The sequence below is a fragment of the Micromonospora sp. NPDC007208 genome (assembly GCF_042869175.1).
Taxonomy (GTDB): domain Bacteria; phylum Actinomycetota; class Actinomycetes; order Mycobacteriales; family Micromonosporaceae; genus Micromonospora; species Micromonospora foliorum.
The window spans coordinates 112,486-170,156 of the sequence record NZ_JBIAFG010000009.1; the positions used below are offsets into that span (position 1 = coordinate 112,486).

General features: G+C 70.0%; 47 protein-coding genes (2 of these 47 only partly in view). 25 read left to right on the forward strand and 22 right to left on the reverse strand.

What is annotated here, in order from left to right; all coding sequences use genetic code 11:
* Window positions 1-18: the final stretch of a glutamate--cysteine ligase gene (locus ACFYL6_RS19485; RefSeq protein ID WP_387172872.1), read on the forward strand. The gene continues 1,134 nt to the left of window position 1, outside the view; 18 of the gene's 1,152 nt are visible here — the last part of the coding sequence; the start codon falls outside the window, past its left edge; its stop codon occupies window positions 16-18.
* Window positions 19-178: 160 nt separating this feature from the next.
* Window positions 179-778, forward strand: coding sequence for a nitroreductase family protein (locus ACFYL6_RS19490; protein WP_238661045.1), 600 nt, complete (start codon window positions 179-181; stop codon window positions 776-778).
* Here ACFYL6_RS19490 and ACFYL6_RS19495 read toward each other — a convergent pair.
* Window positions 762-2,306 carry an NAD(P)-binding domain-containing protein gene (locus ACFYL6_RS19495; protein ID WP_387172875.1) on the reverse strand — a complete coding sequence of 515 codons (1,545 nt, stop codon included), beginning with the start codon at window positions 2,304-2,306 and terminating at the stop codon, window positions 762-764. The genes ACFYL6_RS19490 and ACFYL6_RS19495 overlap by 17 nt on opposite strands.
* Window positions 2,307-2,514: 208 nt before the next feature.
* Between ACFYL6_RS19495 and ACFYL6_RS19500 the strand changes: the two genes are divergently transcribed.
* From ACFYL6_RS19500 to ACFYL6_RS19510, 3 genes are read left to right on the forward strand one after another with little or no spacing between them, the layout of a single operon-like run.
* On the forward strand, window positions 2,515-3,285 hold the full coding sequence (locus ACFYL6_RS19500) for an FkbM family methyltransferase (protein ID WP_387172877.1): 771 nt from the start codon (window positions 2,515-2,517) through the stop codon (window positions 3,283-3,285).
* A gap of 22 nt (window positions 3,286-3,307) precedes the next feature.
* Window positions 3,308-4,555: a cytochrome P450 gene (locus ACFYL6_RS19505; RefSeq protein ID WP_387172879.1), complete on the forward strand. Its 1,248-nt coding sequence runs from the start codon at window positions 3,308-3,310 to the stop codon at window positions 4,553-4,555.
* The gene (locus ACFYL6_RS19510) at window positions 4,543-5,175 is read left to right on the forward strand and encodes a dihydrofolate reductase family protein (protein ID WP_387172881.1); all 633 of its coding nucleotides are present in this window, start codon (window positions 4,543-4,545) and stop codon (window positions 5,173-5,175) included. Before ACFYL6_RS19505 ends, ACFYL6_RS19510 begins: the two co-directional genes overlap by 13 nt.
* Here ACFYL6_RS19510 and ACFYL6_RS19515 read toward each other — a convergent pair.
* Window positions 5,159-6,415, reverse strand: a complete 1,257-nt coding sequence (locus tag ACFYL6_RS19515; protein WP_387172883.1) for an RNA polymerase sigma factor — start codon at window positions 6,413-6,415, stop codon at window positions 5,159-5,161. The two genes, ACFYL6_RS19510 and ACFYL6_RS19515, sit on opposite strands and share 17 nt — an antisense overlap.
* A gap of 175 nt (window positions 6,416-6,590) precedes the next feature.
* On the opposite strand from ACFYL6_RS19515, the gene ACFYL6_RS19520 reads away from it, so the two are divergent.
* Window positions 6,591-7,973: an FAD-binding oxidoreductase gene (locus ACFYL6_RS19520; RefSeq protein WP_387172884.1), complete on the forward strand. Its 1,383-nt coding sequence runs from the start codon at window positions 6,591-6,593 to the stop codon at window positions 7,971-7,973.
* A 193-nt stretch (window positions 7,974-8,166) separates the two neighbouring features.
* Window positions 8,167-8,937, forward strand: a complete 771-nt coding sequence (locus ACFYL6_RS19525; RefSeq protein ID WP_387172886.1) for a DUF2306 domain-containing protein — start codon at window positions 8,167-8,169, stop codon at window positions 8,935-8,937.
* 154 nt (window positions 8,938-9,091) lie between these two features.
* Here ACFYL6_RS19525 and ACFYL6_RS19530 read toward each other — a convergent pair whose 3' ends face one another.
* From ACFYL6_RS19530 to ACFYL6_RS19540, 3 genes are read right to left on the reverse strand one after another with little or no spacing between them, the layout of a single operon-like run.
* A complete protein-coding gene (locus tag ACFYL6_RS19530) occupies window positions 9,092-10,336 on the reverse strand; it encodes an acyl-CoA dehydrogenase family protein (RefSeq protein ID WP_387172888.1) in 1,245 nt (414 codons plus the stop codon).
* On the reverse strand, window positions 10,333-11,163 hold the full coding sequence (locus tag ACFYL6_RS19535; protein WP_387172890.1) for a class I SAM-dependent methyltransferase: 831 nt from the start codon (window positions 11,161-11,163) through the stop codon (window positions 10,333-10,335). The genes ACFYL6_RS19530 and ACFYL6_RS19535 overlap by 4 nt, the downstream gene beginning before the upstream one ends.
* A gap of 34 nt (window positions 11,164-11,197) precedes the next feature.
* The gene (locus ACFYL6_RS19540) at window positions 11,198-12,760 is read right to left on the reverse strand and encodes a class I SAM-dependent methyltransferase (protein WP_387172892.1); all 1,563 of its coding nucleotides are present in this window, start codon (window positions 12,758-12,760) and stop codon (window positions 11,198-11,200) included.
* 396 nt (window positions 12,761-13,156) lie between these two features.
* Between ACFYL6_RS19540 and ACFYL6_RS19545 the strand changes: the two genes are divergently transcribed.
* The 7 genes from ACFYL6_RS19545 to ACFYL6_RS19575 all read left to right on the forward strand — a co-directional run bounded on the left by ACFYL6_RS19545 (window position 13,157) and on the right by ACFYL6_RS19575 (window position 24,907).
* A complete protein-coding gene (locus tag ACFYL6_RS19545; protein ID WP_387172894.1) occupies window positions 13,157-14,530 on the forward strand; it encodes an acyltransferase family protein in 1,374 nt (457 codons plus the stop codon).
* Window positions 14,527-16,398, forward strand: coding sequence for a hypothetical protein (locus tag ACFYL6_RS19550; RefSeq protein WP_387172896.1), 1,872 nt, complete (start codon window positions 14,527-14,529; stop codon window positions 16,396-16,398). Before ACFYL6_RS19545 ends, ACFYL6_RS19550 begins: the two co-directional genes overlap by 4 nt.
* 160 nt (window positions 16,399-16,558) lie before the next feature.
* On the forward strand, window positions 16,559-20,359 hold the full coding sequence (locus tag ACFYL6_RS19555) for a type I polyketide synthase (protein WP_387173079.1): 3,801 nt from the start codon (window positions 16,559-16,561) through the stop codon (window positions 20,357-20,359).
* A gap of 54 nt (window positions 20,360-20,413) precedes the next feature.
* A complete protein-coding gene (locus tag ACFYL6_RS19560) occupies window positions 20,414-21,394 on the forward strand; it encodes a methyltransferase (RefSeq protein WP_387172898.1) in 981 nt (326 codons plus the stop codon).
* 15 nt (window positions 21,395-21,409) lie between these two features.
* Window positions 21,410-23,116 carry an AMP-binding protein gene (locus tag ACFYL6_RS19565; RefSeq protein ID WP_387172899.1) on the forward strand — a complete coding sequence of 569 codons (1,707 nt, stop codon included), beginning with the start codon at window positions 21,410-21,412 and terminating at the stop codon, window positions 23,114-23,116.
* 178 nt (window positions 23,117-23,294) lie between these two features.
* Window positions 23,295-24,410 (forward strand): serine hydrolase domain-containing protein, encoded by a 1,116-nt coding sequence (locus tag ACFYL6_RS19570; protein ID WP_387172900.1) that lies wholly within the window; start codon window positions 23,295-23,297, stop codon window positions 24,408-24,410.
* Between the two features lie 131 nt (window positions 24,411-24,541).
* A complete protein-coding gene (locus tag ACFYL6_RS19575; protein ID WP_238661018.1) occupies window positions 24,542-24,907 on the forward strand; it encodes a YciI family protein in 366 nt (121 codons plus the stop codon).
* A gap of 63 nt (window positions 24,908-24,970) precedes the next feature.
* Here ACFYL6_RS19575 and ACFYL6_RS19580 read toward each other — a convergent pair whose 3' ends face one another.
* From ACFYL6_RS19580 to ACFYL6_RS19595, 4 genes are read right to left on the reverse strand one after another with little or no spacing between them, the layout of a single operon-like run.
* Window positions 24,971-26,131 (reverse strand): epoxide hydrolase family protein, encoded by a 1,161-nt coding sequence (locus tag ACFYL6_RS19580; protein ID WP_387172902.1) that lies wholly within the window; start codon window positions 26,129-26,131, stop codon window positions 24,971-24,973.
* Between the two features lie 4 nt (window positions 26,132-26,135).
* On the reverse strand, window positions 26,136-27,533 hold the full coding sequence (locus tag ACFYL6_RS19585) for an FAD-dependent oxidoreductase (RefSeq protein ID WP_387172904.1): 1,398 nt from the start codon (window positions 27,531-27,533) through the stop codon (window positions 26,136-26,138).
* Between the two features lie 2 nt (window positions 27,534-27,535).
* Complete coding sequence (locus ACFYL6_RS19590) at window positions 27,536-28,912, reverse strand: condensation domain-containing protein (protein ID WP_387172906.1); 1,377 nt, start codon at window positions 28,910-28,912, stop codon at window positions 27,536-27,538.
* A gap of 31 nt (window positions 28,913-28,943) precedes the next feature.
* On the reverse strand, window positions 28,944-30,305 hold the full coding sequence (locus tag ACFYL6_RS19595; RefSeq protein WP_387172908.1) for an extracellular solute-binding protein: 1,362 nt from the start codon (window positions 30,303-30,305) through the stop codon (window positions 28,944-28,946).
* Window positions 30,306-30,572: 267 nt separating this feature from the next.
* Between ACFYL6_RS19595 and ACFYL6_RS19600 the strand changes: the two genes are divergently transcribed.
* Window positions 30,573-32,204, forward strand: a complete 1,632-nt coding sequence (locus ACFYL6_RS19600; RefSeq protein WP_387172910.1) for an MFS transporter — start codon at window positions 30,573-30,575, stop codon at window positions 32,202-32,204.
* 70 nt (window positions 32,205-32,274) lie between these two features.
* Here ACFYL6_RS19600 and ACFYL6_RS19605 read toward each other — a convergent pair whose 3' ends face one another.
* The 5 genes from ACFYL6_RS19605 to ACFYL6_RS19625 all read right to left on the reverse strand — a co-directional run bounded on the left by ACFYL6_RS19605 (window position 32,275) and on the right by ACFYL6_RS19625 (window position 37,823).
* Window positions 32,275-33,621 carry an FAD-dependent oxidoreductase gene (locus ACFYL6_RS19605; RefSeq protein WP_387172911.1) on the reverse strand — a complete coding sequence of 449 codons (1,347 nt, stop codon included), beginning with the start codon at window positions 33,619-33,621 and terminating at the stop codon, window positions 32,275-32,277.
* A gap of 27 nt (window positions 33,622-33,648) precedes the next feature.
* A complete protein-coding gene (locus tag ACFYL6_RS19610) occupies window positions 33,649-35,139 on the reverse strand; it encodes an FAD-binding oxidoreductase (RefSeq protein ID WP_387172913.1) in 1,491 nt (496 codons plus the stop codon).
* 142 nt (window positions 35,140-35,281) lie between these two features.
* Complete coding sequence (locus ACFYL6_RS19615) at window positions 35,282-36,154, reverse strand: phytanoyl-CoA dioxygenase family protein (protein ID WP_387172915.1); 873 nt, start codon at window positions 36,152-36,154, stop codon at window positions 35,282-35,284.
* Window positions 36,155-36,161: 7 nt separating this feature from the next.
* Window positions 36,162-36,431 (reverse strand): phosphopantetheine-binding protein, encoded by a 270-nt coding sequence (locus ACFYL6_RS19620; protein WP_387172917.1) that lies wholly within the window; start codon window positions 36,429-36,431, stop codon window positions 36,162-36,164.
* 210 nt (window positions 36,432-36,641) lie between these two features.
* Window positions 36,642-37,823, reverse strand: a complete 1,182-nt coding sequence (locus ACFYL6_RS19625) for an acyl-CoA dehydrogenase family protein (RefSeq protein ID WP_387172919.1) — start codon at window positions 37,821-37,823, stop codon at window positions 36,642-36,644.
* A gap of 237 nt (window positions 37,824-38,060) precedes the next feature.
* Here ACFYL6_RS19625 and ACFYL6_RS19630 point away from each other — a divergent pair, with 237 nt between their 5' ends.
* The 7 genes from ACFYL6_RS19630 to ACFYL6_RS19660 all read left to right on the forward strand — a co-directional run bounded on the left by ACFYL6_RS19630 (window position 38,061) and on the right by ACFYL6_RS19660 (window position 48,578).
* Window positions 38,061-39,215 (forward strand): epoxide hydrolase family protein, encoded by a 1,155-nt coding sequence (locus ACFYL6_RS19630; protein ID WP_387172921.1) that lies wholly within the window; start codon window positions 38,061-38,063, stop codon window positions 39,213-39,215.
* Window positions 39,212-40,150 (forward strand): cyclase family protein, encoded by a 939-nt coding sequence (locus tag ACFYL6_RS19635; protein ID WP_210780593.1) that lies wholly within the window; start codon window positions 39,212-39,214, stop codon window positions 40,148-40,150. The genes ACFYL6_RS19630 and ACFYL6_RS19635 overlap by 4 nt, the downstream gene beginning before the upstream one ends.
* Window positions 40,151-40,176: 26 nt before the next feature.
* On the forward strand, window positions 40,177-41,334 hold the full coding sequence (gene metK, locus ACFYL6_RS19640) for a methionine adenosyltransferase (protein ID WP_387172923.1): 1,158 nt from the start codon (window positions 40,177-40,179) through the stop codon (window positions 41,332-41,334).
* Window positions 41,335-41,438: 104 nt separating this feature from the next.
* Window positions 41,439-44,645 (forward strand): AMP-binding protein, encoded by a 3,207-nt coding sequence (locus ACFYL6_RS19645; RefSeq protein ID WP_387172925.1) that lies wholly within the window; start codon window positions 41,439-41,441, stop codon window positions 44,643-44,645.
* Between the two features lie 13 nt (window positions 44,646-44,658).
* Complete coding sequence (gene cmdF, locus ACFYL6_RS19650) at window positions 44,659-46,263, forward strand: tyrosine 2,3-aminomutase (protein WP_387172927.1); 1,605 nt, start codon at window positions 44,659-44,661, stop codon at window positions 46,261-46,263.
* Window positions 46,260-47,795: a 4-hydroxyphenylacetate 3-hydroxylase family protein gene (locus tag ACFYL6_RS19655; protein ID WP_387172929.1), complete on the forward strand. Its 1,536-nt coding sequence runs from the start codon at window positions 46,260-46,262 to the stop codon at window positions 47,793-47,795. The genes cmdF and ACFYL6_RS19655 overlap by 4 nt, the downstream gene beginning before the upstream one ends.
* 6 nt (window positions 47,796-47,801) lie before the next feature.
* A complete protein-coding gene (locus ACFYL6_RS19660; RefSeq protein WP_387173081.1) occupies window positions 47,802-48,578 on the forward strand; it encodes an SDR family oxidoreductase in 777 nt (258 codons plus the stop codon).
* On the opposite strand, the gene aroH is transcribed toward ACFYL6_RS19660, so the two are convergent.
* Window positions 48,513-48,941, reverse strand: a complete 429-nt coding sequence (gene aroH / locus ACFYL6_RS19665; RefSeq protein WP_238661001.1) for a chorismate mutase — start codon at window positions 48,939-48,941, stop codon at window positions 48,513-48,515. The genes ACFYL6_RS19660 and aroH overlap by 66 nt on opposite strands.
* A gap of 16 nt (window positions 48,942-48,957) precedes the next feature.
* Complete coding sequence (locus ACFYL6_RS19670; RefSeq protein ID WP_387172931.1) at window positions 48,958-49,761, reverse strand: TIGR03084 family metal-binding protein; 804 nt, start codon at window positions 49,759-49,761, stop codon at window positions 48,958-48,960.
* A gap of 229 nt (window positions 49,762-49,990) precedes the next feature.
* Here ACFYL6_RS19670 and ACFYL6_RS19675 point away from each other — a divergent pair, with 229 nt between their 5' ends.
* Window positions 49,991-50,428, forward strand: a complete 438-nt coding sequence (locus ACFYL6_RS19675) for an SCP2 sterol-binding domain-containing protein (protein WP_387172933.1) — start codon at window positions 49,991-49,993, stop codon at window positions 50,426-50,428.
* Between the two features lie 71 nt (window positions 50,429-50,499).
* Here the strand turns inward: ACFYL6_RS19675 and ACFYL6_RS19680 are convergent, their stop codons facing one another.
* From ACFYL6_RS19680 to ACFYL6_RS19700, 5 genes are all read right to left on the reverse strand, one after another.
* Entirely contained in the window at window positions 50,500-50,934 is a 435-nt protein-coding gene (locus tag ACFYL6_RS19680) for an SgcJ/EcaC family oxidoreductase (protein WP_238660999.1), read from the reverse strand.
* Between the two features lie 356 nt (window positions 50,935-51,290).
* Complete coding sequence (locus tag ACFYL6_RS19685) at window positions 51,291-51,944, reverse strand: MerR family transcriptional regulator (protein ID WP_387172935.1); 654 nt, start codon at window positions 51,942-51,944, stop codon at window positions 51,291-51,293.
* Between the two features lie 118 nt (window positions 51,945-52,062).
* Window positions 52,063-52,854 carry an AraC family transcriptional regulator gene (locus tag ACFYL6_RS19690; RefSeq protein WP_274527817.1) on the reverse strand — a complete coding sequence of 264 codons (792 nt, stop codon included), beginning with the start codon at window positions 52,852-52,854 and terminating at the stop codon, window positions 52,063-52,065.
* A gap of 350 nt (window positions 52,855-53,204) precedes the next feature.
* Complete coding sequence (locus tag ACFYL6_RS19695; RefSeq protein ID WP_387172937.1) at window positions 53,205-54,839, reverse strand: GMC family oxidoreductase N-terminal domain-containing protein; 1,635 nt, start codon at window positions 54,837-54,839, stop codon at window positions 53,205-53,207.
* Window positions 54,836-55,366: a DUF5987 family protein gene (locus ACFYL6_RS19700; RefSeq protein WP_387173084.1), complete on the reverse strand. Its 531-nt coding sequence runs from the start codon at window positions 55,364-55,366 to the stop codon at window positions 54,836-54,838. The genes ACFYL6_RS19695 and ACFYL6_RS19700 overlap by 4 nt, the downstream gene beginning before the upstream one ends.
* A gap of 182 nt (window positions 55,367-55,548) precedes the next feature.
* On the opposite strand from ACFYL6_RS19700, the gene ACFYL6_RS19705 reads away from it, so the two are divergent.
* Window positions 55,549-56,547 carry a DUF1702 family protein gene (locus ACFYL6_RS19705; RefSeq protein ID WP_387172939.1) on the forward strand — a complete coding sequence of 333 codons (999 nt, stop codon included), beginning with the start codon at window positions 55,549-55,551 and terminating at the stop codon, window positions 56,545-56,547.
* On the forward strand, window positions 56,544-57,506 hold the full coding sequence (locus tag ACFYL6_RS19710; protein ID WP_387172941.1) for a DUF1702 family protein: 963 nt from the start codon (window positions 56,544-56,546) through the stop codon (window positions 57,504-57,506). The genes ACFYL6_RS19705 and ACFYL6_RS19710 overlap by 4 nt, the downstream gene beginning before the upstream one ends.
* 130 nt (window positions 57,507-57,636) lie before the next feature.
* Here the strand turns inward: ACFYL6_RS19710 and ACFYL6_RS19715 are convergent, their stop codons facing one another.
* Window positions 57,637-57,671, reverse strand: partial view of a copper resistance protein CopC gene (locus tag ACFYL6_RS19715; protein ID WP_387172943.1) — the 3' portion only. It continues 523 nt past the right edge of the window; only the last 35 of its 558 coding nucleotides appear in the window; its start codon lies off the right edge, out of view; its stop codon occupies window positions 57,637-57,639.

Below are 57,671 nucleotides of genomic sequence, written 5' to 3' on the forward strand. Positions count from 1 at the left end.
GACAGCACGACCGCGTAACGAGAAACCGCTGGCCTCGGAGATGCTAAGGGAACCGGTTGCCGTGGCAGTCTGCCCTGCCACGGCAACCGGCACACCTGATCAGTGGAGGCCACAGGTGACCGAGGCAGACCTGCAATCCAGGGTTCCGATCCAACACACCCCGATGCGGCCGGCGGACATGGTGCGCGAGGCGGAGGCGTTCGCGGAACGGATGGCGCGGCGCCGTTCCGTGCGGGACTTCGCCACCGACCCCGTCCCCGACGGGGTGATCGAGGCCGCGATCCGGGCCGCTTCGACCGCACCCAGTGGTGCCAATGTCCAGCCGTGGCGGTTCGTCGTCCTGACCGACCCGGCCCGCAAGCGCCGGCTGCGCGAGGCCGCGGAGGCCGAGGAACGTGCGTTCTACGATCGCCGCGCCTCACCGGAGTGGCTGGATGCGATCGCCGGGCTCGGCACCGACTGGCGGAAGCCGTTCCTGGAGACCGCACCGGCCGTCATCGTCGTGTTCGAGATACACCAGGGGCCACACAGCCCGAAGCCGTACTACGTCAAGGAATCCGTGGGCATCGCCGTCGGTCTGCTGATCACGGCTCTGCACCACTGCGGCCTGGTCACGCTGACCCACACGCCCAGCCCGATGCGATTCCTCAACGAGGTCTGTGAGCGGCCGCCGGAGGAGCGCCCGTACGTCGTCATGCCGGTCGGGTATCCCACGCCGGACGCTCACGTCCCCGACCTGACCCGCAAGCCCCTCGACGAGGTCATGATCCGCTGGTGAGGTCCCTGGTCAGGAACTCGACCAACGGCTCGACGTGCCGGTCCGGGCGTCGCCACTCGGCCAGTAGATCCTCCAGCAGGTGCTGCTCGGCGAGCAGTTCCGCTCCGCGGTACCGCCGGATCACCGGGTGGATGAAGGCGCTCTCCCGCGCCCGGTCGGGGGTCGGGTGCCGGTCGATGGCGAAGACGTCACCGTAGTCGTCGCGGCCCCACCGTAGCGCGAGCGTGTACCACTGCGTGGCGGCCGCGAAACGCTCCACGGCGTAGTCCTCGGGCAGGTCCTCGTAGTGGTGGAAGTCGCCGGTGGCGTCGTCGCGCACGAGGACGTCGCAAAGGTATTCGAACTGGGTCCACAGCGCCGAGGACCAGTTCACCCGGTCGAGCATCAGCTTGGCCAGCGACGCGGCGTCCGCCGGCGTCGTCGTGTACGACAACGGCACGTCGTCGTACCGCTCCCGAAGGATCCGGGTGAACGTGCGGAGGTTGTACCGGAAGCCGTCGATGAACGGCGACGACGCATGCTTGACGTCCCGGGCCTGGGCGATCGTGCCGGCGAAGTAGAGGTCGTCGATGTTGCTCGACTGCCAGTCGGGGCGTAGGCCGGGCATACGGCCGTCCCGCACCATGTCGGGACGGGACGTCTCGTCGAACACCGTGGTGTCCATCCGGAAGCCGGTGCACCGCAACACCGTGTGGTAGTCGAGCACGGCGGTCTCACCCTCGGCGTGGGTGTACGTGATCGACACCTGGAAGCGCCCGTCGACGGGCCGGATCTCGTCGATCGTGCAGTCGAGTACCGAGTGCAGTGTCTTGAACTGGTAGCTGTCGAGGATTGCGCCGTACTGGCCACGGACGTCGCCGGGGTGTTTGGTGTTCCACGCGAGCCGCAGGGGTTGCCGGCTGGCGAGGTGCACCATCGAGGCCCGGCCGAGGATGGCCGACGCGGTCTCGAAGGCCGAGTTGCCCTTCCCGATGATCAGAACCCGCTGGTCCTCGTACGCCGTGGGGTCGACGACCATGTCCTCGTACCCGATGGCATGTTCGATGCCCTTGATGGCTGGCACGAACGGCTGGCCCCAGCCCGTCGCGACGACCAGGCAGCGCGCCCGGACCTCGTCCTGGCCGGTGCTCACGGTGAAACCGTCGCCCGTCCGCGTGATCCGCTCGACCGTCGTGCCGTACCGGACGTTGAGCTGGTGGACCCGTTGGAACTCCGCGAGGTAGCGCACCAGGTCGTCGGCTGCGGGCAGGTACTCCTCGCTGAAGTTCGGAAACAGCAGATCCGGGGAGTCGTTGAGCAGGGAGTTCCAGTCCCAGCGCAGGCGGATCTCGGGGTCGGTGCTGTCGGTGTGCACCTTGTTCAGTGAGATGAGCCGGCGATGCCGGGGGAACCGCCGGAAGAACCCACCCGGCTCGTCACCACTTTCGAGCGTCAGGTAATCGGCACCGTGCTGTTGCAGGTAGTAGCTCAGTTGAAGCCCGGCGGGCCCCGCCCCGACGATGACGTACCTGTGCTCGTTGCCGACCATCCTGTGACCCTTCGACGCAGTGACGAGTCCATCGACCATGGAATGGATAGCGGGACGTGTCAATGCTTGATGGCGGTCAAACCAGTTCGTGGTCCGACTGGCCACCGCCTGACGCTTCGTGGAGCAGCCTGCGCAACCGGGAAGGTGACCGCAGCGGTGCCCAGCACCCATTCTCAGGTGGTGTCCCCGACCAGCGCGAGGAGTTGATATGGGCCTGATCCGGCGTCGGCTGCCCAACGGGCAGGATGTCACCCAGGTCGATGCCGCCGAGGCGGCGTTGCTCTACCGCGAGATCTTCGTCGAGGAGTCCTACCGTCGTCCCGGTGGCGCTCGGCCGACACCCGGTGTCATCTTCGACATCGGCGCCAACATCGGCTTGGCCTCGATGTTCTTCAAGTCCCGTTACCCGGCCGCGTTCATCGTGGCGGCCGAGCCCGGCCCGGACACCTACCGCGCCCTGGAGGAGAACTTCGCGCGGCACGTGCCGGACGGGCTGGCCCGCAACGTCGCGATCACCGCGACGGACGGGCACGCCCGGTTCGGGTACTACCCGAAGGCCCCCGCGGAGTCCGGGCTGTACACCGAGCAGGTCCGCGAGACCGCCCTCGCCAGGAAACTGCTCATCGAGGGCGGTGTCCCGGTACGCGACGCGGAGCACCTGGCCACATCCCGCCACCAATTGTCTTATGTGGAGTGCGAGACGATGACGTTCTCCCGGCTGCTGCGTGACTCCGGCGCCGAACGGGCGGACCTCGTGAAGATCGACGTCGAGAAGGCCGAGGCCGACGTGATCGCCGGCATCGCCGACGACGACTGGGCGAAGATCGGCGAGCTGGTGGTCGAGGTGCACGACATCGACGGCCGTCTCGGGGACATCGAGGCGTTGCTGCGCCAGCGGGGTTTCGACGTCACCGACACCCAGGAGCGCCGCCTCGCCGACACCGACCTGCACCTGACCTTCGCCGTCCGCGCGGTCTGAAACACCCGTCGAGGAGTCAGCCATGGACAACGGATCACCCATCAGGCTCGACCTGAGTGGCGCCGACATCCACGCCGAGTCGGCCCGCATCCGCGCGCACGGGCCGGTGGCGCGGATCATGCTGCCGGGTGGGGTGCCCGCCTGGTCGGTCACCGGCTACGACGCGGCGAAGGAGATCCTCGCCGACGACCGGTTCTCCAAGGATCCGCGTCAGCACTGGATCGCGTACGCCAACGGCGAGATCGGGCCCGACTTCCCGCTGATCGCCTGGGCCCGAATGGAGAACCTGACCAGCTCGGACGGGCCCGATCACGCCCGCCAGCGGCGGCTGATCCGCACGGCGTTCACGCCGCGTCGGGTGCAGACCATGCGGCCGGCGATCGAACGGCTGGTCGTTGACCTGCTCGACGATCTCGCCATGCACCCGCCCACGGAGATCGTCGACCTGAAGGCGGGGTTCGGGCATCCGCTGGCGGCTCACGTGATCGGTGAGCTGATCGGTCTGCCGGTCGCCGAGCGGGTGGGCATCGTCGGCGGTGGCGGCGGCTACGCCACCGCCAGCGCGAAGATCACGCCCCAGGAGGCCGCCGCCGCCTTCGCCCGGCTACGGGCACAGATGCACGACCTGATCGATCGCAAGCGTCGGGAGCCCGCCGACGACCTGACCAGCGACCTGATCGCCGCCCGCGACGAGGGCGCACGGCTCGACGACGACGAGATCGTCAGCACCCTGCTTCTGCTGCTCAACACCGGCACCGAGCCGGCGATGAACCTGCTGGTCAACGCCGTCCGGGCGATGCTGAACGCGCCGGAGCAACTGCGCCAAGTCCGCTCGGGCGCCGCCGGCTGGACCGACGTCATCGAGGAGACGCTGCGGGTGGACGCGCCGGTCGCGCACCTGCCGTTCCGGTTCGCGGTCGAGGACGTCGAGATCGCCGGCGTACGCATCGGCAAGGGTGAACCGATCCTGATGCACTTCGCCGGGGCGGGCCGCGACCCGGCGGTGCACGGACCCGAGGCGGACCGGTTCGACGCGGGCCGGGCCGACAAGCGGCACCTGTCGTTCGGCCACGGCCTCCATCGGTGCCTCGGGGCCGCGCTGGCCCGGCTGGAGGTGGAGATCGGTCTGGACACCCTGTTCCGGCGTTTTCCGGGGCTGCGCCTCGCGGTGCCCGACGCCGAGTTGACCTCCCAGGGGACGTTCGCCATGAACGCGCCCGCCTGGCTGCCCGTGCTCTTGGGAATGGAGAATCCCCGATGGCGCGAGTGACCGCCGACATCTCGGTGTCGATGGACGGTTTCGTGACCGGCCCCGATGACAGTCGCCTCCTGCCGATGGGCGTGGACGGCCACCGTCTGCATCAGTGGATCTACGACCTGGCCACCTGGCGGACCCGGGTCGGCCTCGACGGGGGACGGGCCAACCGGGACGCGGAGATCCTCGACGAAGGGTTCGCGTCCGTCGGGGCCCACGTGATCGGCCGGCGGATGTACGACCACGGGGAGAAGCCGTGGGGCGACGAGCCGCCGTTCGGGCTCCCGGTCTTCGTGGTCACCCACGAGCCCCGACCGGTTCTGGAGCTGGCCGGCGGCACCCGCTTCGAGTTCGTACCCGAGGGTGTCGAGAGCGCCGTCAGCCGCGCGCTGGCCGCCGCGGGCGGCCGGGACGTGTCGGTGCTCGGGGGTGCCAGCGTGATCCGTCAGTGCCTGCGCGCCGGCCTGCTCGACGAACTGGTGCTGCACGTGGTCCCGGTGCTGATGGGCGACGGTGTGCGGCTGTTCGACCGCACCCGCGACGGCCAGGTGGAGCTGCCGATCAGCCGGGTCGAGCAGCCCGACCAGGTCGTGCACCTGTGGCTGGCCCCGCAGGCGGTCAGCGCGGGTCGCTGAGCCGGGCCGCGCGCGACTCCAGATAGCGGCGTTCGGGCAGGCTCGTGGTGCGCTGCGCCGCCCGCAGGTAGCGCACCCGGGCCTCGCTCCGATCGCCGGCCATCTCCAGGAGGTGGGCGCGTACCGCGTCGAGCCGGTGGTTGGCGATGCGGTCGTCGAGGCCGTCGAGCAGGCGCAGCCCGGCCTCCGGACCCTTGGCCATGGCGGTCGCGGCCGCCCGGTTGAGCGTCACCATCGGGTTCGGATCGAGCTGTTCCAGCAGCTCGTAGAGGGCGGCGATCTGCGGCCAGTCGGTATCGTCGACGGTCCCCGCCTCGGCGTGCAGCGCGGCGATCGCCGCCTGGATCTGGTAGGACTCCACCGGCCCGTCACTCAGGCTGCGGGTGACCAGCGCGATGCCCTCGCGGATCGACTCCCGGTGCCAGAGCCGCCGGTCCTGCTCGGCGATCGGTACCAGCGTGCCGTCCGGGCGGGAACGGGCGTCGCGCCGGGCGTCGGTCAGCAGCATGAGCGCGAGCAGCCCGGCGACCTCACCGTCGTCGGGCAGCAGCCGGTGCACCTCGCGGGTCAGCCGGATCGCCTCCCGGGTCAGCTCGCCGCGCTGCAGGTCCGGGCCGGAGGTGGCGGTGTAACCCTCGTTGAAGATCAGGTAGAGCACGTGCAGCACCACCCGCAGGCGCTCGCGTCGCTCGGCCGGCGGTGGCATCCGGAACCTAGTGCCGGTCGACCGGATCCGCTGCTTGGCCCGGCTGATCCGCTGCACCATCGTCGACTCGGGCACCATGAACGCCGCGGCGATCTGGCTGGTGGTCAGGCCGCCGACCGCGCGGAGCGTCAGCGCGATCTGTGACGGCGCGGACAGCGCGGGATGGCAGCACATGAACAGCAGCATCAGCGTGTCGTCGTGCTGGTAGGGCAGGTCGTCGACGGCGGCGGAGACCGCCTCGTCGGCGCGGCCCATCACCGCGACGATCACCTCGCGATTGCGTCGGGCCTGGTCACTGCGCCATTGATCAGCCAACCGGCGGGTGGCGACGGTGCGCAGCCAACCGCGGGGATTGTCCGGCAACTTCTGGTCCGGCCAGCGTAGCGACGCCTCCAGCAGGGCTTCCTGCACCGCGTCCTCGCACGCCTCGAACTTGCCGTAGCGGCGGTAGAGCGCGCCCAGGACCTGCGGCGCGAGCTGGCGCAGCAGACTTTCGACCTCCGAGCGGGAGGCCACGTTACCCTCATCAGCCACGGTGCCGGGGTTCCTCCAGTGCCCTGGGCGGCAAACCCGCGGGCGAAGCGTGTGGACGAGAACGTTTGCTGATTACCGGCGGCTATGTCGAAAAACGAGGTACGGCTCCGACTTCACTGCGAAAGGGTACGCGGCCCTGGTGGGACCGCACCGCCATAACCAGGAGGTATCTTCCATGCAGGACGAGATCGTGGCGCCGACCGACACGGCTACCGCCGTGGCCGCGCAGCTGCGCGCGGGCGTCGTCGGCGAGGTGATCGAGCCGAACGACCCCGGTTACGACCAGGCCCGCACGATTTTCCAGGGCGGCATCGATCGGCGACCCGCCGTGATCGTCAAGGCGGTCAACGCCGCCGACGTCGCGCATGTCGTCTCGGTGGCCAGCGGGTCGGAGCTGCCGCTCGCGGTTCGCAGTGGCGGCCACAGCCTCTACGGCGTCTGGGACGACGCGATCGTCCTGGACCTCTCGAAGATGAACGCCCTGGAGATCGACGCCGACAGTCGTACCGCCTGGGCGGAGCCCGGTGTGCTCGCCGGCGAATACACCGAGGCGGCCGCCGAGCACGGCCTGGTCACTGGTTTCGGCGACACCGCCTCGGTCGGCCTGGGCGGCCTGACCGTCGGCGGCGGCATCGGCTATCTGGTCCGTGCGCACGGGTTGACCATCGACAACCTGATCGGCGCCGACGTGGTGACCGCGGACGGCCGGCACCTCACTGTCGACGCCGACAACCACCCCGACCTGTTCTGGGCGATTCGTGGCGGCGGCGGCAACTTCGGTGTCGTCACGAAGTTCCGCTACCGGCTGCACTCCGTGCCGACGGTGCTCGGCGGCCTGCTGGTGCTGCCGGCGACCCCGGAGGTCGTGGCGGAATACCTGCGCATCTCGCTGGAGGCGCCCGACGAGCTGTCCAGCATCATCAACATCATGCCGGCGCCCCCGATGCCCGGCGTGCCCGACGAGGCGGTCGGTCAGTTGGTGATCCTCGCGATCATCGTCTACGCCGGTGACCCGGAGGAGGGCGCCAAGGTGCTGGCGCCGATCCGTGAGCTGGGTGTGCTGGCCGACATGGTCCAGCCGATGCCCTTCAGTGGCATCTACCAGCCGGAGGACCCGAACTACCACCCGCTGACGTTCAGCAGGACCAACTTCGTCGACGAGGTCGACGTGGCCACGGCCGGTCGGATCCTGGAGACGCTGCAGACCTCGTCGGCGATGATGCCCGTCGCCCAGCTGCGTCCGCTCGGTGGGGCGATGGCGCGGGTGCCCTCCGACGCGACCGCGTTCGCGCACCGCGACCGCAAGATCATGTTTACCGCGGCTGTCGTGTTCGAGAAGCCGGAGGAGGCCGCCGAGCACCGCGCCTGGGTCGACGAGTTCGCCAAGGTCGTGCAGCGGCCGGGTGGCGGCAGCTACGTCAACTTCCTCTACGACGACGCCGCCGAGCGCATCCACGAGGCCTACCCCGACGCCACGTACGCGCGGCTGGTGGAGCTGAAGCGCACCTACGACCCGAACAACCTGTTCAAGCTCAACGGCAACATCTCGCCCTCCTGAGCAACCCGCGCGAGCGGTCGTGCATACCGCATCCTCGGAGATGACGACCGATTTCGACGGGTGCCAGAGTCGTAGGCGATTAACGGGTGGAAGTTTCGCCGGCGTTCCCCGCCCCCTCGGGGAGCGCCGGCGATCCCGTGGATCACGGCGATCCGCCAACCCCTTGACGACCTACGACCCGAGGGACCCCTCCATGACGCAGAACGCGGAGAAAGCCACCATTCGGGTGGGCCGGTCGCCGGCGCACGAGGCGATCGAACCATCACCATCGGTCCCACCGTCGGCCCCGTCGTCGTCGATCTGGCGTCAGCCCTACCTGTGGCTCGTCGTCCTCGCCGGCGCCGTCGTCTTCAACCTGCTGTACGCGTTCCCGCGCTACTTCAGCACGGACTCGGCCAACAGCCGCAGCATCCTCGACCCCGGCGTCCCGGTGCACTACAGCCTGGTCGTCGCGCACGTCATCACCGGGAACATCGCGATGATCACGGTGTTCCTCCAGTTCTGGGGCTGGCTGCGTCGCAACCACCCGAAGGTCCACCGGATCAGCGGCCGCGTCTACATCTTCGGCGGCGCCCTCCCGTCAGCCGCCCTGGGCGTGTTCACCCTGATCCCGCTGCGCGCCGACCACCAGGGCAGCATCGGCATCGTCACGATGGGTGTGGCCTGGCTCGCCACGACCATCACCGGTCTGGTGATGGTCCGCAAGGGGCGCTACGCCGAGCACCGCCGCTGGATGGCGTACAGCTTCGCGCTGGCGTTGGGCACCACCTGGGGCCGCATCCTGGTCGGCATGTTCACCATCTGGCCCACGATGCCGTTGGCCATCAGCGTGATCGTCGAACTCGCCAACTGGCTCGGCTGGGTCCTCAACCTGGTGGTCGCACACTGGATCATCGAACGGATGGCCAAGCGCCGGCACACGCCGGACGGCACCGAGGTCGTCACGTACCCCGCTCCCGCCTGAGGCCCCCGCACCCACCCGAGACGGAAGCCGCCCCCCGACCCCCGGGGCGGCTTTCGTCGTGTCCGCGGGCCTGTTCCGAGGGCTTGTGGACGACGGTGGCGGCAACGACGAATGGCCGGACACGTCCGGCCATTCGTCGTTCGTGGGTGGGCGGTCAGGCGGTGAGCCGACCGAAGTGCGCCTGGGTGTAGACGCGGGGGAGAGCCGTCGTCAGGAGCACCGCGAAGCCCGCGTGGCTGTGACAGGTGGACAGGTCACGCCAGACTCGCTCCAGGCGCCCGTCGCCGGTGACCGAGCTGGTCCCCGCCGTGGGTTGGATGACCGCCTCGACGCCGCGCCAGGCCAGTTCCGCCGCCTCGCGGCAGATCATCGCGATCCGCAGGTCCTCCTCCAGGGTGAAGGCTTCCGGTTCGCGGGTGGTCAGGTCGTGCCACTGACGGATCGCGCTCAACGTGATCGCCTCGGCGGCCGAGATCATGGCCGTGGCCTGGCCGAACCACCGTTGGTAGTCCGGGTCGTCGACGCGCAGGGTGATCGGTGGCGTCGAGGTCTTGCGGGTGGAGAGGACCTCGCCGTACGCCTCCAGCGCGCCCTGCGCGATCCCGACCCCGAGCGTTGCGCCTTCCAGACACATCGAGCTCATCGGCGCCCCGCCGTACTGCGGGTGGGCGTGCAGCGCGCTCCCACTGGTCCCGGACGTCACCGAGACCTCGCCCAGGTGGGTGTGGTCCAGGCCGAAGTGGTCCGGGATCTCGGCCCGGTCGAAGCGGACGCTGTGCGAGCCGCTGCCCTTGAGCCCCAGTTGCCCGCCCCAGTCGTCGAGGCGGGTCCAGGTGCCCCTCGGTGCGATGAACAGCAGCGGATGGGGTGGTTCGCCGTCGTCGCCGGCGACCATGGCGTGGCCGATGAAGTGGGTGGCGTAGGGGATGCCGGAGCAGTAGTTCCACGTTCCGTCGATGATCCAGCCACCGTCGGGGGAGCGGGTGGCGGTTCCGCCGGGGGCCATCACCGCCGGTGCGATGAAGTCACCGCCCCGGAACAACTCGTCCTGTGCCTTCTCCTCGAACAGCATCGCGGTCACCAGCGAGTGGGCCGCGCCGAGGCAGAACATCCAGGCGGTCGACGGACAGCCTCGGGCCAGGATCATCACCACCCGCAGGAACGTCTCGAACTCGAACTCGTACCCGCCGTACCGCCGGGGCACGGTGATCCGGTAGAAGCCCGCGTCCCGGAACATCTCGTGGACGTCCTCACCGTAGAACGTCCGACGCTCCACCTCGGACTGCCGTGCCAGCAGTTCGGGAACCATCGCCTCGGCGCGGGCGATCAGGTCGGCCGGCGTGAGATCCGGCTCGGGCACCGGGGGGAATCCTGGATCGGTCACCGCGGGCCTCCTCATCCGAGTGGCCTTCCGGCGGTGATGACGGCGTAGCCGACCTTGCCCGCCCCGGCCTCGAAGTAGTAACCGAGCGCCTTGCCCAGCTCGTCGACCGCCTCGGCGCCGAACTTCTCGGTGAGGTGGGTGCGCTGGCTCTCCGCCTCGGCCACGTACTTCGGTCCCTTGCCGAAGACCCGCGGCCCGCACTGCAGGTACTCGTGGAACTCGAACCCGGCGGCCGTCAACGCCTCGACCCACTCCGCGGTCGACTTGAGGAACTGCGCGTTGAACGTCTTCGCGAACTCGGCGGCCTCCTCGATGCCCATGCTGCTCTCACGGGTCGTCTCGGTCACCGCCAGCCGGCCACCGGGCCGTAGGACGCGGAACAGGCCGCGCAGCACCCGGTCCAGGTCGGTGGCGTACAACAGGGTTTCCATCGCGACGATCGCGTCGAACGACCCGTCGGGGAAGTCGAGCGTGTTCCAGTCGCCGTGCTGGAAGGTGACCGAGTCACCAAGGTTCGCCGCGGCGGCCCGCTTGGTCGCCTCCTCGACCTGCACAGTGCTGATGTTGATGCCGACCACTGTGACGCCGTAATCCCGCGCCAACTCGAGCGCGGGCGTGCCCAGGCCACATCCGATGTCGAGGACCCGTTGGCCGGGACGCAGCCCGAGGGATTCGCCGACCCGGCGGGTGATCCGCTGTGACGCCTCCCGCATGGACGCCTCGTCCACCGCGTCGTACCAGTAAGCGAGATGAACCTGCCCGTCGTTGAACGCGTTGGACATCGGCGTCGACTCGTCGTACATCGTCGCGATGTCGATCGGCGCGGTTGTGGTGTTCTCCATCCCTCTCCCACTTTCCTTGTCGGGCCGCCGACCGTCAGGACGGGCGGCGTTCGGCGGTGACGAAGACGAACGTGCCCGGGTACGACTCGGCGACGATGGTCAGGCCGGCGTCGTCGAGCCACTGCTTGATCTCGGCGATCTCGAAGAGCACGAACCCGTCCGGGCGGGCGGGGAAGTGGTGCGACCGCTGGTAGTAGCGGTAGACCGGCGAATCGTCCCAGCGGAACGTCATGAGCGTGAGGGTGCCGCCGGGGCGCAGGCAGCGGCCGATCTCGGCGATCGCCCGACCGGCGTCGGGCACCGCCTGCAATGCGTTCCAGAAGTTGACCGCGTCGAGGCTGGCGTCGGGGAACGGCAGGTCGAGCGCGTCTCCGCGGACGGCCGGCACCTCTGTCAACCTGCTGCGCAGGTCGTAGAGCATCGCCTCGTTCAGGTCCAGCGCGAGGACCCGCTCGGTGCCGACCGCCTCGCAGACGACGGCGGTCCAGCGGCCCGCGGCGGCGGCCAGGTCGAGCACGGTGCCGCCCCGATGCCAGAGGTGGGCGGCGATGTACTCGTCCTCGTCGGTCGGTGTGACCTCGCCGGACCAGTTGCGGCCCATGATGCGGAGGAAGTTCGGACGCATGCCCTGCTCGTAGTGAAAACCGATGCCGGCCAGCACCGCCGCGTTCTGCAGCACGTCGGCCTCGGCGTCGTCACTGGAGTCGCTCTTGCCGGCGCCGGGGCGCAGCCGCTGGGACAGGTCGAGCACGCCGTGGGTGATCCCGTAGGCGGCGTCGCACTGCCCGCACCGGGCGACAGTGGTGTCGAAGGTCAGCGACCCCCGGCAGGCCGGGCATTTCAGCGCCTCGCGGTGCCGTTCGAAGGCGGCCGGGTCGAGGTCGCGGGGGTTGGTCTCCACGACCAGGTTGTGCGGGCTCGGGTCGACGGCCGCCGCCGGCTTTCCGTTGCCCTGCGCCCACAGCGCCTTGGCCCCCATCGTGGCCAGCACCGAGCGGGTGTCGCCGTCCCAGGTCGTCCGGACCTGGGTGGGGGTCAGGGCGCGGATCCACCGCCTGTCGAACTCGCGCTCCGCCTCGCTGATGTTCCACTCGGCCGGCGACGGCCAGGCCCGCCCGATGTTCGGGTCGGCCTCGTCGAGCGTGTCGAGGGCGCGCTCCAACCGGGTGCGGTCCGGGGCGTCGAGCCCGAGGTGCCGGGTTGCGTCGAGGATCCGCGCCCGGTCGGTCGGAAAGTGCGCCAGGAGGTAGAGCAGCGCGAGGGTGAGCGGAGCGTCGGGCTCGGTGGCGCCGCGGGCCGCGTCCAGGTAGCCGTCGATACCCTCGCGCACCGCCGTCGCCACCGGTCCGTCGGTCGCCGGGTGCTCAGCCTCGGCGAGCAGCCCGAGCAGCACCAGCAGGTAGCCCCGTCGGTCGCCGTCGACGCTGTCCAGTGCGCCGATCAGTTCCGGTACGGCCGACGCCGCCGTGGGCCGGGCCGCGCCGTCGGTCCAGAGTGCGTCGACCAGGTCGTGGAAGGCGTCGTCGATCCGATGGGGAGCTGCGTCTCGGTACGAGCCGAGCAACTCGTTGAAGGTGATTTCCGCGGTTTCGGTCATGTGCCCGTCCCGTCTCGGCCGTGTCCAGGTCAGCGGCATGGCGCGTACGCGCCGGCTGCCCGACAGGTTGCCACCCGGCGCGGGGGCGAAGCACCTCTGACGTTGCGCTACAGACGGCCGACGGCGATCGGCCGTCCACTTCGGACAGGTTGCTGGGAATCCAGCAATCTGGAAGATGCAGCCGGCGATGATCGCCTGAAAAATAACTGCCTGAACTTTCCGCTCTCGAACGACTCACGACCTCATGCCCGGCGGCGTCCGGGCGTGGAGGCGTTCGATCATCTCCACCCACCGTCCGGTCAGGGGGGGCGGGCCGGTGGGCGATCTTCGGCTGCGCCGCGGATGGCCCACGCAACACGTAGGGCGTTTGTCAGGCAATCGTGAGGGGAGCGTGTAATGACAGCGACCGAGGCGACGCACTCCGACGCCGAGATCGGCACACAGCACAAGCGGCGGTACGCGCGATACGACGGCCTCCGCGGCATCTGCGCGATCTTCGTGGTGATCTACCACATCGGCTACCAGTCCGGCATCAGCGAGTTGCCCGGCCACGACGGCGTTCCCATCCTGGGAAGCCTCGTACCGGCGTTCCGGATCTTCCTTCCGCCGTTCTTCGTCCTGTCCGGCCTGCTGCTCTACCGGCCGTTCGCGCGCGCCATCATCGCGGGCACGCCCCGCCCCGCGCCCGGCCCGTTCATCGTGGGCCGGGCGCTGCGTCTGCTGCCGGCCTTCTACGTGCTCACGGTCGTGGTCATGTTCACCCTCAACCTCTCCGCGGTCGACGGCGCGTGGGAGGTCATCAAGCCGTTCATCCTGCTGCACTACTGGTTCACGCCGGACATGGCCCAGTGGTGGCCGGGCATGGAGCACACCTGGACCGTGCCGGTCGAGATGTCGTACTACCTGGCCCTGCCGATCCTGGCCTGGCTGATCAACCGAAGCGCCCGCCGGGGCACCGACCCGGCCGCGCGGGCCCGCCGCATCATCGTGCCGTTCGTGGTCATGACCGTGATCGGCACCGCCTGGACGATCTTCTGCTACCTGCCGTCGCAGGCCGAGCACACCTACTACTTCGTCTTCTGGCCGCTGGGCTACGCCGGGTTCTTCGCCGCCGGCATGGCACTCGCGACGCTCTCCGCGTACCGGGACGTGACAGGCGTGGTGCCGGCCCTGCACCGCGCGGTCGCCAAGCGCCCGATGCTGTGGTGGCTGGGCGCTCTCGCGGCGCTGCTGCTCTACATCCCCAAGCCGTTCGCCCCGCAGGTCGTGGTCGGCACCTGGCCCGCGATGGCCCAGCACCTGGTGGAGTACGTCCTGTTCTTCGCGTTCGGCCTGCTCGCGGTCGTTCCACTGACCGTGCCCGAGGTGCGCTCACGGTTCATGGACGCGGTGCTCACCAACCCGCCGATCCGCTACATCGGCCGCCTCTCGTACGGCGTCTACCTGTGGAACGTCCCGGTCATGTACTACTACTTCCAGTACGGGACGATCTTCGGCAACCAACCGCTCGGGCTCAACGACGCCCGACCCACGCTGCCCTTCGGTGAGCTGGTCGGCTTCGTCCTCTACGTGATCGTCGGCACGGCGCTCTTCACGCTGGTCAGCTACTACGTGATCGAGCGTCCGGCCCTGCGCCTGCGGCACGTCTTCAACGCTCCGATCTCCGCACTGGAACTCGGGTACGCCACGGCGCCCGCCGACGACGCCCGCTCCGCCGACCGGGCCGAGCCGCAGGACGTCAACGCGACGCAAAGGAGCACCGAACGATGAACCGACTGATCTCACGGCTCGGTGTCGGCAGTGTCGCTCTGTGCACCGTCCTGGCCCTCGGCGTACCGGGACCGGGGCAGGCCGCGCCTGCGCGATCGGCGCCGGCGCCCTCGCCCGTACGCACCGGCACGGTCACGTTGGTGACCGGCGACAAGGTGGCGCTCGACCGGGAGCGCGTCGTCGCCATCACCCCGGCGCCCGGCCGCGTGGGCACCCCGTTCCGGCAGTACCGGCAGGACGGCGAGTTGTACGTCGTACCCGCCGACCAACTCGCGCGGGTCGAGTCGGGTCAGCTCGACCAGCGGCTCTTCGCCGTGTCGGCGCTGGCCCGGTCGGGTGTCTCCGACGCCCGCGCCGCCAACCTGCCGCGCCGGGCCGTGAAGCGTCAGGCAGTCGCCACGGATGGTGTCACGCTCACGCTCACCTTCCTGGACCGGCGGGGCATCCCGACGGCCGACTACTTCGTCAGCCTCTTCGACACGGTCTCGCGGCAGGAGTACAGCGGCTACCACGAGTCCGGTACCACCACAGTGACCGTTCCCGCCGGCCACTACTACCTGGAGGCGGGCGTCAGCGGTGCCAGCAGCACCGACGTGGTGCCGTTCGACTTCTTCGTGGAGCCGGACATCGCGGCGACCGGAGACCTGGCGCTGACCTTCGACGCCCGCGACGCGAAACCGCTCACGTTCGGCCTGGACCGGCGCGGCGCCACCGGCATCCTCGACGTGATGCCCAGCCGTCAGACCGGCGTCGCGGCGGTCGGCTCCACCGTGCACGGCCCGCAGGATGAGATCCGCGTCCGTCCGTCCCGGACGGCCGCCGGCCAGTTCACCTTCACCGTCGCCGCGCACCTGGGCAGACCGGACGGCAACGGTGGATTCCTCGGCTCGCCGTACCAGTACCACCTGCAGTGGAGCGAGGACGGCACGGTGCCGGCGAACCTGCACCGCGTGTTCCACGACGCCGATCTGGCCAAGGTGCGCAACGTCATCGCCGCGCAGGTGCCCGGCGCTGTCGACCGCAAGCTCTATTCGGCGTACGTGCAGCCACCGGCGACCATCACCGAATTCACCTCACCTGGCGCGGCGTTCTTCGAGGACGTGTACGAACTGGATGCGGATAACAACCTCAACTGGCAGATCGCCGACCTGCCCCGACAGGCCGGCATCGCCGGCAGCACCCGTACCGAGAAGTGGAATGTCGGGCCGTTCGGGCCGGCCTTCGCCACCAGCCCGGTGCTGCCCGTGGTGTGGTGTGGCCGTTTCGGTGACCAGATGAACTTCGAGATTCCGCACTTTTCCGACCAGAATCCCGACCACTTCGGGTTCTCCGGCACGCTGGCCGAGGAAATGCGGATGTTCCGCAACGGGCAGCCGTTGATTTCCCAGGACTCCGAGTTCGGGATCTTCACGGTGCCGCCGGGGACCGCCACCTACCGCCTGGAGACCCGGTCCACCCGGGACACCTCTCCGTTCTCGACGGAGGTGCGGGGCGCCTGGACGTTCCGGTCCGGGCACGTCGCGGGCGGCCCGGCCAACGAGGCGGCGCTACCGATGGCGGCGCTGCGCTTCGCGCCCGCGCTCGATCAGCAGAACCGGGCGGCAGCCGGTCAGCGGTTCAAGATCCCGCTGTATCTGCAGGCGCAGCAGGGCGCTGTCCTGGGTGAGTGGGGCAACGTCACCCTCGACGCGTCGTACGACGATGGCGCGACCTGGCAGGCGGCGCCCGTGGTGAAGACCGCGAGCGGCTTCACCGCGACGGTCACGCATCCGGCGACGACCGGATTCGTGTCGCTGCGGGCCAGCGCCACCGACAGCCTGGGCAACAAGACGGAACTCACGATTATCCACGCGTATCTCTTGAAGTAAAGGGCCGAAAAACAGCACCTTCGGAGTGCAGCCCGCACTTTCGAAGATGGCGCATCTCCCATCGGCTGTGACGATGAAGTGCGGTCCCGGGAATCTCCTCATCCGGTCGATTCCCGGGACCACCCGATTCGGTCGGACCCGAAAGGGGTTAGTGGTGGGTATGAGTTCCGTCGACATTGACCGCGATGAACCGATAGCGATCGTCGGGATGGGTCTGCGTTTTCCCGGGGGCATCAACTCTCCGCAGACGTACTGGGATTTCCTCGTCGCCGAGCGCAATGCGTTGCGCGAGGCGCCGCAGGAACGGTGGGACGGTTACGCCGCGATCAGCCCGGCGCACGCCGCGGCGACCCGGCGGGCCCTGAAGTACGGCAGCTACCTCGACGACGTGGCGGGCTTCGACGCCGAGTTCTTCGGGGTTTCCCCGCGCGAGTCCGAGCTGATCGACCCGCAGCAGCGCATCACCCTGGAGGTGGCCTGGGAGGCGCTCGAGCACGCCGGCATCCTGCCGCACTCGCTCGCCGGCAGTGACACCGCCGTGTTCATGGGTGTCTGCACCGATGACTATGGCCGCCGCATGCTGGAGGACCTACCCCGGCTGGAGGCGTGGATGGGCATCGGCTCGTCCATGTGCGGTGTGGCGAACCGGCTGTCGTACGTGCTGGACCTGCGCGGCCCGAGCGTCGCGGTCGACACGGCCTGCTCGGCCTCGCTGGTCGCCATTCACCAGGCCTGCCAGGCGCTCCGGCTCGGCGAGACGGACCTGGCGTTGGCCGGCGGCGTGATGTTGGTGGCCAGCCCGGCGTACCTGCTGGTGCTCGAGGCTGCCGGCGCGCTCGCGCCGGACGGCCGGTCGAAGGCGTTCGACGCGTCCGCCGACGGCTACGGCCGAGGCGAGGGCTGCGGAGTCCTCGCCCTGAAGCGGCTGTCGCAGGCGCGGCGCGACGGGGACCGGATCCACGCGTTGATCCGGGGCAGCGCGGTCTGCCAGGACGGGCGCACCAACGGCATCATGGCCCCGAGTCAGGAGGCGCAGGAGGAGTTGGTGCGCCGGGCCTGCCGGGCTGCCGGTGTGTCGCCCGCCTCGCTCGACTACGTGGAGGCGCACGGCACGGGAACCGGGCTTGGTGATCTCGTGGAGATCGGCGCCCTGTCCACGGTTGCCGGGGCCGACCGTTCCCCCGAGGCTCCGCTGCTGGTCGGCTCGGTCAAGACCAACATCGGGCACCTGGAGGCCGCCTCCGGTGTCGCCGGCCTGATCAAGATGGTGCTGTCGATGCAGCACGGCGCGATCCCGGCCACGCTGTCCGCCACCGTGCCGAACACCGAGATCCCCTGGGAGACCTCCGGCCTGTCCGTGGTCGACAGGCTGACGCCGTGGCCGGACAACGCCGGCCCCCGCCGGTCCGGCACCGGCAACTACGGCTACGGCGGCACCATCGCCCACGTCATCCTCGAGGAGGCTCCGCAGGAGCCGAGCGCCCCGACGAGTGTCGACGAGCGCGAGCGGGTCTATCCGCTCTCCAGCGCGACCCTCGCCGGCGTCGCCGCGAACGCGGGTGCGCTGGCCGACTGGGTGGAGCGTTCCGACGCGGACCTCGCCGACATCGGTCACACGCTGGCCCACCGCCGGCAGCCGCTCAACGCCCGCGCCGCGGTCGTCGCGGCAGACCGCGCCGAGCTCGTCAACCGACTCCGCAAGCTCGCCACGGGCACGGCTGCCGCGGGCGTGGCCACCGGTACGGTCGCGCGTGGCGCCGCCGCCGACGCGGTCTGGGTGTTCTCCGGGCACGGGGCGCAGTGGGTCGGAATGGGCCGGGAACTGCTCGACAGTGAGCCGGCGATGGCCGAGACGATGGCTGAGCTGGGGCCGGTGTTCCGCGCCGAGTTGGGCTTCGATCCCCGCGTAGCCCTGCTGGAGGACGACTTCACCGAGGTCGACCGGGTGCAGGCGATGACGTTCGCGATCCAGGTGGGGCTCACACGGATCTGGGAGAGCTACGGCCTGCGTCCGGCGGCGATCGTCGGGCACTCGATCGGCGAGATCGCGGCCGCGGTCGCGGCCGGCATGCTCGACCTTCCGCAGGCGGCACACCTGGTCTGTCGCCGGTCCCGGTTGCTGCGCCGGGTCGCCGGCCAGGGCGGCATGGCGATGGTCAACCTGCCGTTCGACACGGTCACGGCCCGGCTGGCCGACGTCCCCGAGGTCGCGGCGGCGGTCGCGGCGTCCCCCACGTCGACGGTGATCAGTGGCCCGTCCGCACTTGTCGACGAGATCGCCGACCGCTGGCGGACCGAGAACCTGGTCGTCCGCCGGGTCAACTCCGACGTCGCCTTCCACAGCCCGCAGATGGACGGGTTGGTCGACGACCTGCGAGCCGACCTCGCCGACCTGGTCAGCCGGCCGGCCACCGTACCGGTGTACACCACCGCCCTGACCGATGTGCGCTCCACAGCGGAGCGGTCGGCCGACTACTGGGTGACCAACCTGCGCAACCCGGTGCGCTTCGAGCACGCGATCCGTGCCGCGGTCGACGACGGGCACCGCGTCTTCCTGGAGATCTCCGCACACCCGATCGTGCAGCACTCCGTCATCGACATCCTCGCCGTGGTCGGCGTCGAGGACGGGGTCATCGCGCACAGCCTGCGCCGGGAACGCCCGCAGCGACCGACCCTGCTGGAGAACCTCGGCGCCCTGCACTGCGCGGGCGTGCCGGTTGACTGGGCGAGCCTGCAACCCGGTGGTGACCTCGTCGACGCCCCGACCAACGCGTGGCAGCACCGTCGATACTGGATCGACAGCGCCCGGCCCGCGGCGGCCAACCTCGAACACGACGTCGAGACCCACACCCTGCTCGGGGCCCGTACCGCCGTGCAGGGCACCACGCCCGTGCTGATGTGGCGGACGTTCCTCGACGACACCAACCGGCCGTACCCCGGCGGGCACGCGGTGCTGGGCACCGAGGTGATCCCCGCGGCGGCGACACTCAACACGCTGTTCCAGGCGGCCGAGAACGCGCCGCTGCGCGACGTCGCGTTGCGCGTGCCGATCGGCGTGCTGGTGCCCCACGAGATCCAGGTCGTCCGTCAGGACGGCACCGTGCGGCTCAGCTCCCGGCTCACCACACAGCAGGACGACAAGTCCTGGCTCACCCACGCCAGCGCCGAGATCGCCGACGCGGCGCCGACCGCCGAGCGGGTCGACCCGGAGACGCTGCGCGCCGCGCACCCGGAGACGCTGGACCCCTCCTGTGTCTGGGACCGGCTCGCCGCGATCGGGGTGGTCGGTATCGGCTGGCCCTGGGAGGTCGAGGCCGTACGCCGACACCCGTCCGGGATGCTCGCGACAGTCGTCGCGGACCCCACCGGCGGCCAGTCGGAACGGACCTGGGCCTCGCTCACCGATGCCGCGCTCTCGGTGGCGCCGGTCATCTTCCCCGGCGACCCGCTGTTGCGGATGCCGGGCTGGCTGACCGAGGCCACGCTGGTGTTGCCGCCGCCACCGAAGGCGTTGATCGCGGTACGGCTGATCGCCGGGTCCGACGACGAGGTCGAGGTCGACGTCGAGGTGCGGACCCTCGACGGGGACCTGGCCGCCCGGTTCACCGGCGTCCGGTTCGGGGCGGTGCGCAAGGAGGTGCTCATCGATCTCGGTCCCGAGGAGGAGCAGACCGCCGAGGAACAGGCCTGGCAGACGCTGTCCGGTACGGAGTTGCGGGACTTCGTGCTCACCGCGGTCCGCGAGGTGGCCGCCGGTGAGGTACGCATCCCGTTGGAGGACCTCGACGTGCACCGGCCACTGGCGGAGCTGGGCGCGGACTCGCTGATGACGGTGGCTATCCAGCTGCGGTTGGAGCGGCGGTTCCGCACGCCGGTCCCGTCGACGCTGCTGTGGAACCGACCGACCGTGGCGGCGGTCGCCGAGTACCTGACCGACGAACTGACCACCGACGTCAAGTAGCAGTCACAGAGGGGAACGACCACCGTGCCCGAGCCTGATCCGCAGAGCAGGATGATGGCGATCCTGCATGCGCCGCTGATCACGCAGATGGTGGTCGCCGTCGCCGAGCTGGGCATCGCCGACCAGCTCGCCGACGGGCCCCAACCGGTCGAGGTACTGGCCGCGAAGGCCGACGCCCGTCCGGAGGCCCTGCACCGGATCCTGCGGGCGCTGGCCGGCGTCGGTGTGGTCGCGCAACCGGCGCCGGGCGTCTACGGTCCGACGCCGTTGCTCGACACCCTCCGCACGGACGCGCCGGGCTCACTTCACGCGTGGGCCCGGTTGTGGGGGCTGCCCGAACGTCAGGCAGCCCTCACGGCCCTCACGCTCGGCCTGCGCGACGAACGTCCGCCGTTCGAACAGATCTACGACCTGTCCTGGTGGGCCCACCTCGAACGGCGACCCGAGCAGGCGGCGGTCTTCCGCGACGCGATGGGTGACCTCTCCCGCCAACTCCACGCCCAGGCGGTCGCCGCGTACGACTTCTCCGGCGTGCGCCGGGTCTGTGACGTCGGCGGCGGCACCGGCAGTCTGGTGGCCACTCTGCTGAGGTCGTACCCGACGCTGACCGCGGTGCTCCTGGACCGGCCGGCGGTCGTCGCGCACGCCGACGCGGTGCTCGACGCGGCCGGTGTCGCCGACCGGGTGACCGTCGAAAGCGGGGACTTCTTCACCGCGGTGCCCGGCGGCGCCGACGCGTACCTCCTGTCGATGATCCTGCACGACTGGACCGACGAGCAGGTCGTCACCGTGCTGACAAACGTGCGCCGGGTGATCGACCCGAACGGCCGCCTGTTCGTCGTCGACGCCGTCATCCCGGAGGACGACCAGCCGCACGACGGCAAGCTGCGCGACATCATCATGCTCGCGCTGCACCCGGGGCGCGAGCGCACCGAGCGCGAGTTCGGGGCGGTGTTCGACCGCGCCGGATTCCGGCTCGCCGAAACACGCGAGGTCTCAGCCTCGACCGGTCTGCTCGTCGCCGTCCCCGTGTAGCGTTCAGGAGAACCGATGACCACAGAACAGGACAACCGACTGCCGCCGTCCGACGTGCGTCAGCAGTGGGACACCGTGCCGTACCCGGCCGCCAGCGCGGACAGGTATCGCGCCGAGGGTCTGTGGCAGCCACGCACGATCCCGGGGGCGCTGCGGGAGACCGTACGCGCTCACCCGGACCGCATGGCCGTCGTCACGCCGGGCGTTCGGTGGACGTACGCGGAGCTCGACCGGCACTCCGACGCGATCGCGGCGGGTCTGCTGGATGCCGGGTTACATCCGGGCGAGTCGGTGATCCTGCAGATCACCAACAGCGCTCTCGCCGTGGCCACCTGGTACGGCCTGCTCAAGGCCGGCCTGCTCCCGGTGTGCACGCTGGCGATCCACCGGCGCCACGAGATCGAGGAGATCGCGCGGCAGACCCACGCCTCAGCCCATCTGGTGCAGGCCGACCTGCGCGGCTTCGACCTGGTGGCGTTCGCCGACGAGATCCGCCGGTTGGTGCCGAGCATCCGGTTGCTGGCCACCATCGGGGGCCGTCCCGGCGCGTCCGGTCAGGAACGGATCGAGGATCTCGTCGACCGGCCCCTGTCCGACGCGCAGGCGGCCCGGCTGGCGCAGATCGACGCGAACACCGACCTCGACGCGCCCGCCGTCCTCCAGCTCTCCGGTGGCACCACCGGCGTACCCAAGGTGATCCCCCGGCTGCACCCGGAATACTGGTACAACGCGGTCGCCACCGCCCGCTGGTGGGGTTTCACCCCGCAGGACCGGCTCGGGTTCGGCCTGCCCCTGGTGCACAACGCCGGCGCCACCAACGCGGTGCACGCCGCGCACTCGGTGGGCGCCGCGCTGCTGCTCGCCACACCCGTCGCCGACGATCTGCTGGCCCTGATGGACGACGAGCGGGCCACCTGGTTCATGAGCCCGCCGGGCCTGATGAACGAGTACCTGCGGCATCCACGGTTCGACGGCGCCTTCGCCAGTGTCCACAACTGCGTGCTGACCGCGGCGAAGGTGTCCCGGGAGTTGTTCGACGCGATCGAGGCGCGCGGGGTGCACGTCACCCAGGCGTTCGGGATGACCGAGGGGTTGTTCCTGTTCACGCCCCGCGACGCGTCGCCGCAGGTGCGCGCCACCACGGTGGGCGTGCCGATCAGTCCGCTGGACGAGGTGGTCGTGCTGGAGCCCGGCACACTGCGGCAGACGCCACCGGGGGAGATCGGTGAGCTGTGCGCGCGGGGTCCGTACACCGTGCCCGGCTATCTCGGCGTCCCGGTCGGCACCGACTCGGCGTTCACGCCCGACGGGTTCTACCGCAGCGGCGATCTGGTCCGCGCGCACCACCTGGACGGTCTGGTCGCCTACTCGATCGAGGGCCGGGTCAAGGACCTGATCAACCGGGGCGGCGAGAAGGTCAACGCCGAGGAGGTGGAGCGGATCCTGCTCGGTCACGAGTTGGTGCTCGACGCGGCGTTGGTGGCGATGCCGGACGAGCGGCTGGGGGAGCGCGCCTGCGCCTACCTGGTGTGTCGCCCGGGCGGACCGCTGCCGACGCTCGACGACGTCCGGGACTACCTGGAGGAGTTCGGCCTGGCCCGGTTCAAGTGGCCGGAGCGGATCGAGTTCGTGGACGCGTTGCCGCGTACCCCGATCGGCAAGATCTCCAAGCAGTGGCTCCGCGAGGACATCGTGCGTCGCCTGGGTGGCCCGCCCACCTGACACCCGCAGCACCCGAAGGCCGGCCGTACTCACGTACGGCCGGCCTTCGTCGTCGTGCCCGCCGGAGAGTCGGATCTGAGTAGAAAGTGGCTTTGATGGCAAAATGCCGGTCGTGGCTCCGACCTACAGGGTGAGGGGCACGCTTCGAGTGCCATGACGACCGGGTAGGAGGCAGACGATGAGCGATCTTCAGAAGCAGGTGCAGGTGCTGGTCGACGGGCTGGTGGACGACGGCGTCGAGGACGGCGTGCAGGTCGCCGTCTATCGCAACGGTGACCTGGTGGTCAACGTGGTGGCAGGGGTCGCGGACACGGCTGCCGGCCAACCTGTTCGTCCGGACACCCTCTTCTACTCGGCGTCGACGGGTAAGGCCGCGGCCTCCACCGTGGCGCACGCGTTGGTCGACGACGGTGTGTTCGACTACGACACCCGGGTCGCCGACCTCTGGCCGGAGTTCGCCGCGCACGGCAAGGGCGAGGTGCGGATCCGGCACGTACTGACACATTCGGCCGGTGTGCCGGCGGTCCCCGCGGACACCACGATCGAGCAGCTCACCGACTGGAACGGCATGTGTCAGCTCATTGCCGACATGGAGCCCTGGTGGGCGCCCGGCGAGCGGGTCGGCTACCACGCGGCCACCTTCGGCTACCTGATCGGCGAGGTCGTCCGCCGGGCCACCGGCAAGCCGATCTCGACAGTTCTCGCCGAACGCGTCGCCGGGCCCATCGGGATGGCCGACGAGCTGTTCTTCGGGGTGCCGCAGGAGCAACTCGGCCGGGTGGCCCGACTGACCGACGACCCGGGGGGCAAAGCCGCGTTCGCCTCGATGCCACCGGAATTTCCGCTGTTCAAGGCCGTTCCACCGGCGATCGTGCCGAACGCGGACTTCGGCAACAGGAGGGACGTGCTGACCTCGGACATGCCGTTCGCCGGCACGATGAGCGCCCGGGCGATCGCGAAGATGTACGCGGCGCTCATCGGTGAGGTGGACGGCGTACGGCTGATCTCCCCGGAACGGCTGAGCGAGGCCACCACGCTGGCCACCCCCGGCCTCGACGACGAGATGACCGGCGGCACCTCGACCTGGGCGCTCGGCTACTGCCTGGGCTGGCCGGGCACCTCGGACCCGTCGGACCGACCCACGGTCTTCGGCATGGTCGGCATCGGCGGCAGCGCCGCGTTCGCCGACCGGGCGACCGGAGTCACCGTCGCGGTGACCAAGAATCGGTTCAACCCGATCGAGATGAACATCGTGCAGCGGGTCACCGAACTCGCCGACGAGGCGTTCGTCTGAGCCCTCCGGACACCGGCCCACCCACGGGAAAAGTGGAGAAGCCCGTGAATCGATGACACATTTGGCGGCGCGGCTCCGACTGCACTATGAAGGGTGCCGAACCGGCACAGCCTCTTCGAAGGAGTTCTTCCGTGAAGTACATCCTGTTGATCCACGCGAACCCCGCAACTGTCACGGGACGGTCCGAAGCCGAGACCATGAAGGTCTACGCCGAGATCGACGCCATCACCAAAGAGCTGTCCGAGTCCGGTGAGCTGATTGGCGGCGAGGTCCTGGCCGACGTGTCGCAGTCGAAGGTCGTCCGCGTCACCGGCGGCGTCCCGGTGACCACCGACGGGCCGTTCGTCGAGGCCAAGGAGCACCTGGCCGGCTACCTGATCGTCGAGACCGACAGCGAGCAGCGCGCGATCGACATCGCGGCCCGGTGGCCGGACGCCAGTGAGGGCGGCGCCATGGAGGTCCGGCCCATCATGGACATCGGCGGAACCGAGATGTGAGGTGGGGCTGCGGGCCGGGCCACCCCGCTGTGGCCCGGCCCGCGCCCCCGCCGACGCCGCTGGTCAGTCCGGCAGCCCACGGACGAACGTCCGCAGGTCGGTGACCAGGAGGGCCGGCTGCTCAAGGGCGGGGAAGTGACCGCCACGGTCGTACTCCGACCAGTGCGCGAGCGTCGGCAGGATGCCCTCCGCGAAGCGCCGCACCGGTCGTACCGCGTCCTCCGGGAACGCCGCCACGCCGACCGGCATGGCCAGCGGCCACGGGCCACCCCAGGTCCGCGCGAAGTCGGCGTCGCGGTGCGTCGACTCGAAGTAGAGCTGCGCGCTCGACCCCGCGGTCGCCGTCAACCAGAAGATCGTGACCGTGGTGAGGATGTGATCGCGGCTGATCGCGTCCTCCGGTGCCTTGTCGGCGGCGGACCACTCCTTGAACTTCTCCACGATCCAGGCGAGCTGCCCGACCGGGGAGTCGGTGAGCCCGTAGGAGAGCGTCTGCGGTCGCGTCGACTGGATCTTCTGCCAGCCCATGCCGTCCTGCTGGAAATCCAGCGCGAAGCCCAGTTTCGCTTGGTCGGCGGGGCTGAGCTCGCCGAACTCGGTGAAGTCCGGCGGCGGGAACGTCACGCACATGTTGAGGTGCACCCCGCGTACGTGCTCCGGGTCGGCCAGACCCACGCGCAGCGAGATCGGGGAGCCCCAGTCACCGCCCTGGGCCACGTACCTGTCGTAGCCGAGGTCCGCCATCAGCCTGGTCCACGCTCGGGCGACCCGTTCGGTGTCCCAGCCGGCCTGCCGGGTCGGCCCGGAGAAGCCGTACCCCGGGATGGTGGGGACGACGACGTGGAACGCGTCGGCCGGGTCGCCACCATGGGCGGCCGGGTCGACAAGCGCGTCGATGATGTCGACGAACTCGAAGCCGGTGCTCGGCCAGCCGTGGGTGAGCAGCAGCGGCGTGGCGCCCGGCACCTGCGAGCGGACATGCAGGAAATGCACCTGGGCGCCGTCGATCTCGGTGACGAACTGCGGTATCTCGTTGAGCCGACGCTGGGTGGCGGCCCAGTCGTAACCGGAGTGCCAGTACTCGGCCAGCTCCCGCAGGTAGCCGACCGGTACGCCACGGCTCCACCCCACGTCGGGGATCTCGTCCGGCCACCGGGTCGCGGCGATCCGGCGGCGCAGGTCGTCGATGTCGGACGGTGGAACGTCGATCTGGTACGGGCGCATCGTCCTACCTCTCGGGTTGTGGCCGGCTGACCGGGGCAGCGGCCAGGGTCTGCGCCGGCGGCGGTACGGGCCGACCGGCCTTGCGCAGCACGCGGACGATCCGGTCGGGGCGGAGCAGGCTGGTCGGCGGGTCGATCAGGCCGGCCACCCGGATGAAGCCGTTGGTCAGTTCCGCGTCGTGTACGGCGGCCCGCTGGTACCGGGCGACATAGGCGTTGATCGTGCGGACCTTCGCGGTGCGACGGCCCTGAACTCCCGCGTAACCGAGGTCGGCGCTGGCCGAGAAGTCCCACGGTGAGTCGATCTCGGCGGCGATTCTACGGAAGAACTCCCGCCAGTGCGGGATCGTGCCCTGGCGCAGAAGGTCGCCGAGCACCACCGACTCCACCGCGGCCACCGTCATGCCCTGGGCGTAGATCGGGTTGAAGCTGCACACCGCGTCGCCGAGCACCAGGAACCGCTCCGGGAACCGGGTCAGGTGCTCGTAGCGGCGTCGGACGCTCGCCGGGTAGCGGAACTGCACCGGGTCGTCGAGCGGCTCGCAGTCGGCGAGCACTTTGGCGATCTCGGGCACCGGCACCGAGCGGACGAACTCTCCGAAACCCTCCGGGTCGGTGGGCGGGTGGTCGCCGAGAATGCCGGTCAGCGACAGCTCCAGCCGGTTGTCGTCACCGGGCAGGCGGTAGAAGAAGGCGCCGCGCGGCTGCGCCGGCGTGGCCGCCGGGATGATCGCCAGGTCGCTGCCGAACGGGTCGTACGGCGCCTGGTAGTGCCGCGTCGTGTAGGCGAGGTCGATCTTCACCTTGTCTTCGGTGGGCCGCGCGTACCCCAGCTCCGCCAACCAGGCCGGCGTGCGCGAGCCCCGGCCGGTGGCGTCGATGACCAGGTCGGCGTCGAGCACCTCGGGAGCGCTGCCGGGTGTCTGCGCCTGGATCCGCGCGCCGGTCACGGTCGCGCCGTCCGCGGTGACCGCCAGCCCGAGGACGTCGCGCTTCTGCAGGAACCTGACGTTGGGGATGGCCTGCACCCGCTTGCGCAGGTGGTATTCGAGCACGGGTCGGGTGGCGGGCACCGAGAGCAGCCCGGAGGTCGACGGCTTGAGCCGCTGTCCGCCGAAGATCCACTGGATGTCGCCGTTGAAGTCACCGGGCTTGACGCCGGCGTTGACCAGGTCGGCCATCAGGCCGGGGAACTGCCGTTCGAAGATCTGCTGGCCCTTCGCGACCAGTCCGTGCGCGTGTCGACCGTGCGGAACCCCCCGCCGGTACGTCGAGTTGTCCACGACCTCGTCGCGGTCGACGAGCACCACGTCGTCGAACGACTCGGCGAGTTCCTTCGCCGCGAGGAGCGCCCCGAGGCTGGCGCCGAGCACGACCACACGATCGCCCACCTTCCGGCCCATGGTCACCGCCCGCCCTCGATCGTGGTCAGTGCCGCGTCCGGCCGGGTCAGCAGCTCGCGCAGCAGGTGCAGGTAACGGTCGACGAGGTCGTCGATCGTCTTCTGATCGAACAGGTGGGCGCTGAACCCGATCGCGCCGACGATGTCGTCGGACGGGCCGAGGTGCAGCGACCAGAGGATGCCGTCGGGCATGTCGGAACCGACCGGCTGGGAGATGACCCGCCGCCACACCGCCGAGTACTCCAGGTCGCCCACCCGCTCGCGCTCCATCACGAACGGCGGCTGGATGACCTGGAAGAGGCAGGGCACGACGCCGGGCCCGACCGACGCCATCAGCTCGGGCGCCTCCTGCAGGACGTGCAGCAGCGGCACCTCGTGGGAGTACGCGCCGAGGCAGGTGGCGCGGGTCCGGGTGACCACGTCGCGGAAGGTGGTGGCGTCGGACAGGTCGGTCCGCAGCGGAACGAAGTTGAAGAACGAGCCGACCGTCTCCTGGAACCGACCGTGCCCGCGTCCGGGAGTGAACGTCGGCACGGTCAGGTCGGTGCTGCCGGTCCAGCGGCTCGCCAGCACGTAGAAGGCGGCCAACAGCACCATGAACGGTGAGGTGTGCGTGTCGGCCGCGAGGGCCGTGGTCGCCGACCGGAGCTCGGCGTCGGTGACGAAGCGGTGCCAGGTGGTGGTCGGCACGGTGTCGGCCGCCAACTCCCGGTCCGCCGCCGTCACCATGATCCGCCCACCGGCCAGCTTGTCCCGCCAGTACTCACGGGCCGCCGCCAGCGGTGGACCGTCCGCCTCGTCGTGCTGGGCGGCGATGTACTCGCGGTACTGCGGGGCCGTGCCCGCGGTGGGTGTCTCCCCAGCGGCCCGCTGGGCGTACGAGCGAGCCAGGTCGCGCAGGATGATCTGCATCGACCAGGCGTCGGCCGCCGAGTGGTGCGTGGTGAGGATCAGCACCGAGTCCGTCTCGTCGAAGCGCCCCAGCGTGGCCCGCAGCAGGGGCAGGTCGTGTACGTCGAGCGTGCCGGCCTCGATCTCGTTGATCAGCTCCTCGGCGCGGCGCTCGCGGTCGGCGGGGTCGACCCCCGGCAGGTCGCGGACGTCCACCTTCGGCGAGGTCACCGGCAACACCCGCTGCCCGTGCTCGCCGTCGCGCAGTACCGACGTCCGGAGGGCCTCGTGCTGCCCGATCACGTCCGCCAACGCCAGTTCGAGGGTGTCCACATCGACCCGGCCGTGCACTCGCCAACCGTCGGCGATCAGGTAGTGCGGCCCGAACGGGCCGGTGGTCTCGCCCGTGTCGAACAGCAGGAGGAACTCCTGCTGCAGGGAGAGCGGGAGATCAGCGGTCGCCGGGGGTGGTTGCTGCGAGATGGTCATGAGCGCGCTCCTCACGGGAGATTGGGCGAAGTCAGTCCACGACGAACTGGCGCGGCCCGGGCGGAGCCGCCCGCAGGCCGAGACAGTCGGCGTTGTAGTCGTCGAGCAGGCGCTGGGCCTGCTCGGACGCACGGGCGAAGCGGCCCGACGGGTCCGCGTCGTGCAGCAGGATGTCCTCCATCGCGTGCGTCATCAGGCCCTGGATGCGGGGAAACTCGCCGAGCACGGCCCCCCGCGCGGCAGGTGAACCGTCGGTCGCCAGCAACTGCTCGATGGCGACCCTCTGATGTGGCCGCTCGTCGAACCAGCCGTCACCGGCCAGCAGGTCGATGGCCGTCGTGGTGACCGGGATGAACCAGGTCGCCTTGTGCCGCTCGGCGACGGCCCGCGGGTTGAGCAGGTGTTGCAGGAACGCGAGCGCGCCGTCCCGGACCGCCGGCTGCACGCTGTCGGTGAGCCAGATCGCGTCACCGCCGACGATGTTGCCCGCGTAGCTGACCTCGCCGTTGTGCGGCATGCGGCCGACCTCGACCGTGAAGCCGTGGTCGCGCCCGGCCTGGATCAGCCACTCCGCCTCGACCGAGGAGCTGAGGACGAACGCCACCCGCTGCTCGGCGAACGCCGCGAAGTTCTCCTGCCAGGCCCGGCCGGTGTTCTCGCCGTACGCCTGCCCGCCGGTGTAGTGGTAGTGACCGTCGCGGTACAGACCGCGCCACCACTGCGCGAAGGCCACCATCTCCGGCACGGCGAGGTCGACCTTCTCGGCGCGACCGTCGCGGCCGTTGGCGTGGTCGGCGAGCAGGCCACCCTGCTGGGCGACCGCCTGCTGGAAGATCCATCCATGGTTGGGCCAGGTGATCGCCGGCCCGCCGGTGTGCGCGCTGACCGCCTTGCAGGCGGCCGTCACCTCGGCCCACGTGGTCGGCAGCGCGGTCACTCCCGCCGCCGCGAGCAACGTGGTGTTGGCGTACAGCAGGGTGGTCGAGACCAGCGGGGGAGCCGCGAGCAGCAGGCCGTCCGCCGAGTAGTACCCCCGTGCCGGTGCCACGATGTCGTCGGTGACCACCGGCTCGCCGAGCACTGCGGTGCGCTCGGCGAGCGTCGTCGCGACCGGCCGGAACAACGGTGCGCCGTGGACGTCGCGCATGTCCCGGGCCAGTTGCGTGGAGGTGTGGAAGTACTGAACGAGGGCCGGCGCGGCGCCACGGCGGGCCGCGGCGTCCACATCGGCGGGCAACGTCTTGTAGCTCGACTCACGAACCCGGATCCGGTAGTCGGGGTGGGCGTCGTGGAAGCTCGCGGCCAGGGCCCGGATCCCGCCCACGTAGTCGGGCACGGCCGGGTAGCTGGGCAGCCAGATGTCGATGCTGATGGGCTCGGCGTCCGTCCTCACGCAACAGTCCTCCGGCAGCTCGATTGGGGGTCGCCCAAAGGTTGCCCGCCGATCCGGGGGGCGGTCATCTCCGCGAGTGCTACGCCGTGCGGTGGGTGGCGACTGCGCACGACGGAAGTCGTCCCGAGCACCTGTTCGCGGCGGAACGTGGGTACGCCGGAAAGACATGTCGAAAACCGCGCGTCGGCTTCGACATGGCGGTAGAGGGGCCTCGGGGCGTCGAAGACCGCCGTCGCAGGCTCATGAGGCCGAGAAGGGATCGACACGATGGATAACTCCACGTCGGCGCCAGCGAACGACCTGGCGGGACGTAAGGAATGGATCGGGCTGGCGGTGCTGGCGCTGCCGGCGATGCTGGTGGCGATGGATATCGGAGCGCTGTTCCTGGCGCTGCCGCATCTCAGCGCGGACCTCGGCGTCAGCAGCGTGGAGCAGCTGTGGATCATCGACATCTACGGCTTCCTGCTGGCCGGCTTCCTGCTCACCATGGGCACCCTCGGTGACCGGGTCGGGCGCCGTCGACTGCTCATGATCGGCGCGGTCGCCTTCACGGTGGCCTCGGTGCTCGCCGCGTACGCCAACAGCGGCACCACCCTGATCATCGCGCGAGCCCTGCTGGGCATCGCCGGCGCGACCCTGTCGCCGTCGACGCTGGCGCTGATCACCAACATGTTCCGCAACGAGAAGCAGCGGGGCGTCGCGATCTCGATCTGGGCGTCCGCGCTCTTCGGTGGCACCGCGATCGGGCCGATCGTCGGCGGCGTGATGGTCGAGCACTTCTGGTGGGGCTCGGTGTTCCTGCTCGGCGTGCCGTTCATGATCGTGCTGCTGGCCACCGGGTTCGTGCTGCTGCCCGAGTACCGCGACCCCAACGCGGGCAAGTTCGACCTGTTCAGCGTGGTGCTGTCGCTCGGTGCGATCCTCCCGGTGGTGTATGGCGTCAAGGAGTTCGCCGCAAGCGACTCGGACAACCCGGCCGTCGCGGGCGGCGCGATCCTGTTCGGCCTGGTGGTCGGCTGGATCTTCGTCCGCCGCCAGTCCCGGCTGGAGCACCCGTTGATCGACCTCACGATGTTCCGGAACGCCTCCTTCAGCGGCACCCTCGTCACGATGATGTTCGCCTCGGCCGCGCTCGCCGGCGTCAGCCTGATGAGCACGCAGTACATCCAGAGCGTCGAGGGCCTTTCGCCGGCCGCGTCCGGCCTCTGGCAGGCGCCCACCGGTCTGGGCATCGCGATCGGCAGCATGGCCACGCCGATGCTGATGAAGTCGCTCAAGCCGGCCACCGCGATCATGATCGGGCTCGGCATCTCCCTGGTGGCGGTGCTGGTGCTGACCCAGGCCGGCAGCTCCGGTTGGCTCATCGCGATCGTCGTCGCGGTCGCGCTCGTCGCGCTCGGCACCGGTCCGCTGTTCACCCAGGGCACCGGCATGGTGGTCAGCTCCGTACCCCCGGAGAAGGCCGGCTCGGCCGCGTCGCTCTCCGAGACCAGCAACGTGTTCGGGTCGACGCTGGGCCTCGCGCTGTTGGGCAGCATCGGTGCCGCCGTCTACCGCGACCGGATGGCCGACGCGCCGTTGACCGACGTACCCCCGGAGGTTGCCGACGTGTCCCGGGAGAACGTCGCCGCGGCGACCGCCGCAGCCGACTCGCTGCCGGGCAACCTGGCCACCGCCGTCCGCGACGTCGCCGGCGAGGCGTTCACCACCGCGATGAACGTGGTGGCCGGCGTCGAGGCGGTGCTGATCGTCGCCCTGATCGTGCTGGTGGCGGTGACGCTGCGGAACAAGTCCGCCGCACCGGCGCCCGGGTCCGACCCGACGGCGTCGTCCGCGCCTGCCTCGTCGCCTGCGTCTGCGTCGTCGTCGGAGACCGTACCCACCACCGGTGCCGTCTAGGCCGGACACCCCGATACGCCAACGGCGGCCGCCCATCCCCCCGGGCGACCGCCGTTGGTCCGTCCACCGCCTAGCGCAGCATCGTCGTACCGGGGCTGGCGTCGAGGCGGAACAGGCCGGTGGGATCGACGCGGGTGCGGACGCGGTCCGCCCGGTCGATCTGCTCCGGGTCGAGGTGCCGTTGCGGCTGCTGCCAGCTCTCCACGAACGTCGGCGCGGTGCGACCGGTGTCCCAGGGCGCCAGCGCCGCCCGGACGACGGCGCAGTGTTTTTCGATCGTCGCGGTGGCCTCGGGGCCGTCCGGGATCGCGTTGCCCAGGTACGAGTAGCGGGCGTCGTAGTGGTCGAGCGCCCCACCCCGCGGGTCCGGCACTGCCAACGCCCCACCGAGCTGGCGCAGCTCCGCCGTGATCAGCGGCGATCCCGAGCCGGTCGCCGCCAGGAACGCGGCCGACGCCCGCTCGTCGAGGTCCGCGAGCAGCAGATGGTCGCCGACGATCGGCACCGGCTCGTCCGGCCCGAGCTGAGCGCGGACCACCTCGGCCGGCGTACACGGCAGCCACGACTCGACCACCGGGGCGGCCACCGCGCGCAACTCGTCCAGCAGCTCGGTCAGCCCGCTCGGCGCGTCGTCGGCTCGCACCTCGGTCGCCGCCACCCCGATCATCGTTCCGCTCCTCAGCTCGACCGGCACCATGGGTACGTCCGGCAGGTTGAGCACCTGGAACGCGCTGGTGACCTCCCACGGCGCGGTCGCGGCCCACCGGGTCCACCGCCTCAGCAGCTCCGCCGCGTGCACGACCGGCCAGTACGCCGAACCGGTGACCACCGGCCGGGCCGGGAACAGCCGTATCTCGACCGCGACGACCACCCCGAACCCACCGCCGCCGCCCCGCAGGGCCCAGAACAGCTCCGGGTCGTGGTCGGCGTCGACGCGGTGCAGCTCACCGTCGGCGGTGACCAGGTCGAGGGCCGTCACACTGTTGGCCGCGAGCCCGACCAGCCGCCCGTAGACACTGACGCCGCCGCGCAGCAGGTAGCCGACCGCGCCGACATCTGCCGACGAGCCGTGCGGCGCGGCCAGTTCGAACGGTGCCGCCGCGTCGACGACGGCGCCCCAGCGGGTGCCGGCGGGAATCAGCGCGGTACGGCGCACCGGGTCGATCTGCACCGCACCGTCCATCTCCGTACGCACCAGCACCGACCCGCTCATCTCCCGCGCCGCCGCGGCGCCGTGGCCGGTGCTGTGCACCCGCACCGGCATGCACGTCGTCCGGGCGTACGCGAGCACGTCCCGCAGCTCAGCGAGCGTGCGCACGGTGCGCGCCGCGGCCGGCCGGGGCGCTCCGTGCAGGTTGAACACAGTCGTGGCGTGCTCGTAGGCCGGATCGTGGGGAAAGTACACCTCGCCTGCCATCGTGGCTCCCTGGGTGGTGTGGACCGCTCAATCGGGCAGCCGCACCGACAGACCGTGCCGGAAGATGTCCCGGGGGTCGTAGCGGCGCTTGACCCGCTGGAGGCGGGGATAGTTGTCCTTGAAGTAGAGGGTGTGCCAGGGCACGCCGGAGGTGTTCCACTCCGGATCGGCCAGGTCGACGTCGGGGTAGCTGATGTAGGAGCCGTCACTGACGTCGCCGGACACCGGGACACCGCCGCTCTCGGCGTAGACGTCCCGGTAGAACGCGCGGACCCAGGCGGTGTTGACGGCGTCGTCGTCGGGGGACTGCCAGGCGCCCGCGCTGTACGACGCCTTCACCACGCTGTCCCGCTGTGCCGCGGCGGTGGCGTCCGACGGCACGGCGTTGACCTGTCCGCCGAACGCGGTGAGCACGATGCCGGCCGCCGGGTTGGCGTACTCCGGGTCGGCCAGGTAGCGGAAGATCGTGGCCAGTTGCTTGTCGGTGTAGCCCCGGCGCAGATAGCCGGCCTTGTTCTTGTAGCGCCCCTTCGGGTCGCTGGGCCAGCTGTACGAGGGCATCCAGGTCGCCATCCAGTCGACCACGTCCCGGTCGACGGACCGGGGGGTCAACCCGGTGCCGTCCCCGATCGCCGCGAGCTGGTCGTCGAGCATCTGGGCGGCACCCTCGACCGCGTCGTCGACCACAGCGGTAAGCGCCACGATGCCGGCCGAGCGGTGCATGACGATGAGGTTGCTCCACAGCTGGATCTCCGGTGCGTCGACGGCGCTGTGCCGCTCCAGCCAGCCGCAGTAGTTCGCGATCAGTCGGGTCAGCGCGTCCTCGGTCATCCCGTCCCACGACCACAGCACGTCGCAGCGGCGGATCCGGCGGGGCGCCGTGGGCAGCAGACGCGACGGGTCGTCGGAGTCGACTCCCGGGCTGCGCAGCCAGAACCGGGTGACCACGCCGAAGCTGCCGCCACCGCCGCCCGCGGTCGCCCACCACAGGTCGTGGTGCGGGTCGTCGGGCTCCCGGGTGGCGACCACCACGTCGACGGTGCCCGACTCGTCGACGACGACCACCTCCACCGCGTACAGGTGGTCGACGACCAGTCCGTCGCGGCGGGACAGGTGACCGTAGCCGCCGCCGGTGATGTGGCCGCCGACACCGACCTCGAAGCAGGTGCCGCCGGGAATCGTGACGCCCCAGGTGTCGTACAGGATCGGGTAGAGCGCCCCGAGGGTGATGCCGGCCTCGACCATGATGGCCCGCCGCTGCGCGTCGTAGGACACCGCGTTCATCGGCGCAAGGTCGATCAGCACCTGGATCTCGGGGTTGGCGAAGAAGTCCTCGAAGCAGTGGCCGCCGCTGCGCACCGCCACCCGCCGTCCCGAGTCGACGGCCTCCCGCACGGCGGCGGCGACCTCGCTGGTGGTGCGGACCTGACGGACATGATCGGGGCGGCCGGTGAAGCGGTGGTTGTATCCCTCGACGAGTGCGGCGTAGCGCGGGTCGTCGGGCAGGATGTCGGTCATGTGGGTGGGTCCCTCCGCTGGGCGACGACCATCAGACCCTCACATCCGCCGGCCGGTGGACGCATCTCTGATCGTGCGAACAGGACGGCCGCCCCACCGACAGCGGGCGGGGCGGCCGCTTCGTCCACCACGTCGGACGCGCTCAGGCCCGGGCGGGGCTCTCGAGCACCGCCGGGTCGGCGTCCGGGTCGGTGAGCAGGATGTGGGGGTCCTCCATCTCGTACCAGCCCACGCCCGGCGGGCAACGGTCGTAGCCGAGCAGGCGCTGTACCTCCTCGGGGAGCGTGAGGACGACGTCGCGCGGCACCGCCAGGAACTGGTTCTCCTCCTGCCGCAGGTTGCCGAGGTCGTAGGAGACGGTGAGGCTGGTCCGCGGCTCGGTGGAGACGTTGCCGCCGCCGCCGTGGTACACGCCGCCCAGCCAGAGCAGCGCCGACCCGGCGGGCATCGCGGCCGGGATCGCCTCGTTGTAGCGCGGGGCACGCTCGTCGTCCCAGTGATGGCTGCCCGGGATCACGAGGGTGGCGCCGTTCTCCTGGGTGAACTCGCTCAGCGCGAGCATCAACTGCACCCGCGTCGTCGGGCCCGGGTGTCGACGCAGGTGCAGCGAGTCGTCGCGGTGCAAAGGCTGACGCCCCTGCCCCGGGTCGATCTGGATGGCCTGGGTCGCGCTGATCTGGATGTTGGGCGTCATCTCGATGCGGGCCTGACCGACCCACATGTGCACCGGCTTCTCCATGATCTGCCGCGCCGCGCCCAGATACAGCGGGTGCAGGAAGATCGGGGTCAGATGGCTGGTACGCCGGAACAGCGACGAGACCCGTCGGGTCAGGTGACCGTCGTACCCGCTCTTGCTGTAGCGCGTGCCGTCGAGCAGGGGGCCCAGGTCCTCCCAGAGGCCGTCGAGCGTGGTCTGGTCGACGAAGTTCTCGATGATGATGCAGCCGTCGCGCTCCAGCACGGTGACCACGTCGTCGAGGGGGGCATCGGACGTCACCCGGACGAACTCCACCATGGTCGGACTACCTTCCTCGGGCTTCGGCCTTCGCGACGATGTCGCGCGTGAAAGTGGCCAGGTTCGGGTCTTCGAAGAGGTCACCGAGGTCCATCTGGACGCCGATCTCCTCCCGTACGCGGGCGACGATCCGCACGGCGGAGATGGACTGCCCGTTCAGCTCGAAGAACGTTCCGTCGGTCCGGCCGGCGGGTACGTTGAGAACGTCCCGCCAGATGGATTCGACCTGCTTTTCGATATCGGTGACGGTCAGCGTGCCGGGTGGGTCGATCGGCATGGGAATCCTCCCGAGATAAGAGCTGATGGTTGCCGCACGGGTCGGCCGGCGAATTCGGCGACCCCCAACGCATATGATGTCGGTGATATCGCCGAATGTGTTCTTCGCTATTGCGCTCTCGTCGGGCGCATTCGAATGAGCCCAGGCAAAATGACGGCCGGGCCCGGAGCGATTGCCGCGTCCGGGCCCGGCCGCGCCGGTGTGCCCCTGTTACAGGTACTGCGTGTTCGGCCCCATTCCGCACAGAATCCGGCCGTACAGTTCGAGGTTGGTGTTGGGGTGCATGATCGCGTGCAGGTTCAACGTCTGCACGTCGCGCTGGATCCGCTGGATCGGCACATGCTGGTAGACCGAGGATCCTCCGCTTGCCGTGCGGAGCACGTCGACGGCGTCTTTGGCCGCCTGGCAGGCGGCACCGAGGTCGAGGCGCGCCTTGGCGCGCTCCTCGAGCGTCCACTCCTCGCCCGACTTGCCCTTGCGGTCCACCCGGTCGGCGGCCCGGTACTCGTGGAACTCGGCTTGGTCGATCTTGATTTCGGCCTCGGCCACCTGGAGGTGGGTCAGCGGCGCCTGGCTCTGGTCGGGATAGTCGGTATAGGTGATCTTTCGGCCGGGGAGCCGCTCGAAGAACGCCTCCTTGGCGGCGCGGGCCAGGCCCAGCGCGGTCGCGCCGACGGTCGCGCAGGCCACCGGCATGAACGGGCCACCCCACATGGTGGTGTTCGGGTCCTGCTGCAGCGGGTGCTGACCCATGATGATCGGGACCATCGACATGACGCGCTCCTCGGGCACGAACACGCCGTCGGCGACCGTCGAGACGCTGCCGGAGCCGCGCAGGCCCGACGTGTGCCAGTCGTCGATGACCTGCAGGTCGGCCATCGGGATCAGGGTCATGATCGGTTCGTAGCCACCGTCGGGGGTGGGCCGAACGGCGGCGTTGGTGTTCCACTGGCTCTGCGTCGCGCCGGTGTTGAACGACCACTTGCCGTTGAGCAGGTAGCCGCCCTCGGTCGGGACGGCCATCGCGGTCGGGCTGAGGATGCCACTGATCCGGGCCGACGGGTCGGCGAAGACCTCCTCCCGCACCGAGTCCGGGAAGAGGCCGGTGACCCAGCTGCTGATGTGCCAGACCGCCACGGTCCAGGCGGCTGAGCCGTCGCCGCGGGCCAGTTCGGCGATGACCTCGACGACGGCGCGAGTGTCGGACTCGTAGCCGCCGAACCTCTCGGGCACCCGCATCCGCAGGATGCCCGCGTCACTCAACGCCTCCACGACCTCCTCGTGCAGTCGGCGATTGTCCTCGCTCCACTGGGCGTGCCGGGCCAGCAACGGCACCAGCTCCGCGGCCGCGCGGACGAGGTCGGCGCGGGGCGGAGCGTCGGTGATCGACATCGATCCTCCTCGAAAGGGTTGGGGAGTCCGTGAATTGCACGTCGGAACTGACGGCGGACGCCCAACTGACCCTTGCACCACCGCTGCCGCCACGCATCTTCCGGAGTGCGCTGCTCCCGGCCGGGGCAAGAGCCGAAGCGGCGCAATATGGAAGGTGCGCCGTTCCGGTTCGGGCAGGTGATATTGACTTCCGTCGTAGCGGACTTGGCTGCGCCCGTCGTCGAAGGGATTTCCGACATGGAACGGTTCCGGGTGGACATTCTTCAGGAGGACGTGGACGATCTCCGCCGCCGCCTGCGGGAGACCCGCTGGCCCGTGCTCTTCGACGCCGGCTGGGACCGCGGCGTGCCCGCCGACTACCTACGCGAACTCGTGGACTACTGGTGCGACGAGTTCGACTGGCGCGCGATGGAGCGGCGCATCAACGAGGTGCCACAGTTCGTCACCACCATCAACGGCGCGCCTGTGCACTTCCTGCACGTACGCTCGCCGGAGCCGGACGCCACTCCGATGATCATCACGCACGGCTGGCCCGGCTCGGTGACCGAGTTCCTCGACGTGATCGGCCCGCTGACCGACCCCGTCGCGCACGGCGGGGACGCGGCCGACGCCTTCCACCTGGTGATTCCGTCGATGCCGGGATTCGGGTTCTCCGGGCCGATGCCGGCGCCCGGCTGGAACAACCTCACGGTCGCCAAGGCCTGGGCGGAGCTGATGAGCCGGCTCGGCTACGACCGCTATATCGCGCAGGGCGGCGACTTCGGCGCCGGCATCTCGTACGCGTTGGCCCAGATCGACGCGGAGCACGTCGTGGGTCTGCACCTGAACACGTTGGTGACCACGCCGGCGGCCGACGGCTCGGACGTGCTCGACGACGAGGATCGGCGGCGCCTGGCCCGCTCGCAGCGCTTCCTCGACGTGCTGGCCGGTTCGATGAAGCTGCAGGCGACCCGGCCGCACACCATCGCGTACGCGCTGAGCGACTCGCCGGTCGGCCAGCTCGCCTGGATCGTGGAGAAGTTCAAGGACTGGGCCGACTCCGGCAAGGTGCCCGAGGACGCGGTCGAACGGGACCGGATCCTGGCCATCGTCTCGATCTTCTGGTTCACCGGCACCGCCGGCTCGTCGGCGCAGTTCTACTACGAGACAGTCGACTACCTGCCGATCTCGAACCCCACCGTGCGGTACGCCCCGATCCGGCAGCCGCTCGGCGTCGCGGTGTTCCCGCAGGGTGTGTTCCTGCCGATCCGCCGGTTCGTCGAGCGCGACTTCCCGACCCTGAGCCACTGGTCGGAGTTCGACCGTGGTGGCCACTTCGCGGCCCTGGAGGAGCCCGACCTGTTCGTCGGCGACGTGCGGAAGTTCGCCCGCGTCGTGCGGGCCGGCTCGTGACCCACACCGAACCCCGGGTCGACGACTTCCGGGCGGTGGGGGAGCGGCTGCGCAACTGGGGTCGCTGGGGCCCGGACGACGAGCGCGGCACCATCAACCTCATCACACCGGAGCGGCTGGTCGCGGCCGGCCGACTGATTCGCGCGGGACGGACCTTCGACCTGGGGATCAACCTGGACGACAAGGGGCCGCAGAACGGCCGCTTCCGCAGCAACCCCGTACACCTGATGTCGGAGACCGGCGCGGAGCAGGTGTTTCCCGGTGGCTTCCGGTACGCCGACGACTTCCTGTTCATGCCGATCCAGGCCTCGTCGCAGTGGGACGCGCTGGCCCACGTCTTCTACGACGGCCAGTTCTACAACGGCTTTCCGGCCGACGAGCTGACCGTCAAGGGCGCCGCCCGCTGCGGAATCGACCGGCAGGGCAAGGGGATCGCGGGTCGGGGTGTGCTGCTCGACATCCCCGCGGTGCGCGGCGTGCCGTGGCTGGAGGTAGGCGACGTCATCACCCCCGCCGATCTGGACGCGGCCATCACCCGGCAGGGCGGCGTGGACGTCGGTCCGGGAGACATCCTGCTGGTCCGTACCGGTTGGCGGCGCAAGTTCGTCGAGCAGGGGCAGGACGCCGGATTCATGGCCGGGGAACCCGGCCTGGGGTTGGCCAGCTGCCAGTGGCTGCGGGACCGCGACGTCGCGGCGGTCTGCGCGGACAACTGGGCGGTCGAGGCGTTGCCGGGCGAGGACCCGGGCGCCTTCCTGGCCGTGCACATGGTGTTGATCCGGGACATGGGCCTGACGCTCGGCGAGATCCTCGACTTCGAGGAGCTGACCGAGGACTGCCGGGCCGACGGGGTGTGGGAGTTCTTCTTCGCGGCGCCGCCGCTCAAGATCACCCGAGCTGTCGGTTCGCCGATCAACCCGCTCGCCATCAAGTGATCCGACCACCCTGAAACGGGGAAGCCATGGGACGCCACCTCTTCACGTCCGAATCGGTGACCGAGGGTCACCCCGACAAGATCGCCGACCAGATCAGCGACGGCATTCTCGACGCGCTGCTGGCCGCGGACCCGCACAGCCGGGTCGCCGTCGAAACGCTCATCACCACAGGTCAGGTGCACGTCGCCGGCGAGGTGACCACCAGCGCCTACACCGACATTCCGACGATCGTCCGGGAGACGATCCTGGGCATCGGGTACGACTCGTCGCACAAGGGTTTCGACGGAGCGTCCTGCGGCGTCAGCGTGTCGATCGGGGCGCAGTCGCGCGACATCGCCCTCGGGGTCGACCAGGCGGGCGCCGCGCAAGGCGCGGGCGACCAGGGGATGATGTTCGGCTTCGCGTGCGACCAGACGCCGGAGCTGATGCCGCTGCCGATCGCGCTGGCCCACCGGATGTCCCGCCGGCTCACCGCCGTGCGCAAGGACGGCCTGCTGCCGTACCTGCGGCCGGACGGCAAGACCCAGGTCACCATCGAGTACGACGGCAGGCGTCCGGTGCGGGTCGACACCGTGGTGGTGTCCGCCCAGCACGCCGCCGACATCTCGCTGGAGTCGATGCTGAGCCCGGACGTCCGGGACAACGTGGTGCTGCCGGAACTGGAACCGCTCGACCTCGACGTGGACAACCTCCGGTTGCTCGTCAACCCCACCGGGCGATTCGAGATCGGTGGCCCGATGGGTGACGCGGGACTGACCGGCCGGAAGATCATCGTCGACACCTACGGCGGGTACGCCCGCCACGGTGGCGGCGCGTTCTCCGGCAAGGATCCGTCCAAGGTGGACCGGTCGGCGGCGTACGCGATGCGGTGGGTGGCGAAGACCATCGTGGCGGCGGGCCTGGCGCGGACGTGCGAGACCCAGGTGGCGTACGCGATCGGCGTCGCCGAGCCGGTGAGCCTGTCGATCGAGACGTTCGGCACCGAGACCGTCGCGCCGGAGCGGATCGAGAAGGCCGTGGCGGAGGTGTTCGACCTGCGCCCGGCGGCCATCATCCGGGACCTCGACCTGCTCCGCCCGGTCTATCGCGCGACGTCGGCGTATGGGCACTTTGGTCGGCAGTTGCCCACGTTCACCTGGGAGGACACCAGTCGGGCCGAGAGCCTGGCGTCGCTCGCCGCGTAGCGCCTCCGCGCCGAGAGCGTAACCCCCTCAACGCCGCAATTCGGAAGTTGAAGGTCGGAACCCCGCATTGACATACTTTTCCGAGCAGAAGGGGGCGGTCGCAGATGTCCATTCACGACACGACGAACGTGCTTCCTACCTCCGCGGCGCAGGACGGCCTCTGGTTCCTCGATCGTCTGACGCCCCGGTCCCCGGCTCTGCACCGCTACCGGGCGTACCGGATCGCCGGTCCGCTGGAGGTCGCCGCGCTGCGGACGGCCTGGACGACGCTTGTCGACAGGCACGAGGTCCTGCGCCTCCGCTTCACCGAATCCGGCCACGCCGTGTTCGACGAGAGCCTGCCCGCCGCGATGTCCGTGGTGGACTGCTCGACCGGCGGGCGTCAGGGCCATCCGACGGTCGAGGCGTTCCTCGCCGCCGAGGTGGCGGCCCCGTTCCTCCTCGACCGGGGCCCACTGGCCCGGCTCGCGGTGGCCCGGCTGGCCCCGCTGCGGCACTGCCTGGTGCTCGTCGTACACCAGATCGTCGCGGACGAGCCCTCGATGTCGACGCTGATCGACGAGCTGGGTCGGCACTACGCCGCGGCCCTGGGCGGCACACCGGCGCGCCCGGTCGGCACGGATGCCGCACCGCGGTTCTCCGAGCACGCGCGCGCCGCACGCGCCGTCGAGGCCGCCGCCCGACGGGCCGAGAAATGGTGGCGGGAGTCCACCCCACCGGCGCCGGTCGAGCTGCCCACCGACAGGTACCGGGGTGCCGACGTCGACTGGCGAGCTGGCGTGTACCACTTCGACTGGGGCGTCGAGCTGGCCACCGACGTGAACCGGCTCGCGCTCGACGCCGGCACGGTTCCGTTTGCGGTCGTGCTTGCCGCCCTGGAGGTGGTGCTTGCGCGCTACAGCGGGGAGCGCCGGATCGCTGTCGGCACCCGGGTCGGCACCCGGCCCGCGACCACGCCGGCCGGGCTGGTCGGGCCGTTCGAGAACCTCGCCCTTGTCGATGTCGACCTGACCGGCGCGCCGACCTTCCGGGAGCTTGTCGACCAGGTCGCCGGCCGTCTCGACGCGCTGTCCGACCAGCGGCACCTGCCGTTCGGCCGACTCGTCGAACTGCTCGACGCACCCCGGGACCCGCGCACGATCCCGCTGGTCAACGTGCTGGTCGACGAGGCAGCCGAGGAGCACTCCACCCTGCGCCTGGCGCACACCACGGCGACCCGGCAGGACATCGACCCGCCGGCCACGATTGCCGACCTGGAACTGCGGGTGGCGACCCGGCCGGCGACGATCGGCACCCTCGCCTACCGCGCCGAGCTGTTCGACCACGAATCCGTCGCACGGATCGCCAACCAGGTCCTGACCGTCCTCGCCGCCGGGGTCGCCACGCCGGACACGTCGGCGACCGCCCTGCCGATGGACCAGCCGACCCCCGCCGCCGATGAGCTGGGCGGCGACGACCGGATCGCCGACGGGCCACCGGTCGACGTGCCGGTGCACGAACTGGTGCGACGGATCGTCGAGGCCCACCCGGAGCGCCTGGCGGTGCTCACCGACAGCGGCGGTCTCACGTACGCCGGGCTGTGGTTGCGGGCCCGGGAGATCGCCGCCGCCCTGCTCGCGCGGGGTGCGGGCGGACGGCCGGTGGTGGTGCGACTCCCGTCCGGGCCGGAGCAGACCGCCGCGTTGCTCGGGGTGCTCGCCGCCGGCGGACACCTGTGCTGGTTCGGCACCGGGGACGTGGGTGATCGCGGTCGTGCCGTGCTCGCCGACCTGCGTCCCGCGTGTCTGCTGGTCGCCGGTGACCCGGACGACGACGAGCTGGCCCGCTGGGCCCGCATCGAACTCGACATCGCCGTGCACGACGTGGCGACCCTGACCGGGGTCGGGGCGCTGCCGACGGTCGACGCCGGCGCGGTCGCCTACGTCGCCTACACCTCCGGATCGACTGGACGCCCCAAGGGCATCGCCCAGCCGCACTCGGCGTTCGGCCAGTTCGTCACCTGGCTCGGCACGCGGTTCGAGATGGGCGACGGCGCCCGGGTAGCGCAGTGGGTGGCACCCGACCACGACCCCGCCCTGTGCGAGGTGTTCGCCACCCTGACCAGCGGCGGCACGCTGTGCCTGCCCGCGCCGGCCATCCGGATCCACGGCGAGAAGCTCGTCGACTGGATGGCCAGCCGGGAGATCACCCACCTGCAGACGGTGCCGAGTTTCGCCCGCGAACTGCTGCGGGTGGTCACGAGCCGCGCGGACCGGCCCCTGCGCGCGCTGCGGCACCTGCTGCTGATGGGTGAGGCGCTGCCGGGCGAGCTCGTCAACCGGTTGCACGGCAGCCTGCCCGACGTGCGCCTGGCCAATCTCTACGGGCCGACCGAGACGATCGCGGCCACCTGGCAGCCGATCGACCGACCGGTGGATGGTTCGACGCCGATCGGACGGGCGATTCCCGGCCGGCAGGTGCTCGTTCTCGACGCCGACGAGCGACCCTGCCCGCAGGGTGTCACAGGGGCCATCGTCATCCGCAGTCCCTTCGTGGCGACCGGCTATCTCGGCGCGGTCGATCCGTCCACGGCGTTCGCCCCGGTCGGTGGACAGTCCGACATCCGCACCTACCGCACAGGTGACCTGGGCCGTTGGCGTTTCGACGGCGCCCTGGAATACCGGGGCCGCGAGGATTTCCAGATCAAGGTGTACGGCGTGCGCCTCGAACTGGGCGACGTCGAGGCCGCGCTGCAGACGCACTCCTCGGTACGCGAGTGCGGCGTGGTCGCGGTCCATGGACCGGACGGGCTGGTCAACCGCCTCGACGCGTACGTCGTGCCGATCCGAGCGGGGGAGGGCTCGCCCGAGGTGTGGCGGGCCCACCTGCGCCAGCGGCTCGGCAAGGTGATCCCCCTCGTGTTCCGTACCGTCGACGGCCGGCTTCCCCGCAACATCGGGGGCAAGGTCGACCGGCGGCGGCTGCCCGAGCTGGCGCGCTCGGTGAGGGCTGCGACGCCGGCGCCACTGACCGACACCGAGCAGACCCTCGCGGCCCTGTGGGCCGAGGTGGTCGACGCGGGCGTACCGGGCCTCGACGACAGCTTCTTCACGGCCGGCGGACGCTCCGCGCTGATCCCGGCTCTGCTCCACCGCGTCTCTGAACGGTTCGGCGTACACGTGCCGATCCGCGACTTCTACGCCAACCCGTCGCTCCGCACCCTCGCCAACGCTGTCAGCGTCGCCGGCGACGAGGACGGACCACGACGGCAGGCACCGGGCGTCGCCCATCCGGGCGAGCCCACCAGACCCGACCTGGCACCACGGCTGTGATGAGGTGAGGACAGTGACAACGAACGAGAACATTGTCGTGCTGGACGGCGACACTCTCGACATTCCGGGCCTTCGCCGGATCGCCGAGGACGACACCGCCTGCGAGGTGTCGCCGTCGGCGCTCGCACGAGCGGGCAAGAGCCGCGCGATGTTCGAGGACATCGTGCGTCAGGACATCCCGGTGTATGGGGTGACCACCGGGTACGGCGAGATGATCTACATGCTGGTCGACCCGTCCAAGGAGGTCGAACTCCAGACCAACCTGGTGCGCAGCCACAGCGCCGGCGTCGGCCCGCTGTTCGCCCGGGACGAGTCTCGGGCGATCGTGACCGCTCGGCTCAACGCGCTGGCCAAGGGCCACTCCGCGGTACGCCCCGAGCTGCTGGAGCGGCTCGCGCTCTACCTCAACCTGGGCATCACCCCGGCCATCCCGGAGATCGGTTCGCTCGGCGCGAGCGGGGACCTCGCGCCGCTGTCGCACATTGCGTCCACGGTGATCGGTGAGGGCTACGTGCTCGACGGCACCGGCAAGGTGCCCACCGGTCAGGTGTTGCGCAAGCACGGCATCGAGCCGTTGGAGCTGCGTTTCAAGGAGGGGCTCGCCCTGATCAACGGCACGTCGGCGATGACCGGTGTCGGCGCGCTCGTGGCCGACCGGGCCATGACGCAGGTACGCCAGGCGGAGATCGTCACCGCCCTGGTGATCGAGGCACTGCGGGGCTCGATGAGCCCGTTCCAGCCGGAGGGGCACGACATCGCGCGACCGCATCAGGGGCAGATCGACACGGCGGCCCACCTGCGGGCGCTGATGCGCGGCAGTCTGTCGACAGTGGAGCACAGCGAGCTGCGCAAGGAGGTGGCCGCCGGTAAGGAGTCCGGCAAGGACGTCACGCGGACGAAGGTCTACCTGCAGAAGGCGTACTCACTGCGGGCCATCCCGCAGATCCTGGGCTCCGTGCGGGACACGCTCTACCACGCCATCAACAAGATCGGCATCGAGCTGAACTCGGCGAACGACAACCCGCTCTTCTTCGAGGGCGAGGAGATCTTCCACGGCGCCAACTTCCACGGACAGCCGGTCGCGTTCGTCATGGACTTCCTCACGATCGCGCTGACCCAGCTCGGGGTGCTCTCCGAGCGGCAGTCCAACCGCCTGCTCAACCGGCACCTGAGCTATGGCCTGCCGGAGTTCCTGGTCACCGGTGATCCGGGCCTGAACAGCGGCTTCGCCGGCGCCCAGTACCCGGCGACCGCCCTGATCGCGGAGAACCGCACCATCGGGCCGGCGAGCACGCAGAGCGTCCCGTCCAACGGCGACAACCAGGACGTGGTCAGCATGGGGCTGATCTCCACCCGCAACGCCCGCCGGGTGCTGCGCAACAACGACACGATCCTGGCCCTGGAGTACCTGGCCGCGGCGCAGGCCGTCGACATCTCCAAGCGGTACGGCGACCTGAGCCCGGTCGCCAAGGCCACCTACGACCACGTCCGGTCGATGGTGCCGACGCTGGACCGCGACCGCTACATGGCCGACGACCTGGAGACCATCACCGCCGCCCTGTCCCGCGGCGAGTTCGCCGCCGCGGCCGCGAGCGCTCAGCAGAGCGACCTACGGTGACCAGGCCCTACACCGGCGCGGAGTACATCGAAAGCCTGCGTGACGATCGCGAGATCTACCTCTACGGCGACCGGGTCAAGGACGTCACGACGCATCCGGCGTTCGCCAACGCGGTACGCATGACCGCGCGGCTCTACGACTCGCTCCACGACCCGGCCACCGCACCGGTGCTCACCGCACCGGTGGACAGCGGCGGCACGGGCTTCACCCACCGGTTCTTCACCACGCCGCACAGCGCCGAGGACCTGGTCGCCGACCAGCAGGCCATCGCGGCGTGGGCCCGGATGAGCTACGGCTGGATGGGGCGCAGCCCGGACTACAAGGCCTCCTTCCTCGGCACCCTCGGCGCGAACGCCGACTTCTACGGCGAGTACGCGGACAACGCCCGGACCTGGTACCGCCGCTCCCAGGAGCAGGTGCAGTTCTGGAACCACGCGGTCGTGCACCCCCCGGTCGACCGCAACCGGCCGCCCGACGAGGTACGCGACGTGTTCGTCCACGTCGAGCGGGAGACCGACTCCGGCCTGATCGTCAGCGGCGCGAAGGTCGTCGCGACCGGGTCCGCGCTGACCCACTTCAACTTCATCTCGCACCACGGGATGCCGGTCAAACGGCGGGAGTTCGCGCTGATCGCCACGGTGCCGATGGGCGCCCGCGGGATGAAGCTGATCTGCCGGCCGTCGTACGCCGCGACGGCCGCGGTGATGGGCAGCCCGTTCGACTACCCACTGTCGTCGCGGCTGGACGAGAACGACACGGTGCTCATCCTGGACAAGGTCGAGATCCCGTGGGAGAACGTGTTCGTCTACGGCGACCTTGGCAAGGTGCAGATGTTCGGCGGGCGCTCGGGGTTCACCGAGCGGTTCACGTTCCACGGCATGACCCGGCTGGCGGTGAAACTCGAATTCATCGCCGGCTTGCTGGCCAAGGCGTTGGACCTGACCGGTACGAAGGACTTCCGGGGGGTGCAGAGCCGTCTGGGTGAGGTGCTGGCCTGGCGCAATCTCTTCTGGGCGCTGTCCGACGCCGCCGCCCGTAACCCCGTGCCGTGGAAGAACGGGGCGGTGCTGCCGAACCCGGAGTACGGGCAGGCGTACCGGTGGTTCATGCAGGTGGGTTATCCCCGGGTCCGCGAGATCATCATGCAGGACGTGGCCAGCGGGCTCATCTACCTCAACTCCAGCGCCGACGACTTCAAGAACCCGGCGATCCGCGGATACCTGGACCAGTACATGCGGGGCTCGGACGGCAGCACCGCGGTGGAGCGGGTGAAGCTGATGAAGCTGCTGTGGGACGCGGTCGGCACCGAGTTCGGCGGCCGGCACGAGCTCTACGAGCGCAACTACTCCGGCAACCACGAGAACACCCGGGTGGAGATGTACTTCGCGCAACTCGCCTCGGGGCAGATAGACGGCTACAAGCGGTTCGTCGACGAGTGCATGAGCGAGTACGACCTCGACGGCTGGACCGTGCCGGACCTCGCGTCCTTCGACCACCTGCGGTGGGCGCGCAACGATCTCTCCACGACGTGAGGAGCGCTGATGTTGCAGGACAAAGTCGCCGTGGTCGCCGGTGTGGGGCCGGGGCTCGGACGGGCGATCGCGCTCGGCTGTGCCCGGGCCGGTGCCGACGTCGTACTGGCCGCACGTAACGAGTCGGTCCTCGCCGAGGTCGCCAAGGAGGTCGAACAGCTCGGCCGGCGGGCGCTCGCGGCGCCGACCGACCTGACCGACGACGCGGCGGTCGCCGCCCTGGCCGACTCGGCGCTCGAGGCGTTCGGGCGGGTGGACGTGTTGGTGTACAACGCGTTCGCGGTGCCGGCCTTCGCCGAACTCACCGCGATCGACGTCGACGCCGTACGGGCGAGCCTGGAGACCGACGTGTTCGGGGCGCTACGGATCACCCAACGGCTGGCCCCGACGCTGACCGAGCACAACGGCGCCATCGTCATGATCAATGCGATGGTGGTACGGCAGTCGAAGCCGACGTTCGGCGCCTACCGGATGTCGAAGTCCGGTCTGCTCGCGCTGGCGCAGAGCCTCTCGACCGAGCTGGGCCCATCAGGCGTGCGGGTGAACACGGTGATGCCCAACTACGTCTGGTCCGACGGGCTCCGCGGCTACTTCGCCTACCTGGCCCAGGAGCGCGGCATCACCGAGAAGCAGGTCTACGACGAGACGGCGGCGAGCCTCGACCTGCGTCGCCTGCCCGAGGCGGACGAGGTGGCCAACGCCGTCGTCTTCCTCGCGTCAGACCTGGCCAGCGCCATCACCGGGCAGTGTCTCGACGTGAACGCCGGCGAGCTGCATCGCTGACAGATCGGGGCGCAGCACCTCGGCGCCCCCGAGATAGACGTGCCGCACGGCCGCTCGCGGCCGTGCGGTCAGCACGTGGGCCAGCATCCGCACGACCCGGGGCAGCGCGCCGGGCACGTCGATCTCGGCGGCGCACAACAGGGGTACGTCGTGCAGGCCGAGCTGCCGCGCGGCGACCGCCGGGAAACAGCTCACCAGGTCGGGTGTGGCGGTGAACAGGATGCTGACGAGGTCGTCCGGCGCCAGTTCGTTGCGCCGGACGACCTCGTCGAGCAGGAGCCGCGTACCGGCCCCGACCACGTCCGGACTGTCCCGGTCGACCTGGATCGCGCCCCGGATGGCCCGCAGGGTCGGTGCCGTCATCGTCGTACCCCCGTTGTCAGCGCGTCGCGGCGGCGAACTGGCCTGGCTGGCGGCCCGATCCGGCCGGACCCCGGTACGCCTGCGCGATGTCCAGCCAGTGCTCGGCGTCCGGGCCGACCGCGCTCAGCCGCAGGTCGTCGCGGTGTCGCCGGCGGGTCACAAGCAGACAGAAGTCGACCGCTGGCCCGCTGATCCGCTGGTCCGCATCCGGCGGCCCGAACGTCCACGTGGCGCCGGACGGGGCGGTGAGGGTGTAGCCGAACTCCACGTCCGGAACCTCCTCCTCACGGGCCAGGTAACCGAAGTCCCAGGTACGTGCGGCGAACCCGCACAGGTGCCGGATCCGGTCGGTGTGCCGGCGCTCGACGCCGAGTGCGTCGGCGACGTCCTGCCCGTGACCGAACAGCTCCATCATGCCGGCGCCCGCCAGGATGGCGGCCGGCATCGGACGGACCAGCCACGGCACGATGTCGGTCGGCGTGTGCGCCGCCAACGCCTTCTCCGCGGTCGACCGCTCCTCCTGCCACTTGGCGAACAGCGCCGGCGGTGGGGCGGCGAGGTACGGGGCCATCGCGGCGGCGACGTTGGACTCGAAGCTGCCGCTCATGGAGGACAGGAACCGGCTGAACGTGTCCGGGTCGGACGCCGAGAGCCCCGCCAGGCGAAACACCGCAGAGAGGTGGGCCACCTGGTGGGCGACCGTCCAGCCGACGGCGGGCGTCTCGGTGCGCCAACCGGCGTCGTCCAGGTCGGCGATCAGCGCGTCGAACGCGTCGCCCTCGCTGACCAGATCGGCGAACACATCGGGCTGTGCTGACATGTGGTTCTTCCTTCCGCTACAGGGCTCGTGTCGTGCCGCGGAAGGGGACACCGGTGTTCCCGCGGCCGGACGGCTGGTGCGCGGTGCGCGCCTGTGGAGCAGGTCGGATCAATCATTGGACGGTGAGCCCCGCGTCGTCGTCTCGCTACGTGCGCGACCTGCGCGGATCCGCCACTGAACGCACTCTCGGAGATGTCCGTCCGGTGGCCGATCGGCCAACCTAATCCCTATGAGCGACCCCACCACGATGAGCCCGCGCGAGCTCGCGGTGTTCGTCAAGCAGACCCCCAACGGCGAGCTGCGCCGGCTGATGCACGGCCCGCGGCGGACGGACGTCATCGACGAGATCTTCACCAACATGCCCCAGGTCTTCCGCGCCGATCGTGCCGGCGCGCTCACCGCCGTGATCCACTGGCGGATCGGCGACCGGCCCGACGGCGGCGTCGACGTCTACGAGATGGTCATCGCCGACGGCGCCTGCGTCAGCACACCGGGCAATGGTCGACACCCCGATCTCACGCTCTCGCTGGGTGGGGTCGACTTCCTCAACCTCGTCACGGGCAACTCGCACGCGGTGGCGCTGGTGATGCGCGGTCGCCTCAAGACCAAGGGCGACCTGGCTCTGACCGCGAAGTTCCCCACCCTGTTCGATCCGCCCCGAGGCTGACCCGAGGCCGAGAACGACGCCGATGACTCTCGCAGTCATCGGCGTCGTTCGGTTCGGGGGAGCCGGTCGGGTCAGGCGACGCGGTCGCGCGGGCAGTTCTGGTAGACGGCGAGCAGCCACTCGCCGTCGTGGTTGACGAGAATCCACGACGCGCGGATCGCCGCCCGGTCGGGCAGCGTCGTCTCGCCAGCCGGGATGACACCACCCTCCGTGATCAGCGCGACCGCACCCGGGGCCAGCGCCTTGATCTCCACCGGCGTGCCGGTGACCCGGGTGCCCTTGAAGGGGCCGCCGAACGCGGTCGACATGAAATCGCGAATGTTGTCCTTGCCCTGGCGGTAGACACCCGGTAGCAACATCGACCCGTCGTCGACGAAGATGTCCGCGAACGCCTGCGCGTCCTGAGCCGCCCACGCTTTGACCAGGCGGCCGGGTACCGCCGCTATGGCCGCTTGATCGGCGCCGGAGATGCCAGTCACCAACGGCGCGGAGGAACTGGTGGTCATCGCTGGTCCTCGATTCTTGGATGGTGGCGAAGAGGCCGGTCGGTGTTGCATACCGACGTTGCCGAGGCTAGTGCTGGCAGTGGCCGTTCCGTTCTCCTGGAATGCGCGTTGGTCGCATCCAACTCGGCATTCTGAAAGAAGACTGCGCACCGCTGTCAGCGGCATGCTCGGATGGCCACGACAACCACAGTTGAATCCGATCGGGGACTTCGACAGGAGGACAGCCCGTGACCGGGCACCGTCGCGTGATCTCTGGCATCGTCGTGGACGAAGACAACCACCCTGCTCCACCCGGTCAGCCCTCGCCGGGGCTGCGCACCGCACGCCGCGGTGGCTCACGCCCTGGTCGCGGTGGCTCACGCCCTGTCGGCGGCCGCCTCCGCGCGAGCGGGGCGCTCGGATGAGCCCTTGCCGAGCCACTGGTATACGTAGTGCTCGCGCGCCATCCGGTGCACCGCGGTCAGGGCGACCTCCAGCAGCACCGCTCGAACCACCGCGGCCGCCCGATCGACGTCCGCGTCGTCGGCGGGCAGCAGGGCCATCTCCTGTTCCACGAGCTGCTCGGCCATCGCCGCGTACGGTGCGAAGAACTGGATGCTGCAGTCGCAGCCGAGCCGGCGCAGCGCGGCGACGACCTGCGCGAGCTGGGCGCGGCCGGCCGCGTCGGGGTGCACCGCCCAGCCCAGCTCGTCGATGAACTGGTCGACGTCGGCGGTGGCGTCGGACAGATTGGCGGCTTCGCCGCTGAGTGAGTGCACCACCTCATAGAGCCCGGCCAGGGGAAGCTGGCGGTCCTCGATGCTCGCGAGCAGTTGCCGGACGGTCGACAGGTCGAGCTTCCCGACGTGGGTCAGCGCACGGATGAGTTGCAGGCGGCGCAGGTGACGGTCGTCGTAGTCGGCCTGGTTGCGACCGGTGGGTCTACCAGGGGGAAGGAGCCGCTCCCGGAGGTAGTACTTGATTGTGGCGACGGGTAGGCCCGTCTCCTTGCTCAGATAGGAAATGCGCATCGGTTCCCCCAGGTAGACCCGTCATGTCGACCACTCTTCGATGAGCCGGTGTCGTTGAATCACGACCGCGTGCCCGTGCACACCGGAACGGGGCACGGGCACGGGTGGGTGACTTCGGTCAGGCGGCCGGACGGTCGACCGACCGGGCCGGAAAGCGTGCGGAGAGGATGGTGGCGGCCCGAGCCTTCTCCTGGGCGGCGACGACGCTGAGCGCCACCTTGCGTGCGTCGAGGAGAGCGAGCAGGACCGGAGGGTCCAGGGCCGTTACGGGCTGGAGATTGACATCCACCGTGAGCACGGTGTCGTGGGCGATGGTGAGTGGCCCGTGGGTGGCGACGGAGATGGGACGGCTGTGCGGGTCGGCGGCGATCTCTGTGGGATCGCCGGTGACCGACTGGGCCAGCAGGTACCAGGTGCCCGGCGGCACGCCGGTGAAGTGGAACAACCCGGGACCGGACAGGATGGTGCATCGGATCGGCCGGCCCTCGGGTATGCGGTCCGGGAAGAGACCGACGAACACGAGACCCGGGCTGGCCTGGCTGGACGGGTGCACCTGGCCGTGGATGCTGGCCGTCGATGGTGTGCCCGCGGCCGGCGTCGGCGCCACGGGAACGTGTGGGGCGTACCCGGCCAGCTTGCGGTACGCCGTCGGTGACATTCCAACGCTCTTGCTGAAACGCGAGCTGAACGTCCCGACACTGTTGTAGCCGACTCGCACGCTGATGTGCGCGACGTTGAGCGACGTCGAGACGAGCAGATCCTTGGCGCGTTGCAACCGGAGTGCCGACAGGAAACGACCTGGCGACACTCCGGTTGCGCGCTGGAAAATCCTAGTGAAGTGGAATTTGCTGAACATCGCCGCTCGCGCCATGTCGCTTACGGTGATTTGCTCGCTGAGGTTCTCGCGCATTGCCTCAATTGCGCGCTTCGCTGCTTCCTCAACCGCGTCCCCCACGATTCCTCCCCAGCAATTCGTGAGAACAGCTTGCCGGTCTCACCAAAGGCGTAAATTAATATCTGAGATACGCCTCTCGGTCACCGCCGGTGTCCGGTTGGTGATGCACCGAGATCCATGTCGACGTTAGTCGATCCCGCCCTCGGCCGCAACACTGCAGATTTGCTTGGATACGGAGCGCAATCGTGGAGTAGGGGTGCCTCCGTGGTAGATAGTGATAGTCTCTAATACACGTCCAGGAGTTGAGATAGCTCAAAGGGTGCGTAAAGTTCAATCTTCCGCGTTGTCAATCTTCGCCCGGAGCATCAACCCGCGGGAGCGGCGACGGCGGGCGCCGTGGCTGGGGCGGGCAGCGTGCCGTTGTAGCTGACCGGAACCCCTCGCGCGCGGGCCGCGGCGACGATTCCCGGCATCGCCCGCTCGGCCAGCGCCGCGATCGTCAGGGCCGGGTTGACGGTGAGGGCGCCGGGCACCGCCGAGCCGTCGGTGACGAAGATGCCCGGGTGGTCGCGCAGTTCGTGTCGGTCGTCGAGGGCCGAGGTCGCCGGGTCGTCGCCGATGCGGCAGGAGGCGAGCGGATGCACGGTGTACGCGCCGACCAGGTCGTTGGTCCAGGGAGCGACCCGGGCCAGTCCGTCCCGTTCGAGAATGTCCTTGACCTCGGCGTCGGACAGCGACCACCCGCGCCAGGTGTTCTTGGTCGGCTCGTAGCGCAGCGGGCCCACCCCGAGCATCTGCTGCGACAGCCGATGCGCGTTGCCGGTTTCCGGTGGTGGCCCGAAGACGCCCTCGTTGTCGTCCTCCGACATCGTGAAGATCGTCAACCACGACTGCCACTGGCGCAGCATCTCCTTCTTCTCCAGGCCGAACCAACTCGGCCCGGTCGCGCCCGGAACCTGCGCCAGAATGGTGCCGAGCCCGGGCGGGAAGTAGAGCTGCTCCAGGGAGAAGCGCTCGTATTCGGGAAGTGAGCCGTCGAGCTTGTCCCAGGAAGCGACCGTGGGGCCGCGTCCGATCTGATAAGCCGAGTACGCGCGTCCGTCGGATCGGCTCAGGCCGAGCACGTCGCGTACCTTTTCTTCATCGAAAATAGCCGTATTCAGCCTTTCGCCGTTACCCGAGAAATACCGGCCAACTGCGTGTGGCATTTTCCCGAGGTGTGGCTCCGAACGTTGCAGAATGACTGGAGTGGCGCCGGATCCGGCGGCGACGACGACAATCTTCGCGTCGATCTCGCCGGATTCGTGCAGAATTCTGTAGTCCTCGCCGTCAACAACCCGGTAATGCACCCGATATCCACCGTCGGGTGTCCGGGACAGATGCTGCACCTCGTGCAGCGGGCGGATTTCGGCACCGTGGTCGAGAGCCGCCGGTAGATAGTTGAGCAACAGCGAGCGCTTGGCGTCGAACCGGCAGCCGGCCATCATCCAGTTGCAGTTCGTGCAGAGGTCCACGTCGATCGCCGCCGGCGCCGGGTTGGCGGTCCGTCCGGCGTGCCGGCACGCCGCCCCCCAGAGCCCGCCGGCATAGGGGATGCGGTCCCAGGTCTGTTGGGTGATCGGCAGCGCCTCCGCCACCCGGTCGTACCACGGGTCGAGCGTGTCGCGGTTGATCGCCGCCGGCCACATCCGGCGGCCGATGCTGCCCTGCCGCTCGAAGACGAACCGGGGCGCCCGTGGCATCGTCGCGAAGTAGACCACGCTGCCGCCACCCACGCAGTTGCCGCCCAGGATGCTCATGCCGTCGCCCACGACGAAGTCGAAGATCCGGGTGTACGACTTACCGAGTTCGAAGTCATGGTCGAACTCGTCCGCTCGCAGCCAGGGCCCGCGCTCCAACACCACCACCCGGGCGCCACCGGCGGCGAGGTGATAGGCCGCGATCGCGCCGCCGAACCCGCTGCCGATGACGAGGATGTCGGTCGATTCCGTCGCGCTCATGCGGGGCTCCCCGTCGCTGTCGTTTGTGGATGGTGGTCGGCGAGTTGCCGTCCGTAGCTGAACTCTGGAAACCGGTAGATGCCGTCGGCGTTCGGTTGGGAATAGCCGATCGTGAGAAGCCCCGGATGGCCGGTCGCGAAGGCCGTCGGGGTGCTCATGTGTGCCGCGCTGTCAAAGGCCATGTTGCAGAAGAGGGCAAGGCTCACCCACATCTGCTTCTCAGGATGGCCGGGGTCGGTAAGGATGCGCACCAGCGCGGTGCGGTGGTCGAAGGACAGCGCCACGAACGACGGCACCGACGCATCCAGGCTGAGCCCGGTTTCGCGCGCGTAATCGTCGGCGTGCTCGTTCAGGGTCACCACGAGGGAATCGAGCGCTTCGGCCAGACCGCCGGCGGGCAGCTCCAGTAGTGCGAGCGCGCCGGCCGCTACCGCGCCGGCGCCGGTTGCGGCGCCCGCGATCGCCCGATCGTCCGGCCAGCGTTTCTCTCCTGGAATGATCGTGTCGGCAAAAGCCTCGATCGTGATGGTCTTGTCTGGAACTTCCACGAAATGCCTCCAGGCCGCAGATTCATCGCTGCGGACATTGTGTTCCCGTCGCCATCCGTGCCGTTCTTCCGTCGTGCCGTCGGTCGACCGCGCACGCCTGAAGACGAACCGCCCGAGCACCCGCGCGCACGATGGAACAAACCTTGGGAGGTACGAGCGACATGCCGATGCTGGGTGCGATCCGCCGGATGGCGCTGACGCCGTCGCTGGCCGACGTCACGTTCGAAGGCCGGGGCTTCCCGGTCAGACCGAGCCCGACAACCGAACGTCTGGAGGCGATCCCGCAGGCGGTGATCTGCGGCTTCGAGTGGGGTATCGAGGCGCGTGACCAGTGGGAACTGGAGCGACGACTGGAACTGGTCGACCAGGAGCAGCGCGGCTTCGCCTACGAGGGCGCCACCATGGCACTGACGGTCCGCGACGCCATGCCGGGCGGGCGGCGCCACCAGGCCCGGGACCTGCTGAGCGGCCCCGGCCTGCCGCACACCTTCCTGACCTACATCGGGATCGGCTTCGCGATGGCTCGGCTGCCCCGTCCACTGTGGAAGAACGTGCTGCCGGACCTGACCGGCACCCCCTACTACCCGACCATGAGCTGGTTGGCTGTCGACGGCTACGGCTTCGACCGTGCCTACTTCGAGACCGACCGGTGGGTGGGGCAGCAGCGCAGGCTGCCGCCGTACCCGTGGCTCGGCCGCGCCGACTACTTCCCACGCGCCGTCGACCAGGGAATTGGTCGCGCGCTGTGGTTCATTCACGGCGGCGAACCCGCCGACGTCACGGCGGCCGTCGAACGGTTCGCCCCCGAGCGGCAGGCCGACCTGTGGAGCGGAGTCGGTCTGGCCGCGACGTTCGCCGGCGGCACCACACCCGAGGGGCTGCGGCACCTCCGCACCGCCGCCGGTGCGCACCGCGACCACCTCGGGCAGGGCTCGGTCTTCGCCGCAAAGGCGCGTACCTTCGCGGGCTACCTGCCCGAACACAGCGAGGCGGGTGTCACCATCCTCGCCGGCCTGCCCGCCGAGAAGGCCGCGCTGTTGGCCGACGAGGTCGCGGCCGTGGGCTTCGCCGACAAAGAGGAACCCGACTACGAGGTGTGGCGCCACCGGATCCGGGCCCGCCTCGCCGCCATTCACGATGAGGACAGGAGGGTTCGATGAGCGTTTGGCGCAGCCTGCGACGCAGGGTGCTGACCCCCAACGTCGCGGCCACCAGGATGGACGTCCGCGGCTTCCACGTGAAGTCCGCCGCCGGGCGGGAGCGGTTGGAGACCGTCGGCCGCACATTCCTCGCCGGGTACGCGTTCGCGGCCGAGGCGAAGCGGCCCACGGATGCCGAGCCGTCGCTTGAACAGGTGCCGACCGGCTATCGCGGCTTCGCCTACGAGGGCGCCGCGATGGCCCTGGCGATGCGCGACGGGTTGCCCGGCGGCGGGACCCGGCACGTCGCCGACTTCCTCGACGGGCGGGCCCGACACCACGTCTACATGGTCTACGTCGGGGTGGGCTGGGCGATGGCCCGGCTTCCCCGTTTCCGCTGGTCCACCCTGCACGCCCCGGACCCGCTGCTGCGCTGGCTGGTCCTCGACGGCTACGGGTTCCACCAGGCCTACTTCGTCACCAAACGCTACGTGCACCAGCAGTTCCGCGACGAACGCTTCCCGTGGCCGGGCCACCCCTACGCCAACAACGCCATCGACCAGGGCATCGGCCGGGCGTCGTGGTTCGTCGGCGGCACCGACCCCGAGACGGTGGCCGGCCTGCTCAACCGCTTCCCGGAGGCGAGGCGACCCGACCTGTGGGCGGGCACCGGCCTCGCCGCGGCGTACGCGGGCGGCGCGTCGGACACCGAACTGCGCCGGTTGCGGGACCTGGCCGGCCCGTACCGCCCGCAGCTCATGCAGGGCGTCGCCTTCGCGGCGGCGTCCCGGGTCAAGGCCGACCTCGTTCAGCCGCACACCGAGCTGGCGACCGAGCTGCTCTGCGGCATGTCGCCGGCCAGCGCATCGAAGGTCACCGACGAGGCGCTTGTCGACCTTCCCGCTGACGGGCAGATCCCGGCGTTCGCGGTCTGGCGCGAGCGCATCGCCGCGGCCATGGTCGCCAACTTCGGCAGCTGACCTGCGGCACGGGGCCCCGCCGTCCGGCGGGGCCCCTTCTGCTTGTGATGGACAGCCCCCGCAGCTCACCTACCGCGGGCCACGGTCAGCCGGCGGCCCGGTGGGCTGGTCGCCGGTGCTGCCGGAAAAATCACGGACGCTGGTCGGGCGCGTCGGACGCGGCCC

Coding starts and splice junctions, on each gene's coding strand:
- ACFYL6_RS19490 (WP_238661045.1), top strand. CDS start 179: ATGGTGCGCGAGGCGGAGGCGTTCGCGGAACGGATGGCGCGGCGCCGT.
- ACFYL6_RS19495 (WP_387172875.1), bottom strand. CDS start 2,306: ATGGTCGGCAACGAGCACAGGTACGTCATCGTCGGGGCGGGGCCCGCC.
- ACFYL6_RS19500 (WP_387172877.1), top strand. CDS start 2,515: ATGGGCCTGATCCGGCGTCGGCTGCCCAACGGGCAGGATGTCACCCAG.
- ACFYL6_RS19505 (WP_387172879.1), top strand. CDS start 3,308: ATGGACAACGGATCACCCATCAGGCTCGACCTGAGTGGCGCCGACATC.
- ACFYL6_RS19510 (WP_387172881.1), top strand. CDS start 4,543: ATGGCGCGAGTGACCGCCGACATCTCGGTGTCGATGGACGGTTTCGTG.
- ACFYL6_RS19520 (WP_387172884.1), top strand. CDS start 6,591: ATGCAGGACGAGATCGTGGCGCCGACCGACACGGCTACCGCCGTGGCC.
- ACFYL6_RS19525 (WP_387172886.1), top strand. CDS start 8,167: ATGACGCAGAACGCGGAGAAAGCCACCATTCGGGTGGGCCGGTCGCCG.
- ACFYL6_RS19530 (WP_387172888.1), bottom strand. CDS start 10,336: ATGAGGAGGCCCGCGGTGACCGATCCAGGATTCCCCCCGGTGCCCGAG.
- ACFYL6_RS19535 (WP_387172890.1), bottom strand. CDS start 11,163: ATGGAGAACACCACAACCGCGCCGATCGACATCGCGACGATGTACGAC.
- ACFYL6_RS19540 (WP_387172892.1), bottom strand. CDS start 12,760: ATGACCGAAACCGCGGAAATCACCTTCAACGAGTTGCTCGGCTCGTAC.
- ACFYL6_RS19545 (WP_387172894.1), top strand. CDS start 13,157: ATGACAGCGACCGAGGCGACGCACTCCGACGCCGAGATCGGCACACAG.
- ACFYL6_RS19550 (WP_387172896.1), top strand. CDS start 14,527: ATGAACCGACTGATCTCACGGCTCGGTGTCGGCAGTGTCGCTCTGTGC.
- ACFYL6_RS19555 (WP_387173079.1), top strand. CDS start 16,559: ATGAGTTCCGTCGACATTGACCGCGATGAACCGATAGCGATCGTCGGG.
- ACFYL6_RS19560 (WP_387172898.1), top strand. CDS start 20,414: ATGGCGATCCTGCATGCGCCGCTGATCACGCAGATGGTGGTCGCCGTC.
- ACFYL6_RS19565 (WP_387172899.1), top strand. CDS start 21,410: ATGACCACAGAACAGGACAACCGACTGCCGCCGTCCGACGTGCGTCAG.
- ACFYL6_RS19570 (WP_387172900.1), top strand. CDS start 23,295: ATGAGCGATCTTCAGAAGCAGGTGCAGGTGCTGGTCGACGGGCTGGTG.
- ACFYL6_RS19580 (WP_387172902.1), bottom strand. CDS start 26,131: ATGCGCCCGTACCAGATCGACGTTCCACCGTCCGACATCGACGACCTG.
- ACFYL6_RS19585 (WP_387172904.1), bottom strand. CDS start 27,533: ATGGGCCGGAAGGTGGGCGATCGTGTGGTCGTGCTCGGCGCCAGCCTC.
- ACFYL6_RS19590 (WP_387172906.1), bottom strand. CDS start 28,912: ATGACCATCTCGCAGCAACCACCCCCGGCGACCGCTGATCTCCCGCTC.
- ACFYL6_RS19600 (WP_387172910.1), top strand. CDS start 30,573: ATGGATAACTCCACGTCGGCGCCAGCGAACGACCTGGCGGGACGTAAG.
- ACFYL6_RS19605 (WP_387172911.1), bottom strand. CDS start 33,621: ATGGCAGGCGAGGTGTACTTTCCCCACGATCCGGCCTACGAGCACGCC.
- ACFYL6_RS19610 (WP_387172913.1), bottom strand. CDS start 35,139: ATGACCGACATCCTGCCCGACGACCCGCGCTACGCCGCACTCGTCGAG.
- ACFYL6_RS19615 (WP_387172915.1), bottom strand. CDS start 36,154: ATGGTGGAGTTCGTCCGGGTGACGTCCGATGCCCCCCTCGACGACGTG.
- ACFYL6_RS19620 (WP_387172917.1), bottom strand. CDS start 36,431: ATGCCGATCGACCCACCCGGCACGCTGACCGTCACCGATATCGAAAAG.
- ACFYL6_RS19625 (WP_387172919.1), bottom strand. CDS start 37,823: ATGTCGATCACCGACGCTCCGCCCCGCGCCGACCTCGTCCGCGCGGCC.
- ACFYL6_RS19630 (WP_387172921.1), top strand. CDS start 38,061: ATGGAACGGTTCCGGGTGGACATTCTTCAGGAGGACGTGGACGATCTC.
- metK (WP_387172923.1), top strand. CDS start 40,177: ATGGGACGCCACCTCTTCACGTCCGAATCGGTGACCGAGGGTCACCCC.
- ACFYL6_RS19645 (WP_387172925.1), top strand. CDS start 41,439: ATGTCCATTCACGACACGACGAACGTGCTTCCTACCTCCGCGGCGCAG.
- aroH (WP_238661001.1), bottom strand. CDS start 48,941: ATGACGGCACCGACCCTGCGGGCCATCCGGGGCGCGATCCAGGTCGAC.
- ACFYL6_RS19670 (WP_387172931.1), bottom strand. CDS start 49,761: ATGTCAGCACAGCCCGATGTGTTCGCCGATCTGGTCAGCGAGGGCGAC.
- ACFYL6_RS19675 (WP_387172933.1), top strand. CDS start 49,991: ATGAGCGACCCCACCACGATGAGCCCGCGCGAGCTCGCGGTGTTCGTC.
- ACFYL6_RS19680 (WP_238660999.1), bottom strand. CDS start 50,934: ATGACCACCAGTTCCTCCGCGCCGTTGGTGACTGGCATCTCCGGCGCC.
- ACFYL6_RS19685 (WP_387172935.1), bottom strand. CDS start 51,944: ATGCGCATTTCCTATCTGAGCAAGGAGACGGGCCTACCCGTCGCCACA.
- ACFYL6_RS19690 (WP_274527817.1), bottom strand. CDS start 52,854: ATGCGCGAGAACCTCAGCGAGCAAATCACCGTAAGCGACATGGCGCGA.
- ACFYL6_RS19695 (WP_387172937.1), bottom strand. CDS start 54,839: ATGAGCGCGACGGAATCGACCGACATCCTCGTCATCGGCAGCGGGTTC.
- ACFYL6_RS19705 (WP_387172939.1), top strand. CDS start 55,549: ATGCCGATGCTGGGTGCGATCCGCCGGATGGCGCTGACGCCGTCGCTG.
- ACFYL6_RS19710 (WP_387172941.1), top strand. CDS start 56,544: ATGAGCGTTTGGCGCAGCCTGCGACGCAGGGTGCTGACCCCCAACGTC.